Below are 57671 nucleotides of genomic sequence, written 5' to 3' on the forward strand. Positions count from 1 at the left end.
AGGATTACATCTACCATTACAATTACAAACGAAGACAAAAGAAACTAAAGAAACGCGCGCCGATTGAATATCGACACGCGCTCACTGCTTAGCTTTTTATGTTGTCTACTTGACAGGGACAAGACCAATATCCCAGCTTTTTTGAAAGCCTGGTGATGGTGTTGGGGACTGTATAAAAAGCTGCTGCCAAACTTTGTATAGACTTGGTTACAAATTCGGATTTATTTTTGGAGGATATATTCAATAATCTGATCATCCGTATCATTTAGTTTATATTCAAATTTATGTATACGTTCTTCAAAGTGCATTGTTCTCACCTCGCTCGCTCAAATCAATATCTGTATTTATTATAGCAAATCAAGGGGGCATACTTTGAGAATGTATTGAATTTACATTTATATATAAAAGGCCCCCATCTTTCAATGTAGCTTTGAAAGCAGTCAGAATGAAAAGGAATTTAACTGAGAAAGAAGGAGCTGAATTTTTAGATCTGGACTATCAAACTATTAGCTCTTGGGAAATAACAAAAGTTCTCCTAGGTGTGTTCATTTAGTGAGAATAGAGGAGATTTAATTGATAACGGATCCACAATCAACTTCGAAGCTATCAGTGAAAGAGAAAGCTGTTTCAATTATGCAGCTTTTTTGATATTGACCATGATTTACCCAATGACTTAGACTTTTTCTATGCTCTTTTTTTATTTAATTCCATGTCTGCTGGTATAAGATCAATTCCGACTGAAAAACCTATCCTTGCAAAGGAAGAACGTATCTGATTGTTTTCACAATAGGAGGGTTACAATGGAAAGTGTATTCGATTATGAAGATATTCAGCTTATTCCGGCAAAAAGCATTGTCAACAGCCGGTCTGAATGTGATACAACGGTATTTCTGGGGGGACGTGTGTTTAAACTTCCTGTGGTGCCTGCCAATATGCAGACGATTGTGGACGAGAAAATTGCCGTATTCTTAGCAGAGAACGAATATTTCTATATCATGCATCGGTTTGAACCGGAGAAGCGAATTACTTTTATTAAAGACATGAAGAATCGGGGTCTGTATTCTTCAATCAGTGTTGGAGTTAAAGAAGGGGAGTATGGATTTATAGAACATATTGCAGAGGAAAAGTTATCACCCGAATACATTACCATAGACATAGCCCACGGCCATTCTAATGCTGTCATCCAAATGATACGGCATATTAAAAAACACCTTCCAAATAGCTTTGTGATTGCCGGCAACGTCGGGACTCCTGAGGCCATCAGAGAATTAGAGAACGCTGGGGCTGATGCTACAAAAGTTGGCATTGGACCTGGTAAGGTATGCATTACAAAGATTAAGACCGGATTTGGAACGGGCGGCTGGCAGTTAGCGGCACTTCGCTGGTGTGCAAAGGCAGCAAGCAAGCCAATTATAGCAGATGGGGGCATTCGAACCCATGGTGATATTGCCAAATCAATTCGATTCGGAGCAACAATGGTAATGATTGGTTCCTTATTTGCTGGACATGAGGAGTCACCTGGAAAGACCATTGAGAATGAGAAAGACGGAAAGCTCTATAAAGAATACTTCGGCTCAGCTTCTGAATTTCAAAAAGGGGAGAAGAAAAATGTTGAAGGCAAGAGAATTCTAGTAGAGCACAAAGGATCACTAGCAGATACGCTGAAAGAAATGGAACAGGATCTCCAATCGTCCATTTCGTATGCAGGCGGCAATAAGCTTGAAGCCATTCGACATGTTGATTATTTAATTGTGAAAAATTCAATTTTTAATGGGGACAGAATGTTCTAACCTACAAATATATTAAGCCACAGAAGATGCCTTCCTTTTCTTATAAGGAAGGCATCTTCTGTGGTCTCAACATTTCCTATTAAATTGAACACTTCACTTTAAAAGCAGCAATATTATGTACACTTTGAGGTTAAGATCCTATAGACTGCTCTACTGCATTTTCCCAGCTCGGAAAGTAATACAATGCATTTTTCATTAATTCTGGATTTGATTTTTTTACTTGCTTCTTTCGGGGTGTCTCCCCTTCTTTTTCCAACAATTCAGAGATTCCGTTCAATACTTCTTCAACACTCATGCTAGTTTCCACATCATTCCTCCTTTTTGAATTCAACTATATAATTTCCATATGATTAAAAATTATTCAGCTTTGAAAGAAAAACTGGAAGGAGTATTGCATGGGGAGGAAGTGGCCGTTATTACTATTAAAGACGGATATGCACGATACTCATATGTAGACTCTAAAATTAGAGGATATTGTCAAATTAATAAGTTGTATCAGTACATAACATTTTAAGCCCTCCTCTATTTTGAGAAGGGCGCTTTTACTATATGTATTCAGGTAGTACTTGCTTAATTTCCTGCTCAGCATCTTTTAATTCAGCTAACCAGAGTTCAACAAGTTTTACAACTCTATAATGTAAATCCTAAATGGTGATATAACTATATGACCAATTTGAGAGTGTAAGGTTTTTCTTAAACCGCAGAATTCTTAAGTTTACTCCTAAGCTGCTAATCATCATATAATCACCTATGTTATATATCGGGTTTGTTATGTAGATTGTTTATTGATAAGTAAGGATTCTTATGAGTCGAGTCGATACATTAAGCTCTCTTCCAATGTCTTTTCCAGCCCACTCTAGCTACAGGAGGTCAATTCTGTATTGACTGGAACACATTCTATTCTTCAACGCCGATTTTACAAAGCCATTTGCTTTTGCTGGGTTATGGGAAACACGAAAAAAAGGAGAACAACCTCTTCACAGCTGTACGATAAAATCTACTACTCCAAACGATGATACTGATCATCTTAAATCTCTATTAGTTCCCTATCCCACGGGCGAAGTGGATTTATACCTGTTTCACCATTGGTTAATTTACCTAAAAGTTATATAACTGGTATTCTTACTCTGTTGAATAGTAACTAAAACTAGTTGATTTAGAAGAAAAAACCTAAACACATAGGATAAAGGGCCAATTTGTGATGATTCCAAAAAAGTGCACCGAAATGGCATTCCTTTTGACATCTTATATATTCCTGCCCTTCTTTAATAAAGAACCGTAGTTCAAGAACATCTTTTTAAAATTTTCCTTATTGAAAAATACATAATTTTCTTTTTCCTTTTATAAAAAGGCTCTTTTCGCAAAGTTTGTTGCTATTTGAATTATACATACTGAGTTGATTGTAGCGGAAGGTGCGAGACTCCTGCGGGAGTAGCGGGACAGGTGAGACCCCACAGACGCGTAGCGTCGAGGAGGCTCAGCACCCGCCCTCGGAAAGCGAGCATCCTGGATTTGCAATCAACGGGCAAAATTTACAAGTAAAAAACAACAATTTATACGAAAACAGCCTATAAAAAAGAGCAAAATAGACGAAGATAACAGAATTATTAAGAGTTTGATAAAAATTTTAATGATATAACCTCTAAGCTATCGAACAGTGTAAAGGAGGAATTTAAATACTTTCAGTAAGAATAATTTCAAGAGGGTAAATAAGGACGATGCAGACCAAAGATCCGTAGGGAGGAACCTTAATTAAAAGGAATTGAAAAGGTGTGGACACCCTCCTCCCTTATTTCCTTATTTAACAGCAATAAGAATTATTTTGCCTTCGAAGTGAAAGAATGAAACTCTGAACCTGAAAAGATAGGAGAAAAACCACTCTTCATAATAAGAATTCACGCAAATGAAGCTTCAGAAAACTCTCTAATGGATTTAGCAAATTTCTGGAAAAATCTCTGCCAAACGGGCTGGGACTCATACAACTTCTCAGGATGAAACTGAAATCCATACAAAAATGGATGTGATTTCGATTCAAACGCCTCTATTAGATTATCGGGAATTGAAACTGCGGCCGGTACAAGGCCGGCACCTAACTCTGTTATATGCTGTCTATGGAAGGAATTGACGTTCAAAGTGTCATTCAAAAGAATAGTATAAAGTTTGCTGTTTATATTGAGTTTGATGCTGTGCGGGCTTTGATCTCCTGGGATGCCAGCCTTTTCCTGATGATGTTTCACCGGGCTGTCTAAAATATTGCTTAATTTTCCTCCCAGAACACTGTTTATCATTTGTGCCCCTCTGCAAATCCCTATTATTGGGACACCAGTGGAGAGCCCATATTCAATCAGCTTTTTTTCAGCCTCGTACCTCTCCGTCCCCGTTGACTCCAAACTGCCTCCTTCAGAAAGCGGTTTGGATAGATCTAGATAGCCCCCTCCTGTAAATACCAATCCGCTCAGATGCTTTAAATAAGGCAAAGAAGAATCCTTATACATAGGAATTAAATATGGCTCAAGGCCAATAGCTCTTATTAATTCGACAGTATACCGCTCAATATATAACAGGGGGTGCCCCGGATATAAATCACCTGACCTTCCCTCATCAGCATGAACGGTAACCCCCACAAAATAAGGTTTATTTTCTTCCACTATAAAGCAGTCCTCTCTATGGTACTCACATCATGTTCCTGCATCGGTTCTTCATTCTTCTCCACGTCGATCGTCAAGGAGTGTTCTTTCCTGATGTAAATCACCATTATACCTGCAAATGTAGCCACTGCTGCCAATTGAATCCCCCAGTTCATTATTTTCCCTGCCAGTATGGCAATTGATTGTCCAGTTTCTCCACTCAATATCAATGCAAACACAAACATGATTGCTACAGCTACTCCTAATGCCATTGTGACCAGAGCCAGCGACGAATACACTTTATCCATTATTTTCGCAATCAAACATAATCCCTCCCAGAATTATAATCCTAAAATGGGCAACATGCCCGCGATCATTAACATGCTTAAAATAACATGCAGCACAACCCAGATAATGGCCAATTTTGTCGTTTCTCTAAATGAAGAGCCGGCTATTCCCATTGCGACAAATAAACCTAGCGCCAAAGGAGGGGTCATGCCTTCCAATGCACCGGTCATGGCAGGAAGCATTGCAGCCAGCAGTACAGGATCTCCTCCATAAGCTCCAAATACTGAAATCATGGCTCCTCCTAAAATGGCTACCTGAGCTGAACCAGGCAAAATCATACCTAATACCATAAAAAATAGAGGCAAGATGATTATCAAAGCCGTTAAGCTGAATCCAAATGATAAAAACCAATCCCGAACTGCTTGTTCCATGCCCAATCCAATGAAAACTTGGGAAGTTGCATAGGCCATATATATTGTGACACCTATAGGCACTACCTTTAATAAGGAAGAGCTGAACATGCTCATCAGATCACTGAGATTTGCTTTTCCTGATGGAAAGGCCTTTCTTCCAATTGTAATTGCATATGCACCTGCTAATCCGGGAGTAAACATTAATACGGAAGAAGAAAATGCGCTGGCCCCTTCTTCCCCAATTCTTCCTATGATGAAGCTCTTGAATTCAGAATCTATGAAAAGAGGGATAAAAATGACCGCAGGCAGCACCAAAGATGCCCAGCCTTTCTTAAAACTATTTTTAAAAGTTGACAGTTCTTCTTTAGGAACCGGTTTTACCTTATACAGCTTGCATAGTGCCCATAGCGTGACCCATCGCTGCAAGAAAAACCATAAGCCTATTCCATAGGCAACAACCATCCAGTTGCTTAATGAAATGCTTTCCGGATAAATATCATTTAAAATTCCAAACGTTAAAATGACGATGCCAGAAGGCGGAATGATATTCCCAAGCATGCTTGCTGACATTTCTGTGGTTGCAGCCAGTGCGGGCGGAAAATTTGATCGTTTCATCATCGGAATTGTAAAAACTCCAGTTGCTGCCACATTTCCAGGGCCGGTACCTGAAAGCGCTGCCATAAAAGTACTTCCTAAAAGGGCAACATATCCCCCGCCGCCCTTAAATCTTCCTACTGCTGATAGCAATAACTGAATAATATTATTAATAACCTTTGTAGAATCAAAGATGACTGCTACCACCATAAATGCAAAAATAGCATAAAACAGAGTACTGGATGCAGGGAATAATAAATAATCCCAAAACAATCCATATGAACCTGAAATTACAATTGTAAAGATAAATGCCAATGTCATTATTTCATACATTGGTCTCCGAAAAAAAATAAACAGGACAGCCACAAAAATAAGCAATGCAATCAGATACATAATTGGTTCTGGAATTCCTAGCACTTATAGCTACACCTCCATGTTTTATTATAACCTCACACAATTGGTTATAACCTTTAATACAGATTATATCAAACTATTTAGAATTATCAAATATTTTTTAAATCTTTTTAAACTTGATTCCTTTGGGTATACCTTTAACCTGCTTAACTTATCCTTTGCTAACCAATTTTTTATGGTTATAATAGGTAATAACAAGTAAGAACGGATGGTGAATAAGATGTTAGACCGGAATAACTCTGTGCCACTCTATGAACAGCTTAAAAACGTCTTTAAAAGGAAAATACTTTCAGGCGAGCTCAAGCCAAAAGAGCAAATTCCTTCTGAAAGAGAACTAGTGGATAAATACCAAGTCAGCCGGATCACTGTTCGGCAGGCAATTAATTTAGCTGAACAAGAAGGTTTGCTCCGCAGAGTTCATGGCGTGGGAACGTTTGTTGAAGGACATAAGATACAGCAGGAATTAAGCTCATTAAATAATTTCCAGTCTACTCTTCAGCAGCAAGGTTTAATTGCTTCTACGAAATTGCACAGCACACAGTTGATAACCAGTGATTTTCTGCTTTCCAAACTCCTGGCAATTCAAGTTACCGATCAGGTTATGAATATTGAGCTGATTGGCTATGGTGATAATAGTCCCATAGTTTATTATAATAGTTACTTCCCCATGAACATAGGCTTAAAAATGAAAAAAGCTGCAGAAGAAGCGTTAGAAAAGGGACAGCCATTTTCTACACTTGATCTATATAAAATAAATTCTGAGATAGGATGGTCACCAACACATGTGGAACAAACATTTGAAGCACAGGCTGCAGTGACCCATTTATCTGAAATACTTGGTGTCAGCGAGAATTTTTCTTTATTCAGGGTAACCTCTATCGTATATGAAAATCAAACCCCCCTGGAATATAAAGAAACCTATTACAGAGGAGATAAGTATAAATTTTTTATTACCCGGCAAATGTAACAGCTATGTTTCATACCGGGTTTTTCTTTAACTTTATTTTTTTATTTCAATTTTCACAATTGACAAATAATTTACTAGTGGTTATAGTGGTTATAATAAGTAGTACCACTTTAAGGAGGTCTGTATAATTGAAAAAAGAAATAAGAATTTTATGCCCAAATGGCCATTTAGGATTTGCTCCTACCAAAGAGGAAAGTTTTCATATCGCTGCTGCAACGAGGCCAGATTATTATTGCTGTGATTCCGGCAGTGATGATATAGGTGCATCTGCACTTGGAGATGATCGATCAGTCAGCATGTATAAATGGCAGAAGCATGACCTCGAACTAATGCTTCTTGCTGCACGTGAACAAGGTGTTCCAATGCTGATAGGATCAGCCGGTGATACCGGATCCAACAGCCGAGTAGATAGGTATGTGCAAATCATTAAGGATCTTGCTAGTGAACATAACCTCCCCCCTTTTAAACTGGCATACTTCTATTCTGAAGTAGAAAAGTCTTATTTAAGCAGCAAGCTGGAAAGTGGAGTTATTATTGAAGGACTTGATGGAAGATCTCCACTTACAAATAAAGATTTGCAGAAGACAGATCGAGTGGTGGCAGTTGCTGGCATTCACCCTTTTATTAAAGCTCTTGATATGGGAGCGGATGTTATCATTGGAGGGCGCTCAAGTGACTGCGCCATCTTTGCTGCACCTGCTATACATGAAGGTTTCCCTGAAGCTAATGCCTATTATCTTGGAAAGGTGCTTGAGTGTGCCTCATTTTGTGCTGAGCCATACGGAGCGAAGGAAAGTATTATTGGTACGATCAGCCACCAAGATGTTAAAGTTACTGCCATGCATCCAGATCAGCGTTGCACAATAGCTTCTGTAGCGGGGCACGCCATGTATGAAAGATCCAATCCATTTTTTGAATATTTTGCTGGCGGCATGCTCGATATGACGAAATGCTCCTATGACCAATATGACGAAAAAACATGCAGGATCACCGGTTTTGAATACATCCCCGCTGATGGAGATATTAAGGTGAAGCTAGAGGGGTCTGGAAAAGTTGGAGAAAAATATATTGGCATAGCAGGAGTCAGGGACCCCTATACGATTCAAAATATTGACAAGGTTCTTGACTTTGCCAGAGAGCAAGTTAAAGGAGAGTTTCCAGATGAAGAATATCATCTAAACTTCAGGGTTTATGGCAAGGATGGTGTAATGGGCGCTTTGGAACCTGTAAAGGAAATTACTTCCCATGAATTAGGTATCGTTGTGGAAGGAGTTGCTCGCACAAAAGAGTCAGCTGAAGCCATTACCCTTTTTGCAACCAGACAAATTTTTTATGCCCGTTTGCCTGAAGTCAAAGGAACTGCCGGAACCGCTGCCTATTTAATAGATGATGTTATATATGCAAGACCAACATATAGCTGGACCATGAATCATGTTATACCCGTGAAGGATCCAATGGAACTTTTTAATCTTCATTTTGAAGAAGTTGGCGACCTAATTAATGCATGAGAGGAATGACCAATGATGAGAATAAAAACCTTGCAAGAGTTGGCTAAAACGATTCGATCTAAAAATGCTGGGACTGACAAAGTTACTTTTGATATTATTTTTAGAGAAAAGGAAAATTATGAACTTGTCAGAAGAAGCGGTGCTATAACAAGAGAAACTATCTCATCTTTATATAACGTGCCGGAAGAAAAAATAACGGATTTTGTACACTATGACCCTGCATATGCCATTAAGTTTACTATTTTGAGAGAACGGCCAAGCGGAGATCCCGGTGATGGTGACATTTTCGGTTCCCAGCAATATCCGCCGCTGCTGAACATACAAGTACCTGTACATTAAATTAATTTGAACAATCAAAAGAGCGGCCGGCTAACAGTCGCTCTTTTGGCTGTTTTTGTAAAGTTTGCTGCTATTTTACTGGTTGATTACAGAGATAGATGCGGGATCTTCGAAAATGTATTTGCATTTTCTTCGGGCGGTGAAACTAAAGGAAGCTTAGGCAACGTCCAAGCAGGAACAGCGAATCAGGCGAGACCCTGCAGAGGTGCACCGCTGCTCACCGCTCACCCCGCTTTTCACTGAGCATCCAAAACCTGCAAACAATGGCCCATATCGATAAGCGAAAACAGAGCAATAGATACGAACAAGAGCATGATTATTGCAATAAAAGGGCTTGCCTCTATACGGCAAGCCCTTTAAATGTTCAGTTATCTTTTGAGAGCTCATATTGAAGGTAAACATCTTTTAATGCAGCCTGAATAGCCTGGCCGGCTTTTCCTCTATAATGATTCTTCACTCTTAAAAGAAGTTCTTCTACTCCTTCTCCAAGACAGTATCCTCTTAAGAGTTCACGTATATATTCCCGGCCGTGTTCAGTAGCAAGAGTACATGACGAATCGACAATCACCCCATATTTAAAATCCAATTCTAGCGTAATCGTAATAGAATCATAAAGATTCCTAGCAGCCATACCCTGCGGCAGCTTTGCATGCCCTGCAATAAAATATGTGTTCATTTTCTAAACTCCTTTTATCTCAAAATCCGCCATGACTGAAGCTAATATCGCCTGTTTGACCAATGGTTTCACCTGGCCTTATTGAGACACAGCCGCTTCTTCAAATGGCCATGCAGGCAGCTGGCTGCGAAGCGGCTTATCTTCCCTGTAGCCTAAGGCGTATTCTCCTTGCATAATAGTATGAATCTCTCTGGTACCCTCGTAAATAACAGGAGCCTTAGCATTCCTCAGGAATCGTTCTACCGGGTAATCATCTGAATATCCATATGCCCCATGTATCTGTACAGCATCATTCGCGGCTTCGAATGCTGCATCACAAGCAATCCATTTAGCAAGTGAAGTTTCTCTTGTATTCCTTTTACCCTTGTTTTTAAGCCATCCTGCTTTAAAAACCAGTAACTTGGAAATCTCAAAATTTGCACTCATTTTTGCAATCATCTGCTGTACAAGCTGATGCTGTCCAATATCTTTTCCGAAAGTTTTACGTTCATGACAATATTTAAGACTTGCCTCTAAGCTTGCTTCAATCAGGCCAACCGCACCTGCAGCAACAGTAAATCTTCCATTATCAAGTGCTGACATGGCAATCTTGAAACCTTCTCCCTCTTCTCCAAGCCTATTGCTGATAGGAACTCGAACATCTGATAAAAACACTTCCCCAGTGTTTCCGGCCCGTATGCCCAATTTTCCTTTTATTGCTTTTGTCTCTACCCCTGGAAAATTGCGTTCTACGATAAATGCCGTGATTCCTTTATGTCCCACATCATAATCGGTTTTTGCAAAGATTAGAAAGTGATCAGCAACATCACAGAGAGAAATCCAAGTTTTAGAACCATTTAATACGTATGAATCCCCGTCAAGAACCGCTGTTGAGTTCATGGCTGCCACATCTGAACCTGCGTTTGGTTCTGTTAAACCAAAGGCTCCAATTTTTTTACCTTGTGCCTGGGGTACTAAATATTTTTGTTTTTGCTCTTCGGTTCCCCATTGCAGAAGAGTCATACTGTTTAAACCGGTATGAACAGAAACTGCCGTTCGGTAAGAGGTATCACCCCTCTCCAGTTCTTGGCACACGATGGCTAATGTATTATAGTCCATTCCTACTCCACCGTATTGCTCGGGTATGCAAACACCCATCAGCTGCAGTTCAGCTAGCTTTTTTAAAATTTCAGGTTCAAAATGCCCTTTGCGATCCCATTCTTGAATATATGGGATGATCTCCTTATCAACAAACTTTCTTACTAACTTTTTCACACTTTGCTGTTCATCTGTAATTTCGAAATTCATTATTAAAATTCCTCCTATATCACATTATTTTCTTTAAAATGGCTGATTTCCTCAGAATCATACCCCAGCTGTTCCAGAACTGCTTCCGTATGCTCACCGTGCAGCGGGGGATGAAGCCTCATTTGTACGGGAGTTTTGGATAGTTTAATAGGTGAACCAGTCATTTTCAGCTCACGGATTATCGGATGCTCCATATTTACAATCATATCTCTTGCTTGAATTTGCTGATCTTCAAACATCTCTTTTATAGAATTAATTGGCCCGTTTGGTATGCCTGCTTGATCAAGAATAGCTTTCCATTCTTTTTTTGTTTTTTTAGAGAGCAATTCTGTGCAAAAGGATACAAGCTTTTCCTTAGACTTCAAGCGGTTGTGATTATGCCTAAATTCATCCATCTCCGCTAATTCAGGCGCTCCCAGAGCAGCAGCAAATCTTTTAAACTGTTCATCATTACCTACAGCAACCACTAGGTCTCCATCTTTTGTTGGAAACACCTGATAAGGTACAATGTTCGGGTGCTGGTTTCCCATTCTCTCCGGAATTGCACCGCTGCACAAATAATTGCTGGCTACATTAATTAATGAAGAAACTTGGCAGTCAAGTAAGGAAATATCGATTTCTTGCCCTTCTCCAGTGCAGTTTCGGTGATGTAGTGCAGACAGTATGGCAATGCATGTATATAGTCCTGTAAGAACATCGGCAATTGCTACACCGACCTTCACTGGCGGACCTTCCCTTTCTCCTGTAATGCTCATAAGCCCGCTCATCGCCTGAATAATATAGTCGTAGCCTGGAAGATCCTTATATGGCCCGGTTGTTCCAAATCCAGTAATACTTGCAAGGATTAGGGAAGGATTTATTTCTTTAAGTTGTTCATATCCTAAACCCATTTTTTCGAGTGTTCCTGCTTTGAAATTCTGAACAACTACATCTCCTGTAGATACGAGCCTTCTGAAAATTTCTTTCCCCTCTTTAGACTTTAAGTTTAGGGTTATACTTTGCTTATTGCGGTTGGCGCACAAATAATAGGCACTTTCACCTTCTACAAAAGGGGGGCCCCATCCCCGAGTATCATCACCTGTTTTATAGTGTTCTATTTTAATTACTTCTGCTCCAAGATCACCCAAAATCATTGAACAGAACGGTCCAGCTAATACCCGGGATACATCGATAATTTTTATTCCTTCTAGAGCACCCATTATTTTTTCACCTCTTCCCTTGTATATTCAAATAAAAAGAGCCAGCAAAACATACAATGCCTCTGCACATTGAACGTTTTACTGACTCTAATTCATGGCTTGTCTTCCGGCCTGGAAGATCAAGTGAAAAAAGTCAAGTATCATGTATATACGGATGTTTTCCTTTGTTTCAAACCGTCCATGCAGCAGGGGACTGCTGTCAGCGGTTTGTTATAACTAACATACTATATTTAATTGAATTTTTCAACAATTTATACATTATTATTTTTTAAAGCGATGTTTAACTATTTATACAGCTTTCTCAGCGTGAATTTAAATTGATTTCTGGGGGTTTCATAGCAATGATGCTTTACGGTTAAGGAATATTAAAAAGAGAAGTTTTGCTTGCAAAGAGTTTGATTACCGTGAAGAAGATCGCTTTAACATTATGAGAAGAGTAGCTGCACTCTCAAGTATTTGGGTTTCATTAGGTGATCAAACTATCAAGATTGTTAATACAGAAGGTCTTCAAGATAGCGAATTATATAAGTTTAAGGATTTTCAAAAGATGTTTGAAATAGGAAAAATACGTATAGCCTATGATAAGAACATAGGTGAAGCTAAAGGAATATATGCTGTCCAGTCGCGTCCAACTTCAATTCTAACTTCCCACCTGGAAGGTCCTAAAAAACACTTGGCATATTAGATTTAAAGGTCTTTTAATATAGCCATACTAGTCAATGAGCTCATAAGCGTCTGACTAGGTATCCTCCAATGGAGAATCAGAACGGTTAACCCTTCCATTTATAGATAAAGAAGCGCTAAAGCCTATTGTCAAGGAAATGAAAAAGAAAAAGGGGATTGTGATAGTAAATGTCAAAGCTAAGAACGGTTCTGGAGGTTCAGGTAAGACTATGAATTTACTTAACTATCTCTGACTGGCAGTTAAAAAAGAAGCCTAATTCCCAGCTTACAATACCAAGATAATTAGGCTTTGTTTCATTTCTCCTTTATATTTATATTATAAAAAGTCCCATAAATATATTTAAAGATTAGTCTCTGTGACTTTTCTCAGCCTGCGAATCCCCTCGACTATTTCCTTCTCATCTGCATAACTGAAAGAAAGACGCAGCAATTCCGTTCCGGCTGCCTGATCAATGAAAAAGTACTTGCCCGGAATAAAAGACACCCCTTCTGCCAGAGCATGGGTCAACAGGTCCGTTGTATCAGCACCGTGAATTTTCATCCATACGAAGTATCCCCCTTCAGGCACATACCAGGACGCTGATTCAGGGAAATACTGTTTCAGTGCTGAGATCATCACATTGCATTTTGACCGGTATGTATCTCTCAAGGTTACTAATTTATTATTAAAATCAGTGTCTTTTAAATAAACAGCCATCGCCGCTTGAGCAAACGGATGGTTCAAATCTTTTTTAAACCAGTCACAGGCATGGATAATTTCACTGGCACCCGTTATCCATCCGATGCGCATGCCCGGTGCCACTACCTTGGATAACGAACCTACATGCAGAACTCGATTGCTAGGATCCATTGCTTTAAGCGTGGGGAGCTTTTTACTAAATGATAATTCCCCATAAGCATCATCCTCAACTATTAGGAAATTAAATTTATGGGCAAGTTCCAATACATGCTGCCGGCGCTCTTCATTCATCGTCGTGCCAGTTGGATTTTGATAGTTGGGAATTGTATAAAGAAACTTCGGGATAGCAAGCCCTTTTTGTTTTCTTTCTTCTAAAATATCCTCCAATATATCTGTTTGAAGTCCGTGTTTATCAACCGGAACACTAATAATATGTTTAGTGTAATTTTGTAAAATTTCTAAAGCCTCCATATATGTTGGAGATTCAATTGCCACAACTGATTCCTCATCAAGAAGAACACGGGAAATCAAATCAATTGCCTGACAGGCCCCCGAAGTAATCAATAGCTCTTCTTTCGAAACAGATATGCCCAGACTTATCAATCTCTGTAAAATCTGTTCCTTCAGCTTTATAATCTTGGGGCTTCCAATATAATGGAGCGGTAAATCATGTTCTTCCTCTAATAAACTGTTAACAGCTGCTTTCATCTCATCATGAGGGATCAGAGCAGGAGCCGGATAACCGCAATGAAGGCGTATACACTCATCCGGAATCGCAGGAATCCACTCCCCGGGAGGAGTATTCTGAAGTGCTAATTTAATGTCGTCAGGAAAAAAAGAAGCGGCTTTCACTTCTACCCACACCTTTCTAGTCGCTTTTACTATCGATTATATACCTCTTGTCTGAGATGCTCCATCTATACAAACTGCTTTTAATAAAGCAAGTGTTCTTCAAAATGCCGTTTTACTTTGTCCCACTCTTCCCTTATGACACTATAAAGAACCGTATGACGGATTGTTCCTTCTTTTCTTATCATATGATTTCGAAGAATGCCTTCCTTAACAGCACCGATTCTTTCGATCGCTTTTTGTGAACGCAGGTTTTCATGCCCGGTTTTAATTTGTACACGGTTAAGAGCCAGTTCTTCAAAACAATACGTTAATAATAAATATTTACAGTTAGTATTAATATTTGTGCTCCAATAAACAGGATTTACCCATGTGGACCCGATCTCAAGCCTTTTATGCTCGGGTGATATATCTAGAAACCAGGTAGCTCCGATAATTTCCCCTATTTTTTTATCAACGATTGCAAACGCAAAATCAGTTCCTCTTTCCCGTTTTTGGATTGCATCTTCAACATACTGAATAACCCGGCTTTTGTCAGTTAAATCCACCGACATATGCTCCCATATTTCTTTATTTTGTGCCGCTTTATAAAGTCCCTCTACATGCTCGAGATTCATTGGAATTAATTGCACTAAACTGTTTTCTAATTTTTTCATATTATCACTCTCCCTGCATCTATTAAAATCGATTTCTGGTATGATAAAAATAACCAAATATGAATTTTAATTTAATACCAGGGACTGATTTAATGGAGCTCCAAATTCTTCTCTCGAATCATAAGGCAAAATATAAGCAAATTTATGAACAAATACGAAAGGCGACTTTAGAAAAAAAACTGCCTGCACATGCGAAACTTCCTTCAAAACGGCAACTAGCCGAGCAGTTAAGCGTAAGCATTGTAACTGTACAAACGGCTTATGAACAGCTTCAGAGTGAAGGATTCTGTTATACAGTGGAACGAAGAGGATATTTTGTTTCGGAAATTAAGGATGAATGGCACTATTATGAGCATGGACCAGTGGAAATGGAAAAAGAAATAGAGGGTGAGCCTCTAATTAACTTTAAAAACGGGCAGGTTGATGCTGCTGCCTTCCCCTATAAACACTGGAACAGACTTTATCGAAAAGAGCTTAATAAATCTAATGCCGGCAATGCCCCGTGGCAGGGGGACTATTCTTTTCGAGTGCAAATTGCACAATACCTGCAGCAAGCCAGAGGATTGGCATGCGAGCCGGAACAGGTATATCTATTCAGCGGATTTCAACAGCAGTTAATGAATGTCTGTTTGTTTTTTAAGAGACAAGCTGTCGGAATAGAAGATCCGGGTTTTACTAGGGCAAGATCCGTTTTTGAGCAATTGCAGCTGGAATATCATCCTATTCCAGTGGACGATGAAGGATGCTGTGTACCTGATAATCCGGTAAATATATTATATACAACACCGGCCCACCAATACCCTACTGGGACAATTATGTCTATTGCCAGAAGGACTGCACTGTTAAATTGGGCACTGGAACAGGATGCTTACATAATTGAGGATGACTATGATTCTGAATTCCGCTATAAAGGGACACCGATTCCGTCATTGGCCCATCTGGATTCCAGCGGTCGCGTTCTTTACTTTGGCACCTTTTCAAAAACTTTGCTCCCGGCATTTCGGATCAGCTATCTTATTATGCCGGCACCACTTCAGCAGGGATATGAAGAATTTAATGCTAATCAAAAGTCTAATGTCTCAAGAATCGACCAGCGGGCTGCTGCAAAATTTATGGAAGAAGGACTTTATACATCTCATATAGCAAAAATGAGAACATTATATCGGGCCAAGCGGAACTGTTTAATCGGAAGCCTGTCAAAGCATTTAGGAGACCATTTTGACATAATTGGTGATAAAGCAGGTTTGCACATTATCGTGATATTACCTGAAGGATTGAATGAATCTAAAGCAATCGAACTGGCAAAGTCGGCGGGAGTTGAAATAGATGCGGCTTCGCCTATGTACCAGCATCAAAAGCCTGCCAACCATGTGATGCTTGGTTATGGGGCACCTTCAATAGACGAAATTGAGAGGGGAGTCCACTTAATGGCTAATGCCTGGAAAAGATACCTGACCCATTAACATATATTCACCTATAAGGCGCCAATCCTTCTGGATGTCGCTCTTTTACGGGATCATTAACCGTGCTCATCTTTTCTTTAACCGCTGCCATAAAATCAAACATATTCATCCCCTGGATTTGCTGGAATTTATCGTTAGAGTACAAATGAATATGCTTTCCTGTAATTCCCTTTTTTTCTTTAATGGAAGTAATATCGATATATGCAAATTCTTCAACTAATTCCTTGGTTGATTCAGATGCAGATAATCGATAAAACAGCAGTCTTTTGTTTGTTGCCGCCAGCAATCCGAGCTGCGGGGCTAAATAGTAATGGGATATTAATGAACAGGTTAAGCATTCTATAATGTTTTCTTCTTCCAGCAGCACATGCTCAACCGAGTTTATTACGCTATTCACAGGATCTCCCCCTCATATATTCTGTCAAACTGCAGTCTTCACTGCGAGTATCAGTCCAGTAGACCAATCCAATTCGGTAATGTCGAGATCTGGTCTGTCCTGCAGAGTTTTGAGAAGTTTAGTGGCTTTGATTCTAAATTCTTCAGGCAATTTCTGCTGCGGAAACACATCATGAATCACATAAAAACCACCAATATTTAAATGGTCCAGAGTTTTGTCCAGAAGCTCAAATTTGCCTGGCCACGTATCTGCAAAAATAAAATCGAATCGCTCAGACAGGTTTCGAATAAAAGCTGCTCCATCTTCACAGCAAAATGTGATTCTGCTGTCATTTCCTAGGTGTTTTTTCGCAATGGCTTGCACGGTCGAATCTATATCAACGGTCGTAAGTTTACTGCTTTCATCCATCCCATCCATGATCCATGAAGCAGAAGCTCCCGTACCTGTCCCCAGCTCCAAAAAGCTGCCACCAGGTTTGGAGGCAGCCAGCCCCTTTAGTAAAAAACCTGTTTTTTTATCACATGATTGCCCGAAGCGCATCAAGGCAGATTCCTGTAATATACTCGAATATGCTTCCGGTACCTGTATAACGCTGGTTTCCATTTGTCATTCCTCCGCTTTCTTCGTTATAAATTAAACACTAAGCACGGGAGTATAAAAGAGCACCAAAAAAGGCCTCTTTATAAGAGGCCTTTACTTATCAAATCGACCTCTTATCTCCCAGAGCGTCAACTCTGTTGGATTTAGCACCTTCCTGACATAATCAGGGGTTGCTGAGGCTTCGCAGGGCCAGTCCCTCCACCTCTCTGGATAAGAATTTGTATGTTATTAATTTATTTTCAATCAAGTATTGCATATTTTTAGTAATATAGCAAGACTTAAATTCTATTAATCTGGCCATATTGAAGATGGTGAATTCCATTAGCCATGCAGGGAAAAAATACTTTTTTAGTTATTGATTCTTATGAAGACTCATCTTGAAATTCCAGCTAATCAAAATATGTTCACACCTCAGCTATTACTATATTGAATGTCCCAAAGTATTATCATTCTGCAGTATTAATGAACAGCTTCCTCTCCCTGATAAATCCTGAATGCCGGAACAATCGTATCCGAAACAATCTCTTTTCCTTTTTCGCGGATGAAATCCAATTTATAGTACGAATCAAACCTCTGACTGATCTCTGTCTTCACCAGTTCAGGAGGAGTAACGACGATGAATTGGAACTTCAGCTTATCAGCTACAGCGAAAATCGGATCAAGCACATGGGCAGAAGCTGCTTGTCCGAACGGGTTATCACAGACTAACGGTACCCAGCTTTGGTCGGTTTCACTTTTAACAGAAAGAAGCATCATCATCATGACCATGCGGGCAGATAGCTTTTGGCCGCCGCTGCCATCGGATTTCGTCTTTGAACCCTGGTTGATCGTCTGCCAGGTTGAATAATGCTCACGCTGCGGTTTTCCATACATGAAAGCATTATCAGTCCTCATATTATATACTAGCAGTTCAGGATAACGATTCCTTAGGGAGACAAATAAAACCTGCTCATCACTGATGAGCTGTTTGATTTCCTGATCAAGTATCTGATTATTATCGTCAATCATCTCAAAACGCTTCGTAATTTTATTAATAGCTGAAACGAAATGCTGTTTCAGCAGCGGTTCAACATCTTCCGCTTTTTTAGGCAGGATATCTTCTTTAAGCTGGACGAGCGGGAATGAACCCCGTTCATTCTTAAGCTTCATTTTTGATATCATCGAGCGAATCGCCTCTGAAATGCTCATTACCTTCATGCTTGCCCGGCTTGCCCAGAAGTTTTGCGCCTTTTCTGCCCGTTCTTTGTCGCGCTCCAACTGCTCCAGGCCGCTCTGTGAAAACCGTTTCATGTTTAGGACAACACTTTGAATATGGGCATAATGCCTTGTATCCATATGATCAAGCGTAGTCAGGACTTCATTTTTAAAACGGATTTCCCAATCCTTTCCTTCAATAGCAAGCTTTAAATTTCTTAATGATTGTTCAATCTTTGCATGCTTTTCTTGTCCTTCATCCTGAATAGCCTGATGTTTTTCACTCCAGGATAGGATGCTTTGCTTTCCTTGATTCTTTATTTTTTCTATGTCCTCATCCGAGAAAGCTGCCGCTTCCTCTTTAAGAATGACGGATAAATGCAATTGATCTTTTTCAAACTCAGTTATGTTTTGTTCTGCCTCTTTTTTGAGCTCTTCCGTTTTCTTTATTTCTGCATTTGTCTGTTTGGTCTGGTCAATAATTTCGACCGTTTTCACATCAAGATCAAGCTCTTCCCATTCTTCCGGCTGCTGATCATGCTTGGCCACCTTTTTAGCGGCTTTTTTACGCTGATCCATTCCATGCTTTAAGGATGTTTCGGCAATGGTTACGGTCTTTTCCTGCTCACGCTCTTCTTTTTCTGCTGCTTTTGTTTCCTTTGCAGCTGTCTGAAGCATATTCTCCAAAATACTTATTGGTTCATCCGGTACAGAAGCATCCTTCCACTCTTCATTAAGAGTATGAAGTTTTTTCTCCAGCTTCTTTTGCTGCTTCTGTTCGGATTCTCTTGTCGCCTGAATCGCGAGCAGTTCACTGGCTTGTTCTTCTTTTGATTTTTGCAGTTGCTTAAGCTCCTCAATACTCCCATTGATTTCTTCTAAAATATAGGATGATAATTGCGGAACGTCCTCAGAAGCTTCCGATTTCTCAGCGGCTGGAAAAGCAGCACCGTCTATAAAATAGCCGATCTTCTTAATGTTTTGCTCGGCTGACAGCTTCCATTCCAAATAGGTCTGGCTCCACTTCTCCTGAAGGTCAGCGATGGTCTGGAGCTCGTTTCCAAGCTCAATCTGCACCTTTTCGAAAGCTTCCTTTTGTTTCTCTTTTTCCTGCTTCACCCGTTTATTTTCCTGATATATCGACTTTTCACGGTTAAATTCCGTTAAGCATTCCACATCTTTAGAAAGCTCTTCAATCTTTTTTTTCGTCTTTTCCTGCTGTTCTCTAAGTCCCAGCTGCAGTTCTTTTTCTTTTTCCTCCTGTACGATGATAGCCTGCAATTCCGTTTCTCTCGATAGCAGAGCTTCCTTTTCTTGAAGAAGTACTTTTTCGATATCTCCGGCAAGGTCATGGGAAAGAAATCGGTCGATTTCTTTGATAATACGGCGCAGTGCTGTTTCTGTTTTTTCCAACTCTGCAAGTGTATCTTTCTGATCTTCTATTTGCTTCGCAATCTGAATCTTCCAGTTTGTGAACTGATTTTTATCCCCCAGCAACTCCTTCTCCGTCCCGGTGATCATCACAAAGGCATTCTGATTTTCCTCCGCCATTTCTTCCCGCATAAAAATCGGGACCGGACTTTTATACATCCTTCCGCTAAGGACCTGCTTGTTGATTTTTTCCCATTGCTGCCTGCTTACTACTAAGCCATACGGCAGAAGAGGATTAGAAAGCATATGGCTCGACATTTCATCCGGCTTTAGGGATTGAAGAAATTGGGATCCGTAAAATACATCGATCCCCGTCTTTTCATCAATCCATTCCTTCAGTTCCTTCACATCATTATTGGCAATCCAGAAATGCTCATCATTCAAGGCATAATCCAGCTGCGTTTCCCAGAGCGCTTTCTTTAACTCTTCCCCTTGCTCGCGATTTTGAACGAGAAGCTCTTCCACTTCAATGGCATATTTTGATAAAAGAGCATTTGTGAATGGAGCTGTGACACCTTGAAGAACGCCTTGCAGCTGATCAAACAGCTTTGTTTCTTTTTGCTTCTGCTCTTCACTTTTCCTTTTTAGCTCTTCACACTTTTCTTCTGAAAACTGAATGGATTGTGCGAGTGTACCATGGGAAGAAGCAAGCTGATTCTGCTTTTCATTTGATCTATTTTCTTTTGCCTGCAGATCCTCGAGTGCCGCTTCTTTGGTTTCTATCTGTTTATTCAGGTTTTCTACAAACCCAGCTAAATCATAAGTAATGCGGTCACCAAATTCCTTGATAAAATGTTCTTCTTTCGATTCAAATTCATGAATCTGGGTATAGAGAAAATCAATTTCCGTACGCAGCTGGGCAATTTCCTGAGTCTTTTGTTTATCCTGCTTAGACAGGTCGTTTGCCTTTTTCTTTAAAAACTTCTGATAACCGGTATATTGCTGAAGGGCTTCCCTAATGACAGCGGAGGATTTCTCCCATTGCTGTGCTGCCTCTTTTTTGATTTCATCCATTCTTTGATTCACTTGCTCAAGGCCACTGTTCTGCTCGAGCTTCGCAATTTGCTGGGAAAGCGCGCGAATGCTTTGTTCCCCTTCATGCCATTCTTTTAATAATAGCTGAAAAGCCAGCTCCGCTTTTCTCTCCTGCTTTGCATTCACCGATTCCTGCAGAACAATATGCTTCTTCTGCACTTCCTCTAATTTCTTCTCCCAATCCAGTACTTCCCGGTGAGCTTTTGCATACTCAAGATTATCTTTCTGAAAACGCAGATCCACTTGCCTGCCTGTTAATTTTTCGATTTCCTTTTCCAGCTCAATGAGTGTTTCTTCTTCCGTTTTCTTTAAATGCTCCAAAGCTCCAAGCAGCTGTCTTCCTGCCTTTATGCTGTCCTCCACAATTTCCCTATGTCCGACACCCTTAGCCAGGCTCTCTTCAAAAGGAAGAATATCTTCCAGGAACTCTTTATGTGCCTGCTCTCTTTTCAGCAAAACAGGGAGGTCCTTCGCGATGCTTGCCTGACTCTTAAAAATCTCCACCAGGTCGTTCTTCTGATGCTCCGTCCGGTGAAGAACCTGACTGACTGTAGGAATTATCCGCTTTTGGAACAGGGAATGATCATCTTCAGCACCTTCAAAGAATTTTCCTACGCCGCCTTCATCCTTATTTATGTCCTTCATAATATCCCAATCTTTTCGGTTAATCCCATATGTATCAAGAATGCGATAGTGTTTCTTGGTATCCCGGTAAACATCGTAACCATTCCATTTTAAATAATCCTTCAGGCCTTCTGTTTCAGCCAACTCTCCATCTTCATAGAGAGGGATATGGTCAAGTGATGCTTCTTCTTTTCGTTCAAACTCCCTTGTATAAAAGGTAATATTCGGGACAATTTTCGCTTCCTGTTCAAGAGGTTTGCTTTCGCCGCTCTCTTCATTCATTGAAATACGCTGTTCTGCTGAAAACATTCCGCCCGTCACCAAATGCCTCCGGTCAGCCCCGTCTAGCTCCCACTGTATGAGAACATGAAAGGTATAAGGACTAAACTGCTCTTTATTATTAAAAAAGAATTGCTGATAAAAGCGATTATTCTGCTTTCCCCATGCGGTACCAGGCTTAAGGATCTGAAATATAGTCTGCAGGAAAACACCTTTCCCTCCTCCATTCATCATGGAAATGAGGCCATTTGTAGAGGTTTCCTCATTGTGAAAATTAAATGTGGTGTCCCTATACTGCTTTTGCATGCCATCATATTTCAGGCCGGCAATTCTAATTCGATGTATTTTCGGCATGCTGATCCTCCTCTGTTTTCATTAATTCCTTGAACATTTCATAACGGTCGTAGTCATGATACAGATATTCAATCCGTTCAAATAACTCCTGCTTTGGAATCGCCTTCGGTATATCCTCTCTATCAAGGATGACGATGAGTCCTTCTGTTTCTAAAAGACGCATAGCACTTGCAATCAAACCGAGCCGCGTTCTGCGATTGGCTTTCCTGGCACCGTAATCATCTGTGTCGACCTCCATGTATTTCCATGTCGTAACAACGTCTCTCATATCAATTTTTTCTTCTTCTCCGAAATCCGGCTTTCCTTTAAGCAGACTATCCCAATTCATGATGACATCATTCACTTGCCGTTCCAATGTATAAAAGCTGATCCCTTCGCGCTTCGTGCGGATCTTAGCCGCATGATTGCGGTCGATGCCCGCCAGGAATGCCATAATGACCACACTCATCAGATGAAAATGTTTTTTGGTTTCAACCTGTTTATGCCTGTCCTTCATATGTGTAAAGTTCGTCGCAAAAACCGATCCGGTCGGCTGTACAACGAGCTGAATCCTTTTTGGCGATTCAATGATAAAAGTCCCGGATTCGTCTGCCAGTAAAAGTACAGTCTGTCTTACTTCTGGATCGAAATATGCCTGAAAGTGCTCGCTGTTTTCATCGATGACCTTGTCTTTTAAAAGCGTGAAATAAACTGCTGATGCAGTCTTAATACTTTCTGCACTCATCATTTCTCCTCCTGAACACAAATTTTAAACGGAGTAATCTTCATTTGATACCAATGGAAAGGTTCCGCCCGATAATCAAACTCGGTATAAAGTTTCAATCCTTCAAACACCTGGAATTGCGGATACTCCTTTATTAGCTTGTAAAGAAGAATTTCCCTCTCATCACTCAGCGTCTCTTCCTTCCGGTGCAGCACCTGAACCTTCAGCGGCTTTTTATCAAACATCATCCATAAGTCAATCGTTTCTGATTCTTCAAACCACAAATCCTGAACCTCAAGCGGCAATGTCGTTAAATCAGCCAGGGAAAACTCTCCGTATGTCTGCAAATATTGAAACACATAGCTCCAGGCCTTGATAACAGAATCCCATTTCGTTACCCGCTGATGGGTAATGCTTTCCTCTTCCGTTTCTTCCTCCATCGTCTCTGTGAGCTGTTTTTCATCAAATTCCTGTTCTCCCCAAATCCAATCCAAGGGCAAAATAAATTCATTCTTTGGCGAAAACAAAGGGCCCAGTACCTTCTCAACATGACCGAAGGAAGATACCCCTTCCTTCATGAACCAGTTTTCATAAATATGCTCCCGAAATGAAACAAGGCTCGTTTCCCAAAACAGCGAAGGGTTTTCCGCTTTTAATTTCATTTCATAGGATATATTCTGAATCACAAGCTTGGCAAAACGATCATGCAATTGTCTTGTATGGCCGATCTTTTCCTGCAGGAGGATCAATTCTCTTTGAATATGATCATCTTCCTCGTTTCTTCGTTTTGTCTTCTCAATCATACTGCTGATGGTACGGAAGTGATTTTTCTCTTCTTCAAATTGCTTCTCAATTTCCGCACGGTTATCAGCCCTTTGCATTTCTTCTTCCATCAATAAGATTTTGGGATTATTGATCATTTCTTTTTGAAAGGAGAATTCTCTTGCCATTAAGCGGTTGACCCGTGAAATGAGGTGATCGAGGTTTCGGGTAGCTTTGCGGAAATTACCGTTTTTTATCAGCTGCATACTGTAAAGCTGTTCAATGGTGATCGAGAATTCCTCCGCCATTTCCCTGCTCATGAAAATCATTTCCTGTGAGACATCTGTGAGCTTGTAAACAATCGATCCGCCCATCTCCAGGTTTGTATATAATTCATCCATAGTCACATAGCGGAAAACCTGAGTCTCCCATGACTGCCTGATTTCATCATAATAAAGGGCTTCAAACGGCCTGCTGAATTCTTCTTTTCCCTGATACAGAAGCCCGCTTGTGATACGTTCAACTTGCTTCTCATCAGCCAAAAGCTTCATTTGTTTAATCGTATCTTCCACCATATATTTGATATCTGATTTTCGACGATGGTCATCATCATTCAATTCCCTGTAAAAAATGGTGAGGAGCACTTGCATCAGTATCGTCTGGATATGAGGCTTCAGCTCTCCGACTTCCATTCCTCTTCCAAGTTCAAACAGCGGGTTTAAACGCTGCATCCGCTGGGCGAACCCTTCCCATGACTCGTTCACATCCATCTCCTCCATGTTTCAATTGTTAAGACTTCCTGAGGAATTCGTTTATTCTCCTGCCATAATTGCAATAAGAGTTCCTGCTCTTCTTCGGTAAACCACTGGAAGAACGCATCACGGTATTTAAGATTTAGAAATTGTCCGGATTTCTGTTCATTACTTTGATCCAGACATTCAAGCATTTTACGGTAAATCTTCAATGCAGGCTGAATGCAGCATTCCGGGTACTTTTCAATCAGCCTGGTCATGATCCCGTAGCCAGCTGCATCAAGATCTCCTGCATAATAGAATAGATACGATTTAGCCGGGAAAATTTTATAGAAGAACGAAAAGCTCCGTTCAATTTTAGTGCCTTCCCCATAAATGATCAGTTCCGGATCGTAATCGAGCAGATCCCTTTCCAATAATTGAATGCCAGTATGAAAGAATGATAGATTCTCGACAATCAGCACACGCTGAATATCTTTAATTTCTTTCCCCTGCTTCATCCAAAATACAAAAGGCTCACCGTATCTAACCACTTTCAGCTGCTCTTCAGATACGCCAATTCGTGCTAAAAATCCCTTTCCATCAGGAAAACTGATCACATCCTGAAGGAACTTCTCATGTCCGAACAGCTCAAGGCTTCTTTCCTCAAGTGAAACGGTTTCCCGGTCACCGCTGGATTGGAGAAAAGCATATAAATTCTTAACGCGGCTCCATTCCTCTTTCGTCTGCCATTCAGGATGCCGTTCATAAAACGAAAAATCGAACCGATCACTTAACTTCATCATCTCAAGACGATCCCATTGGTCGGTGTGAGGTTTCAAGTTCACCCAAAAATATAAAGGCAGAGACGGTGTTTTTCCGTTGTATTGATGATTATGTATAGGTGTCAGCTGCCCTTCATCCTGCAATGATTGAATGGCTTCATAAAATACCGAATAACCGTCCATTTCATAGTAATCATCCAGCAATTTGCGCAGCTGAAATTCTAAATCATTTATGTTTAACTTCTTCTTTTGCTTTGGGTGCTGAATATCTTCAATGAAGCTTCTCACCCTTGTTTCAATGATGTTGATTTTGTTCACCTTCTTACACATCTTTGAGTCTTAGAGTCTTACATTATCTCATGCAGAGATCATTTTTATTATAAACTAGTTGTGGAATGGATGGTAATTGGATTTATTAATGTCTGGTTCTAAAATGGTTCATGCCCTCTGTTAACGTATAAAGTTAAAGAGGGCATGAACCTTGGTTAATTAACGACATGAAAGACATTTCTGGTGAATCCTCAAATAGCATCTTTTACCTTACCTAATAATCTCGAGAATTAAATTCATAACCTCTTCCTCTCAGGTGTTGTGCTTTTATAAAACAACTGCATTCTCTATCATGTATTTTAATTCATTAACTTCTGGTAAGTTTTAATTGACCAGTTGCAAGTAAAAATCCAGTTTTGGAACAGGAACAAATCATCTTGTGACAGGACTGCCTTTTGATTAGCTACATGCACCCCTGGTTAAAAACACGGTTCGTTAATCCAGTATCAATAAAAAGTTCCTGCCCACTGATTCCTTGCGCCAGTGTGCTTGCTAGAAAGAGACAGCTGAAGGAGATTTCTCCTGGAACGTGTCCCAAAATAAGCTCCTCCTCCTCCTCTTTATCTGGAATACCATGAATCCCGGCAATCCCTTGAACAAGCTTCCCCTTCATCGCTATGTCAGCCCAACCGGGACATTGCGTAATTAGCATTAAAAGACCGGCTTCATTAGGAAGCCGGCTACTTTTTATATATGTAATTCCTGGTCAATCTGGGAAAATTGACAAACCTCGGGTGGTATTAAGCAGTTGTTACCATGCCATTTTATAAATTTTATAAATATCCTCTTTTTCCAAAGACATCGGACTGCGGGCTAACAGACGTTTTTGCTTAATAGCATCATTTGTTAATACATCAAGTGCCTCCTCAGGGATATTAAAGCTCCTTAGTGCGTGAGGTATATTTACATCCTTTACCAAGCGTTCGAGCTCCTCCACACATTTGAGAGATGCCTCAACTTGGGATAATTTCATAGAACTAAAACCCATTGCCTCGTATATATCCTTCATTCGCTTTTCACAGCTCTGTCGAATATAGTCCATTACATATGGGAGTAATACCGCATTTGCATTCCCATGAGAAATATGAAACTGACCGCCTAGCGGATAAGCTAATGCATGAACACCCGCTACTCCTGCATTGAAAAATGCCATACCTGCCAAATAACTCCCATAGCTCATATCGGTACGGGCCTGCCTATCATCACCATTCTCTACTGCCGTACGAATCGATCGGCTTATTAGCATGATAGCCTGCAGCGCCAGCGCATCCGAAACTGGACTTGCGTTTTTTGAAACATAAGCTTCAATCGCATGAGTAAGAGCATCAACCCCTGTAGCTGCAGTGACCTTTGCTGGCAAAGACACTGTTAAAGCAGGATCGACAATCGAAACATCCGGCAGTAAATAATCATGGGTTACAACATCTTTCGTAGTCTCCAGAGATAACACAGAAATATTAGTCACCTCAGCCCCCGTTCCTGAAGTTGTAGGAATTAAGATTTTTGGGAGACCTTTTTTCGTAATATTTTTTGTTCCTGTTAAGTTTAGATAATCCTCCACCTTGCCCTCGTTTCCAGCCAATACACCTACCAGTTTCGCCAAATCCAGCGCACTGCCGCCGCCAAAACCGATAACCATATCAAATTGGTTATCACGAGTATAAGAAACTAGTTTTTCGCCAACGGAAAGAGGGGGCTCAGGTACAATATCCGTATAAATTTCAGGGGAATAACCTGCATTAATTAGAGGACAGACCACTTCATTTGTCAAACCAATCTTGTGAATTAATGGATCCGTAATGATAAGAATCTTATTGACCTTTAAGCTATTCACCTGGTCGACAAGGTGAGTTAGCGAATCCCATCCAGTAAAGCTAACCCGAGGAAAAGTAATTTTTTCAGACATATCAACCGCTCCCTTTATGGGCCACAGGTGTAGTTCTCCTGGTATAGAACGCTAAGAGGCCCCATGGTCCCCTATTTATATATTCAAAAGCATCACAATAATAACTAACAAGAGATAGCTGCATACTGGTGGTTTCACCTGCGAAATTAAAAAGAATGTTTCTAAAGAAATTTTCGCCATCTTTCTTTAATTTCCTTCTGTAGTATCATTTTTTCTCAACAAAAAAAGCACGCAGCTTTTATGCTGTACGCGCTTTTAAATAGCAAATGCATGGTTGCCTATTTTTTTTACTACTTCTCGAGAGAAAATCCACTGGCTTGTAGCCGTGTCAGGGTTATAAAAATAAAGAAGCTCTGCGTTTTGGTCCTTATCAATAAGTGCTTTCTCAACGGCCTGAACTGCTTCATTGCTTGCAGGTTCATTAATGGAACCATTTTGAACTGGTTCAAAAGCATTCTTCTGATAAATAACATCTTTGACTGTATCCGGGAATTGTTCATGTTCGACACGGTTCAGAACCACGTCAGCAACAGCAACTTTGCCTTCAAACGGCTCCCCTTCTGCTTCAGCCTGTACAAGACGTGCAAGCAGTTTTTTTTCTTCCTCTTTAATGAAGCGATGATCTGTTGATGATGACTCCTTCACGTCAACTTCAACCTTTTTATATGTTAGTGTTTCTGCAGCTTTTTGATCCACTGTCTCTGCATCGAAATGATCAGCAGGAAACATGCTATATGAACCCATAATGAGTGAAATGGCAGCAACAAATGTTACTAAATTTTTCATTTATAAACCTCCTGTTTGTAGTTTTTAGGCAAAAACAGGCCACTTACAAGGCTAACAGGTTTACAGGCAGAACTCATTAGTGAATCAATGGGAGAATTACCAGTAAAGAAATATGAAAATTCAAATTGCTTCATAATAAATTTAAGAGGTATATTTGTTATAGCTTGCTTTTTAAAAAAAGGCTGTTTTCGCAAAGTTTGTTGCTATTTATATTATATTTACTGAGTTGATTGGAGTGGAAGGTGCGAGATCCTCGAAAATGCATGCGCATTTTCTTCGTGCGGTGTTTACTCAAGCTAGCCTATTCAACGTCCTACGGGAGTTGCGGGACAGGTGAGACCCCACAGACGCGTAGCGTCGAGGAGGCTCACCGCCCGCCCCGTGGTTTGCTGAGCATCCTTTCACTGCAATTTACGGACAACATTGATAAGCGAAAAACAACAATTTATACGAAAAGAGCCTAAAAAAAGATAACAGCCCGAAATTGAGTGAGGTGATAAAATAATTGAAAGTACTTGAAACTGACCGATTAATTCTTCGCTGGTTAACAACAGATGATGCAGCTTTCATTCTCGAACTTTTAAATGAACCTGCATGGATTCGTTATATTGGCGATAAAAGTGTACATTCTCTTGGTGATGCTAAGAATTATATTTTGACCGGACCCCAGAAAATGTATTCTCAATTTGGCTTTGGCCTTTTTCTAGTTGAGCGAAAGGAAGGAAGCATTCCTATTGGACTGTGCGGCTTTATAAAACGGGATACTTTAGATAATGTTGATATTGGTTTTGCTTTTTTATCTAGATATCAATCGCAAGGTTATGGGTTTGAGTCAGCTTCTGCTACATTGAAATATGGTCTTGAAAAGCTGGATATGGAACGGGTCCTAGCTATTACATCCCTAGACAATTATGCTTCCTCCAGGCTGCTTGAAAAGATAGGCATGAACTTTGAAGGAACAATAATTTTGGATAAAAAAGAGCTTAAATTGTTTGCATCCGACAAATAATTCCTTGTTGTATCTTTTTCTATCTTTTAAAACAGTTGTTTTTTTACAAAAAAATTCCTGATGACGAAGAAAATATACACATGTATCGTCATCAGGAAAACCATAATATTGAAGATACGAAATGAAAGAATTTCATTAGCTTTTAAAAATTTTTATGTCAATCACTCTCTCAAATTTTCAGCAGTTCTTCAATATGCCCTATTGCACTTTGAAACCGCTCCTTGTAATCTCCGCTCAGTATTTTATAATCAACATTATGATTTTTCAGCAATGTTTTTAAAGCCTGGTTGTTTTGGAGTCTTACCTCATACTCTCCGTGAACCCGAAGTCCATCATCCACCCATTTCACATCAGGTTCCAAGTATAGCCACAGGTCATAATCCTGCAGGTTTGCAATTTCATCCAGTACTGCCTGATGCTCATCGTTGTAAAGGTTGGAATAGAATTGAGTCACAATTGCCTCCGTATCGATAAGCACAACTTTATTTGCTTTTTCATTCGCCTTGATTTCTTCAAGCTTATGGCCATAGGCAATTTTGTGGTAATCTTCCTTAACCATAAGCCCATCGCAGCCGCCTAATTCTTCACATACGGTTCGGCCATATTCCTCTACATAGGAAGTGTTGTAAATTTTAGCAAGGTTTCTGGTCAAGGTAGATTTACCGCAGCTTTCAGTCCCTGCTACAACAACCTTTTTAACGAAATAAGGTTTTACAAAGTCAGGGATGTATTCCCAATGATGAAAAACACCTTCATTACGGATTGCTGTTGCCGAAATATTCACATATCTCCGATTGGGATCAATCAATTCGTGTTTGGCCTCTGGATAAAGTTCTCTAAAAATATCGTTATACTCATACTCTGAACTAAATACATAATCAATGCGCTTTCCAATTGCCTTTTTTATATTCCTGGCACCCTCTGCCCAATTGTAATTTTCATCCCCCTGATCGTCTTTTATGGAAATGACCTTCACATGCGGCATATCTTTAGTTAATTGACTGACCCAGCGCAAACGGATTTGTGGTGGAATATAAGCCATTTTAGAATGCTCGCACAATTGCCTGTCACGCAGTTCGCTATGTGACAGCACAACATAAAGTTCTTCAACGATGGATGAGGCCTGAACGATCGCATAAACATGGCCAAGATGCAGGGGAAGAAACTTGCCTCCAATAAAGCCGACTGTCATTTAACCCCCTCCTTATTCTGTTTCACATATAGTTTCCGCCAATTGATGTATCCATAAATACTGTTAACCAGGAAAGCAGTCCACATGACTAACATTGAAAAGTCATTGCCGCCCTGTGTGATGAGAGCACCCGCCCAAAGAATAATGGATAATACATTTACTGAGATCCAGAGAATCCATTGCTCTGCAAATCTTTTCAGCATCAGTATTTGCGCAGTTATAGAAAGAACGTTTGTAGCGGAATCCGTCCAGACAAAATTACCCTCTAAATATCTTAAGAAAAACCCATATCCAATTGTAAGGACAGCGATAGATGCTAAAGTATAGATCCAGCCTTTTTTCGTCAGACTTTTAACTCTCACATCTTCCCCTTTAACATTCCGATTTGTTTTATGCTGCTTCCACAGATAAATACCAATAAATTGTACAGGAAAATAAAACAGAGCATTGAGCATGGCTTCTCCATAAAGGCCATATCCATAAGCAATATAAGCATAGGTAAGGGTTTGAACGATGCCAAAGTAATAGTTGGCAATCTTCCCCTTTGCCACCAGCACCACACATAACAAACCGCTTATGGATGAAATCAGGCCAATTAGTGAATCTGACCAGGCAAAGTAAAGATAAATGTTGACCAATGTAAATGTTATTAGCCATATTATTTCAAACCGGGTCCAGTTCTTAAAAATCCCCATGTGAATCTATCCCCTTTGTTAATTTGGATTTTCACCCTTGCAGTTTATTTCTATATACGGACACAATCGGCTGATAATCATTGAATTGATAAAGCTGTGCAGGTGTTTTAGAATAGCGTTTTGATTTCTTTAGCTTTCCGTCTTCCGACACAGCTTCAATAAATGGAAATGTCGGTGCTTTTCTGAAAAAGGCAGCATCCGTTGAGATTGAAGGGTCATCCAACACGGTTAATAAAACACCCTGCAGTTCAGAAATCACAAATTCATCAGGTAGGAAATGCCTTGCCAGTGTTGTCAGTGCCATATCTTTTTTAATAAACCAAAGTGCGTCTTCAATAATGGTCTGATGGTCAAATGCTAGATCAAGTTCAAGAGCCTCTTCTAGAGTAAACAACTTAACTTCAGATGCGTCATATGTTGTTTTCCGGGTCCTTAAGTCCGCTTCATTAGCAATAACATAATGTGCATTAGATATAATCCATCCCCGCTGGTCCCGGCCAGGAGAATCGTAGACACCGAAATGCTTTATTTTCAGCCCCTCTACTCCGGTTTCCTCGGTTAACCTTCGCTCTGCCGCCTGAAAAGCTGTTTCTTCGGGACGGACAAACCCACCAGGCAGCGCCCATTTCCCTGCCTCCATATTCGGGTTTCCTTCATGGTTCAGCTCACTTCTTTTAATCAGCATGATTTTCAGCTCTTTTTTTGGAGGTTTATACTCGCCAACTTGTTCTGATGTGATTGTAAAAACTGCAATATCACTTGTATATCCCTCTGGTGTAATAAATTTATTCTTCAATTTCGGTTCACCTCTTTTATAATTAACATTTTGTTAATTGTTAATTAACATATATTCCATTTTTTGCTGTTAGTCAATGCTTTTCTCATATGTACGCAAAAAAACTGCCCAATAATTTGAGCAGTCTTTTTAGTCTTAATGCTAATTTTTTACTACTTCTTGTCCCCTTACATTCCATGTTACTGCAAAAATGAGGGCTGCAAGTACACAAGATGCGGTTAACAGCATAAATCCTGCATTCCATCCGGATGCATCTACGATGATACCCATTAAAGCATTAGCTGTTACAGTACCTCCGAGGTAACCAAACAATCCAGTTAATCCTGCTGCAGTACCGGCAGCCTTTTTAGGAACAAAATCAAGTGCCTGTAGGCCAATTAACATTACCGGTCCATAAATAAGGAAACCGATCGCAATCAGACAAATCATGTCTATTGTGGGATTTCCTGCAGGGTTAAACCAATAAACAAGAACTGCGATTAATACCCCCAGCATAAATACAAATCCAGCAGGACCTCGGCGCCCTTTGAAAAACTTATCTGAGATCCATCCGCATAATAGTGTTCCTGGTATACCTGCCCACTCATATAAAAAGTAGGCTACGCTGGACTTGCTCATATCGAAGCCTTTCTCCTCGCTCAAATATGTTGGTGCCCAGTCCAGTACACCATATCGGACGAAATAAACGAATATATTAGCAATCGCAATTGCCCAAACCCATTTATTATTTAATACATACTTGAAAAGAATTTCTTTTGTTGTTAATTCAGTCTCAAAGGTTTTCTTGCTTTTGCTTGGATAATCATTGCGATATTCTTCAATGGATGGCAGCCCAGCCGATTGAGGAGTATCACGAATAAGGAAGTAGGCCATGAATGCAATAACAATAGCTACGAGTGCCGGTAAAATAAATACACCTTCATAGCCTGATGAAGAGGTTCCGGCTATGCCAGCGAACATTGCTGCACCCGCCACAGCAAGTGGTGCCATTAGCCCACCTCCGACATTATGAGCTACATTCCAAATGGCTGTTTTGTTTCCTCTTTCATTGATGCTGAACCAGTGTACCAGAACACGGCCCGATGGCGGCCAGCCCATTCCCTGGAACCAGCCATTTAAAAAAAGCATTATAAACATGATGGAAACAGATGAAGTAAAGAAAGGTACAAACCCCATTAATAAAGAAATAATTGCAGAAAGAATTAATCCTGCAGGCAAGAATACCTTAGGATTACTCCGATCCGAAAATGTTCCCATGACGAATTTACTGATGCCATAGGCAATCGAAATAGCAGATAGTGCAAAACCAAGTTCAGTTTTGGAGAATCCTTCTTCAATAAAGTACGGCATAGCCAGCGAGAAGTTTTTCCGAATTAAGTAATACGCTGCATAACCAATGAAAATTCCCATAAAGACTTGAAACCTAAGTTTCTTATACTCCGAATCAATTTGTTCTTCAGGCAATCTTTCAATTGGAGGAGCAGGCTTAAACAATTTGAACATTTATTTCCCCCCATAAATCATTTTGGCAACAATATTAACTGTAAAAAAAACAAAACCCACACTTTAATAACACTCCCTGGAATGGAAGTGTAAGAAAGCATGGGTTCTCCGTTTCTCCACCATAGTTAACTTGTCATGTAACAATTTTATTATTATATGTAAACGTTGTCAACAGCTTGTCAAATTTTTTAACCAATTTTCGCAAGCATAAAGAATGCCGGCCCTCAATCTATAAGAGCATACACCTAAATGCATATCTACAGTTTCACTTCAGCTGGCTGAACTGGCGTTTCTGTTTCACTTTCACCAACAGTTTTTTTAGACCAATAAGTCGCAAGAATCGGCCCTGAAATGTTATGCCAGGCAGCAGCCAGAACGCTTGGAAGTGCTGCCAGCGGCCCGAAGTGTGCAGTCGCAAGCGCAACTCCAAGACCTGAGTTCTGCATGCCAACTTCAATGGCAATCGCTCTCCGGTTTACTTCACCCTGTCCGAGCGCTTTTCCTGCCAAGTAGCCAAGCATGAGTCCAAAACCATTGTGAAGCATAACAGCACTAAAGATCAGCAAGCCTGATGCTGCAATGGTTGAAGCATTGCCTGAGACGACTGCAGCCACGATGGTGATAATAGCTGCCACTGAAATTAACGGTAAAACAGTTAAGCTTTTTTCCACTGCCACGGGGAAGAATTTCTTGATTGCCAACCCCAGAACAATTGGTACAATAATGACCTGGACAATAGACATAAACATGGCCACTGCATCAACAGGCATCCACTGGCCCGCAAGCAGCAGGAGAAGCAGCGGTGTCATGATTGGTGCGAGTAAAGTTGAAACGGATGTCATGGCGATGGACAAAGGTACATTTCCCTTGGCCAGATACACCATAACGTTAGAAGCCGTTCCCCCAGGTACACAACCAAGCAAAACCAGGCCGGCTGCCAATTCTGCCGGCAAATTCAGAAGTTTCGCAATGACGAAAGCGACTAGCGGCATAATGATGAACTGTGCACAAACACCAATTAACACAGGGAGCGGTTTCGTAAAGATGATTTTAAAATCGACCGCCTTCAGAGTAAGCCCCATTCCAAACATGACGACGCCGAGAAGGATGGTGATATAGCCCCCCAACCCTAAAAATGGGTCTGGAAACATAAAGGCAATAACCGATGTTACGATAACCCACACGGCAAAATATTTTCCTGCAATGGTACTGACCGCTTCTAATACCTTCATATCATCACGCTCCTTCTTTTATCTTTAAGATTTTATTTGGGTTGAAAAGATTATCTGGATCAAGGGCACGTTTGATTTTTTCCATGACTTGGAGCGCCTGACCATGTTCTTTTTGCTGATATTTCTGCTTGCCGACTCCAACACCATGCTCACCCGTACAGGTACCGCCTCTCTCAAGAGCATAGAGAACAATTTGTTCATTGAACTTTTCTGCTTTTGCAACCTCCTCCAGGTTACCCATATCAATCATCAGGAGTGTATGGTAATTTCCGTCCCCCACATGTCCGACAATTCCTCCAGGAAGTCCAAGTGCATCGACCGCTTCCCTGGCATGGCTGATAGCGCCAGAAAGTTCTGAAATCGGCAGACAGACATCCGTCACCATCATTTTCTTTCCGGGATGGCCATGGATATAGGCATAAGCAAGGTTATGTCTGGCCTCCCATAAGCGATTTCTTGCTGCATTATCGGATTCAAATTTAATATCCAGACAATGATGGTCTTCAACAATTTCTTTTGTAAAAGCAACATCCTGTTTTAAACCGGCTTCATTGCCGTGAAATTCCAAAAAGAGTGTTGGGCTTTCGTTATAGTTTGTTTCACTGAACAGATTTACCTGCTTTATGGATGGTTCATCCACAAGCTCCACCCTTGCAATCGGAACACCTGCCTGTAATATGGAAACAACCGCTTCAACCGCATCGTTCAATGATGGAAAAGAAGCTCTTGCTGCCATCAGGTGCTCCGGAATTCCATAAACTCTTAATGTCAATTCCGTAAAGCAGCCAAGTGTCCCCTCTGAGCCAACGAATAAACCATTCAAATGGTATCCGGATGAAGATTTAGCAGCAAAATTACCTGTATGTATGATCGACCCATCAGCTAGTACCACTTCAAGATCACGCACCTGATCACGCATGACTCCATATTTCACAGAAGTAGTTCCGCTGGCATTCGTTGCCGCCATTCCGCCAAGCGTAGCATCCGCTCCCGGATCCACAGAGAAAAACAATCCATACTTTTTTAATTCCTTGTTGAGCTGTGTGCGGGTTACACCAGGCTGCACCCTAACAAGAAAATCACTCTCACGTACCTCGAGAACTTTATTCATAAGTGAAAAATCAATCGTAATTCCATGTTCGTATGGTATCACATGCCCCTCAAGACTGGATCCCAGTCCAAAAGGAACGATTGGAACTTTGTATTTGTTTGCCAGCTTCACAACTTCACTGACCTGCTGGGCGGTTTCCGGAAAAACAACCAGGTCAGGTAGACTCTCCGAATGGTATGATTCATCCCTGCCATGCAATTCTCTTACTGTCTGATTTTCTGTCACCTGCTGCTCAGTAAGAATCTCTCTTAAAGCCTGCAGGAGGCTCATACTCGCTGTTTCCATCCTATACTCCTTCTTTCTTTTTCGGGAAATTTGGTCAAACCAATGTTATAATTGGTCCAACAAGTTACATCAATTATACTAACTTATCAGAAAAATTCAATTATTTTATTATTTTTATAGAATTGAATAATAGATTTTGGCCTGTTACTTTTTGAAAAGTAAGAAAGGTCTACTTTGAAAAGAGGGTATGGGAATGGCAGAGAAAAAAAAGACCTATCTGGTTTTAGCAGATAAATTGAAAGAATGCTATTTGGGAGGTGTTGTTAAACCAGGTGAACGGCTGCCTTCAGAAAGAGAATTGGCAGTTCAATTCAATGTCAGTCGGACAACCATCAGAGAGGCACTCAGAACCCTGGAACTGAACGGGCTCATCGATATCCGCCAGGGAGGCGGAAGCTACGTAAAAGTCTCTGATATCCAATCAAATAAAGAAGAGATCATCACAGCTGTCAAAGCAGAAAACCCGCTCGTATATGAAATGCTTGAACTTAGGCGTGCACTGGAAGCCGAATCCTCGTTCCTTGCAGCCAATAGAGCCACAGCTGCAGATCTGGAAAAGCTGCGTATTGCCTTACATAATATCGCCCTTTCCAGACAAAATCCCGAGTTAGGGTTAAAAGCAGATCTGGATTTTCACATCGGAATTGCCGAAGCCACGCATAATTCGATTTTCATTGAATTGATCCATACCCTCAAAGGTCATATGGAAGAAACCATTAGAGTTACCCAGAATCATCGGTTCAAGGATTTGTCCCGTTACGACGATACCATCGAGGAGCATAGGGAAATTTACCTTGCTATTGCTTCTGGAAATGGGTATAAAGCAAAAGAATTGATGGAGGGGCATATTACGAAAATCAGAGGAGAACTGGTGAAGTCAATGATTTAGTTAAGAAGTAGCAGGCACCATCAGATTCCTGCTTCTTCTTTTACGATCAACTCAGTATCTAACTCTACTTCATTATCCAAAAATTTAGTTGTATTATATCCGTATATATCCAGACTCTTCGGAACTACTTTATCCCCATGTATCTTAAAACTCTGGACTGTAAAGAAATGACGAGGCTGTTCAAGCTCTTCGTAAATGAAAGATGTTTTATTCATATCGTATTCTTTTCCATTTTTATCAACGATAACTCCTTTATAATCTCCTTCCATTGAAATATTTCCTTCCTCAGTCATAATATTAAAATTAAGTGATTCATACGCACGATTCTTAATTTCATGATTACTTATGACCACTACGCTAGGCTGACCGATTTCAACCTTATCAATGGAAATGGTACTTCCCGCATATTCAAAGGTTTGCGGATATTTCTTCGAAGCATCAAGGGCAATAGTTTTATTGTCTGTAATTGACAAATAAACACTATCGAATCGGACTTTGACTTCGTCGGTTTCTTTTTCAAATAGAGGTTTAAAATGCGTCTGAAACTTGCTCCATCTCAAATCATTCTGTGCATTCACGTATGAATTCCCGTATAAATCATTTTCAGCTACTTTATTGTTAATTTCCAAATTTTTAAAATTGATCATGTCGATCCGCTTTTCAGGGTGTTCATTTTTGAGGCCATATTGCAGAATTGTCCCTGTTGGAGCAAGGATTAGTTTATCAATCAAGACTGCTACCCCTTCAATTTCAACTTCTTCATCCAATGCATACTCCACAGAAGGTTTTTTTGTTACAGGAATTTCAAATTTCCATTCCCCTTCCTCGGGCACCAAATTCACATATGCATCTGAAGAGTTTCGTTTTAATTTCATAACCTTATTAATATTGAGATGAATGGTCTCTTCATTTTCTTTCAGCGGCCTCAGACTCATTTTCCCATGATAAAGGTTCTTTTCCTTATTATTAAGATCTAGTTCCATATCAGGTGGAAAGTACCTCGGATAAGTATTTGTCACCATTATTTTCATTTCGTCCTTAATAAAAAAGCCATCATCAATGTTAATCATATATTGATTGTTGTCATTGGTATCTTCTATTTCATAAAAGATAAGAGTTTGAATCTCATCCGCAATCACACTCTTAATCTTTATTTTAACCCCATTGCTTTCAGCTTCCAGCCCAAGCCTTTCACCTAAATCCTCCTGAAGAAAAATGCGCAGCTCCTGATTTTCTTCAGTCAATGAGTAATAGATTTTTGAAAAAAACCCGCTAAAGTATCCTGTGCACAAAAATACGACGAAGACACTTGCTGAAATAAATCCGATTCTTTTGCTTTTCTTCTTTTTCAACTTAATAGAATTTTTCCTTTGTGAGACTCGTTCTTTTACGTTTTCCATGAATCCTGCAGGTACTCTGAATGTCTCAATGTATTCAGAGTAGTTCAATATGATTTCCTGCAGAGATGCCAGGTCATCCTGGCAGTTTTGACAATGATAAATATGCATTTCAAAATCGATTTTCCGCGGCCGTTCCAGTTTTCTTTCCAGGTAATCCACGTAAAGCTTTTGGTACTCATTGCACCCCTGATAGTGCACTCCGTTTCCCAAACCTTTTCTGAGTAATTGAAATCCTGAAAATAGTAACTCCTTTATCTGTTCAGATGACAATTGGAGAAGCTGTGCAGTTTCCTCTATGGAGATTCCTTTAAAATAGGTTAAGACCAGCACTTCTCTTTCCTGTTCATTTAACTGTTGAAGTGCTTGAAATACACTTTCCTCTGAAGCTTTCAAACTCTTTTTAATAGAAAGCTCCCGGCAGATACGTATAAAAATAGATATAATCCGCAGTTCAAAAGATGTGCTGTTCTTAAACTTTGGCAGCTCCTTATGCACCTGTAAAATGACACGATAAAAAAGCTCCTCAATTTTGAGCTGGTTCCCCAGATAAGACCAGCCGAGTATATAGAGGGATCTCTGTTGCTGATCGAACCATTCAACAACCGATTCTATTCCTTTTATACTTATCGTCCCGGGTAAAGAGGGTTTAATTTTTGATGAGATGAGCAAGAGCATTCGCCCCTTTATATACCTAGTAATATGTACTTAATTTTATTATAACGTTTAATGTGGTATTATTCACCAAAATTTGGATACCTAAATCAAGGTGCTTTTAACATATAAAAAACTCCTTTTGCAGAGTTCTGCAAAGGAGTTTTGACAAAGAAAAGTTATCTATACCCTTCAGCATTGGCAGGCTTCCCCGCCTCCTGGACCTCAATCAGATATCTGAAAGCCTCCGGCTGAGAACCATCCAGATCATAAAAATGATACATTTTCGCCAGCTCCCCGCTTGAAAAGGATCCGCCGTTCAATCGTTTTTTATCAGGATCTTTTGCCATGGCACTAATTGCTCGTCCTATATATCTTGGTGTTTCAGATATCACAAAATGAGGCTCCTTTTCTGTGGCATCCATCCAATTCTCCTCTGTGACCCCAAACACCTCAAGCATAATTTCTGAACGCATCCATCCGGGTGAAACAGTAACTGCGGTGCACTCATAAGGTAAAAGTTCATGGGCCAAAACTTTTGCCAATCGGATGACTGAACTTTTGGCCAGATCATAAAACATCGACACCCGGTAGCGATCTTGATTATAGTCTTCTGTTCCGTCTGTTACTTCGACTACTAATCCGCCTTTATTTTTGATTAGAAGCGGAAGGGCATAATGACTTGTGATAATATGTGTATCAATCGCCAGACGAAGCATTCTCATTCCTTTTTCCAGTGAATGTTCCCAGACAGGAATGTCCCATTCAATCAAATTTTCTCCTCCCCATATATCATTAACCAGGATATCCAGCCTGCCTTGTTCTCTCTCAATCTTTTCTATCAATGACTGCACCTGATTCGGTATAAGATGATCCACTTGAACAGCTATTCCAGTTCCGCCCAGCTCATTGACTAATTCAGCCGTTTCTTCAATGGTTTCCTTGCGTCCATATTCCGACGTTTGGTTTCGTGTTGTTCGGCCTGTAATATACACTGTCGCACCTGCAGCACCGAGCTCCATGGCGATGCCTCGGCCAGCTCCCCGTGTTCCTCCGGCAACCAGCGCCACCTTCCCTTTTAATGAATTCATTCCGATCTTCCTCCTTTTATGTTATATCTATACTATAATCATTAATGTTGACATCCATTGTCATATTTAAAACTTTTTTATCAGGAGTGAACAAATTGCGTGCAGACAGACTCATTGCCATCATTTTATTGCTTCAAAATAACGAACGAATGACCACGAGGGAATTGGCAAAAGAATTGGAAGTAACAGAGCGGACCATTCACCGGGATATGGAAGCCTTAAGCGCTGCCGGCATCCCAGTCCTGGCTGAACGCGGAAAATTCGGAGGCTGGAAATTGCTTGAGAATTACAGAACAAATCTTACCGGGTTAAAAGCTGCAGAAATTAAGTCACTGCTTCTCTCCCCCTCCTCCCAGCATCTTGCAGACCTTGGCATTAGCAATGAATGGAAAGAAGCACGCCAGAAACTCCTTGCGGCTATTCCTGCTCCAATGAAAGAGGATGTAATAGATATCTCCAACCGGATTCATATTGATACCGGCACGTGGAGGCAAACCCCACAGGAAATGAAGTCTTTGGGAATATTACAGCAGGCCGTATGGGAGGAGAAAAAACTTCATATTCATTACGAAAATGCAGATAAACAGACAAGCGAAAGAACAGTTGAACCGTTAGGTCTGGTCGCCAAAGGGAACACATGGTATCTAGTAGCTGCGTCTGATGAAAAGATAAAAACCTACCGTATCTCAAGAATAGTTGATGCCAAGCTGATTAATGAGAATTTCAGCTGGCCGAATAACTTTGATCTCGCAGATTATTGGCAGGAATCGAAGCAAAGATTTATTAGCAGCCTGCCTAGATTTGAGGTGGACGCAGAGATTTCACCAGCCATTCTTCAGCGGATTAATTTTACCGGTCGATTTGTTCAAGTACTTCACATGGATTCGCTTAAGGAAAATGGATGGATTCCTGTAACTTTTAGCTTCGATACTGAGCAAGAGGCTAGAGAGTATATACTAGGGTTCGGTAACCAGATAAAGATTGTACACCCCGTTTTCCTTAGGAAAAGTGTGAGGGAGATGGCTGAAGGTGTTGTTGATTTATATAAGGAAAATGAGGAATAGCAGAGAAAAGATTTCTGCAGATGACTAGCGACTAGGATTTCATTTCCTAAAACCGAGCCTCCATTATTTATGAGGCTCGGTTTTTTATGGATCAGGAAACATTTAATTACTTAGATTTCTTATTACTATCCTGCCTTACCTTATCCCCTATATTTGATCGTTAGTCCTTTTAGGAAGTTTCTGGCAAAATTATCTAAGCAAACTTTATAATTTTTATGGCCTTCTTTTCTCAAAAAAGCTCCGAGCTCACCTTTTGATACATTTAATCCAGCCTTTTTGAATACATCTAACATGTCCTCTGTCGTTAAGGACAAGGCGATTTTGATTTTCTTTAAAAGGATATTATTTATGTTCGAATAATTTTCAATGGTGGATTCTTGCGTATTTGTTTGACCTTGTTTCGGCTCCTGTCTGCCTCTTTTATAGATAATAAAGCCATTTAAAAAAGAATTTAACATACTATTTGTCAATTTTATTTGGCTGTCATTTTCTTCTTCATCATCAGACTTTTTGAGGATCCTTACCACCTCTGGTACGGACACTTCCTCTCCTCCAAGTTTAAAGATCTCTGCCATTTCACTATTTTTGATTTCTAACGCATATCTCAATCGAATTAATATATCATTATTATCCATTGTTAAATTTCCTCCTAATTTAATAACCTTTGGTGCTTAAGCTTAACTATCTTCAGTCTATCATCACTATTGCCTCACAATACATAGAAACAGAAACAATTATTTTTTGATTGTCTAAAAAGAATATATGAATAGCACAAAAAAGCCGCACAGCATTCCACTATGCGGAAATCATATGTATAGTTGGCGGGACCGCCTGGGAATCGAACCCAGCTAACCTGGCACGCAGGTCACAAGCGGTTTTGAAGACCGTGGAGGGCACCAGCACCCCAATCAGCCCCGTCCAAATGTTGATATATCAATGTTTATCCGTACCACTCCGACGGTTTTTTTCGACCATTCGCACGGTCCTCACATCGGTTCACACGGTTCATTTTACCACGTTTATATCAACTTTTCCACTAAAGTAAAAAATCCTACTTTCACTAAGAGAGATAGGATGTTTATTATCAATATCTTTCTCAAACTAGTTATGAATTAGGTCCTTGCCATTTCAAGTATTAGCACCATTCTCTTTTATACACAAGTCATCATTTATTTTAATGACGATAATGACAAACAGTTTAAGAATCAAGTAATAATCTATCTCGTATTGTTCCTCATCATTAGTATTTGTTCCATGTAAATACTTATTTCGGATATCATGACCATTGGTAAATTTTGATTTATTGAGATAATAATCTAGATAATCTTGTTCATTTCTTGAAAACAGACTGGTCTCAAAATCAACAAGATTGCAAGTACTTAACTCCTCTAACAACAGTTGTATATCCTCAGGATAATGCCAATAACTCATTACTTCTTTATAATATAGTTCCTTAAGAACATATATGACTCTTCGGTCAACAAACTCTAAGTAGCCCATGTTACTTTCACTGATTAAGTTATTATCAAATAACCATTGCATTCTTCTCAATTGATACTCTTGAAAATCACTTTTAGTTAATTTTTTAGAAATCATCAATTTGAAAAAATTCTTATATTTTCCATCTTTATTTGGTAAATAGAATATGCCACTCTGGTCAGAAAACAATAAGAATGAAGCTGTTTTATACCAGTCACTAGAAGAGTAAACATACTTTTTTTTATTAAACGACTTAATATCTTTAATTTTAAAACTTGAAGATGACATTTGAATTAATTCTTGGTCTATCATCCCATCTTCAATTAAAGTATTATACTGTTTAAAAACTCTATCTATCTCAGGGAGAATAGTTCTACACTTTTCGAAATATGATGCTTCACTCGACGGCATTTTAACTATAAAATCATTAATTTGAAATTCTTCTTTCACATAAACATCAAAAAACCATTCAATCATTTCTTCCAATCTTATACCAAGAATATTTAGCACATTAACATAACTATGTATCTCAGCATTAGACAACATTTCTTTGAAATAAAAAGAGGATGATTGGTAATACAAGTGTTCTGCTTGTGGTCTAATTACTGACTCTAGAGCAGAACATTCACTTTTTTTAGAATCGAATTCTACTCTCATATTTCCATCAACAAATCCAAATAGATGAATAAAATTATTCCAAAGTGTAGGATAATCAGTATTTTCTTCTATCCACTTTCGACTTACCTTGATGTCTGCAGTTGTACCATCCATAGTAAATAATATGGCTTCATCTTGGTCGTTCGGATAAGAAATCATTACTCCCGATTCAATACCTGTTTCGTTATTAAAGATTTTTTCTTCCTCTTTTTTTGCCTTCCTCTTGGCATGCAACTTGATTTTATCAGGTATACTTAACCCCTTGTTTGTTGGAAAATTAATGATTTTTCTCAATACATTTATATGAACTAGTGGTGAGTCTATATATTCATCAATCAAACTTAATATATCTGTTTCATTTAAAGATGGTGGCAAGTATAAATTATTCTCTTTTAAATACTTTGACAGAATTGTTTCTGCATTCCTAGAGTCAGATAATAACACGCCTTTTATTGCTGCATTAAAATACTCAGTCAGTCTCTTAAACTTGAGTACTGTATAAATGTGTACATTTTCCTTTTCAAGAAATCGTCTAAAATTATCAATTTCAATTCTTTGATATAACTTGTAACCTTCAAAAACTTCAAAGAAGTCATCTGTGTTATCAAAGTCAATTTCATCATATAGGTTGAGGAAGTCATCCTTGTGACGGCCTACGAAGATGCCGATTTTTTTCTTTATTTTCTTCTCATAAGTTTTTATATCAATACTTGTCTCTTGTACAATATGGTCACTAAACCTTTTAATGTTTATGTATTTTAAAACATTATGAAATTCTAATAAATCAGTGATACCCCATTCAGAATCAATAGCCTCATTATTAACTTTTTCTACTATTTTTTCTAGTTCCCAACCACAAGCTATATCATACTCAGAATAGAATTTAATCCCTGACATATGTTCTCCTTTCGTAAACCATACTCTTTATACAATTCTTCAAACATATTAATCCCCCATAATATTTACTCAACTTATTATGTTAGATACGACTGCCCCTACAATTGCCCCCAAAAGCAGCATAACAATAGCGTAAAGCCAGTGGTCCTTAATGGCTTCATAAACACCCTGAGGAGATAATCCATAAGGTTCATGCCATTTAGCATTTGTTTTTAGATTTCCTGATGCTACTTTATCTAAAATGGAATGAAAAACATCAACTTTCTTTAGAGTTGACATGTGCAGTTTTACATATTCTTTATTAGCAAATGCTGCAGCTTCGGATTGTCCATCCAAAAAATCTCTATGTGAGATTTTATTTTTTTCAATTAGTTTTTCTAACCTTGGATGACCGATATAACCTACACCATAAATATCAATAAGTAATCTTGCCAAGTCATACTTTTTTTCATCGTCTATTGTTTCGGGTCTTCCTCCTAAAACCCTATATCTATTTTCAATTGCTTCAAATCCAAAGTTCAAATCCCTCATATTCCAGTGAATCCAAGTATAGGATTTATGCTTCTTAACAAACTGAAAAAACTCTTTTAACATTTCTCTTTCAAGTTCATCATAGTTTTGTTTAATGTCCTCGAATGGTATTTTTTTTATTTCAGCTATTTTATGAATAGCAAACGATTTTGTTTGTGCTGTATTATAATACCTTACTGCTATTGAAGTAACCCTCGGTGTATAACCGCTGGGAACATTATAAAAGCTTTCACAAGAATAATGTATTAATAACAGATGTGAAGCATTGTTCACAAGTTCATTAATTGTCTCAAGTGCCTTTTTTCTTTTTTTGATTTTATGATTAAGATTCAAGTTATCGCCACCTTATAATTCATAGTGAATCTACCTTAGCAATCTACTATTATATCACAAAATTTGCAAAAATTTGAACTTTAATAGTGCATCGGAAGTAAAAACAATACATGGTGTGTGGATGAACCGACTATGGGTCTACCCCGCTCAATACCCTACTGAAAATGTGGAAATATACCCCCATATCCTCAATATAAAGAAAGAGACCCTCTAGAGAGTCTCTTGCAATCGCTTTGCTTCTAATTCATTCTTTCTGTTAATCAGTGTGCGTTTCTTTATTCCCGTCATTTCTTCAACTTCTTTGTATGTATGGATTTTGAGAAGTTCTAGAGCATGCAATACTTGAGCCTTTGTGTGTTTTCTAGGTCTACCTTCTCTAAAATCATCTCGTTGCTTAGCCAACGCTTTACCTTCTTGAGTACGTTCTACAATCATATCTCGTTCAAATTCTGCAAATGAACTAAGTATATTGAAAATCAACCTACCTGTTGGAGTGTTTTCTACTAGTCCCATATTAAGGATGTGAACCTTTACGCCTCTTGCAAATAGAGCCTTAACTGTTTGAATACCTTCAACTGCTGACCTAGCAAATCTATCTAATTTTGTTACGACTAATGTGTCCCCTTCTTGTAAAGCCTCAAGCACCTTGTTGAACTCAGGTCTATCTGTTTTAGTACCTGTGAACTTCTCTTTATGTATCACCTGGCATCCTTCCGCTTTTAACGCTTGGATTTGAACATCTAAATCTTGTGCTATTGTTGAGACCCTTGCGTATCCATATTTCACTCTATTCCCTCACCTTTCTCCAAGCACTTATTGCACTAAGTTATTGCACTGATTGAAGCCTATTATAGCAAGGTCACTAAAAAGGTGCAATAACTTTCAAGTATTTGCACCTTAAGTCATATCTTAAACAAGGTCACGTTTTTAAAGGATTACGGATGATGTATTGATTTAGGTTACATATTCCATTTCGATGATTCGTGTCGAACAACATTAGTGTATCACTTTTACGTTTTATCACTTTACCGCTCTAATTCGAGTCCATTATTTGAGTTGTATCGGATATTTTACAGTAAACGAGTGTGAATGACTATGCTTTAAATCTCAAAAGACATAATATAAGGACAACCAGAAGAAAAAGCACCCAATTAATTTGGAGGCCTTCTTATAACTATTTCACTTGTTCTTGGAGTACTTCTTTGAGCAATTCAATCGCAATTTCATCACTTGGGTTATTTGTTTCAAGTTCACCTCGGAAAGCTTTAGAAAGGATAGATTGTTCAAGTTTTTCCATAATCTCAATCGCATTATCGACAAATCCTATAGTATGATTTTCTTGTGATAACGTCCTTTCTATAAAACTTACTATTTCCCTTTGTGTTTCAATAGGTGGAACTGGAACAGGGATGCTACTTAATTCTTTTTGATTTATTTTAGGTAGTACAGACCTAGAACCTGCTGTAGAAGCTTTTTCAACAAAAAATGGAGAAAGCATGTACCAATATAGATATTTTATATCTATATTGGTTTCTATCGGATACATATCCGCACTACATAAGCCATCAAATTCAGCTAACGTTACTTTAGATAAATATGGCCGAATTTTAGAATACAATATTTGCCCTCTGTAAAAGTAATGTTTTGGACTTTTAACTTTTGATTCCTCAATTGTTTGGTAGTCCAACAACCGTCCTGTTCCTTTTTCAATATTATCTGGAGCAATATGAGGAAGATTTAAGTATTGTTTAGGTTCCACTAGGTTAGAACAAACATGTGCTACATCCTTGAACCTTTTCCATTCCCATTTATCAGGTATTACGTAAGGTTGTTCGTCTATTTGATTTAATACACCAGCACTATCTGTTATTTCCCCACGAAACGCCTTATCTAAAATAGCTGCTCGACGAAGTTTAAACGTTCCCTTCGCTTCCTTAATCAACAGCTTTGCTTCCTCAAGTTTACTTAAAAGACGCTCCACTTTCTCGACAATCCGTTTTTGTTCATTCACAGGAGGGAGAGGAAGTGGCATCCTTTCATAGTCTGTACTTCGAACTGAAGGGGAATTATCTCCCCTTGTATGGTCAATCAGATATTGAGTAACATAATTAGAGCATAGATAGCTATACAAAAAATTTGAATTTAATATTTCTTTAGGTGTACAAACATAAAAAGCCGTAGACACCACCAGTTTATTATCATCTATATCGATATGTGCTATATTTTTTAAATACGGTCTTACTAGTGATATAATCACATCATTCTTTGAAACTTTTCTTTTTGCTCTACTAGGTGCAAGAGTTATTTCTACTTCCTTTACTTGTCTAACCGATTGTTTTTTATTATCTATTGCATCAACATCTATATAATGGAAAACTTCCCCATCTAATCTCTTAGGGTCTCTAGTTTCCATCGGTTTAATAGCATTTTCAACTCTAGTCCACACCCAGTTTTTCGGCACTTCATACGGCTGTTCTTCCTGTGAAACTAAAGTTTCTTTCAACAATTCCTCAATGGTCTTTTTTTTCTTACTCATTTTATGACCACCTCGTCACCTTCAACCGCACGTAGTTCTTCAACTACTTCATTTAATAAATCCATTGCCTGTTGAAGTTTTGCAATCGCTTCTTCTGCTGATTCAATCGGGTCTGGTAAATTTTCATATGAGGATAATGATTCATCTGCAATCAATCCGATATCTAAGCTGTCATTCTTCTTTGCAATTTCTTCTCGTGTAAACAAATTCCAACGCACATCTTCCACTTTCGAACGGTCTTCCGCAACGTATGCTTTCATGAATTTTTCAAAATGATTCATAGTTAACTGATTACGTTTCCCAAATGAAGGCATGTTTGTTCGAAGGTCATAGACCCATACATCTTTCGTGTTATCTTGGTCTGTTGTTCCTCTTGTGAAGAATAAGACGTTTGTTTTCACACTTTGGGCATAAAAAATCCCTGTTGGTAATCGTAAAATCGTATGTAAGTTGCATTTATTCATTAGGTCACGACGAATTTGCGAACCAACACCACCTTCAAACAACACATTATCGGGCAGTACAACCGCTGCACGGGTGTTTCCATCATCTTTTAAAGCGTTATAAATCAACTGCAAGAAATTTAACTGTTTATTCGATGTTTCAAACGTTAAATCATCACGAGAAACACGTTCCCCGCCTTTTTTGTACCGAATGGTGGATTCGTTAAGATAACATCAAAGTTCTTCATCCATTTCCCATTCCCAGACAAAGAATCTCCTTGTTCCAAACGTCCTTCCATGTTGTGAAGTAAAGCATTCATTAATGCAAGACGATGTGTGTCTTTTACCAGTTCCATTCCTGTAAAGGCTTCTTTCTTTTGGAATTCAGCTTCTTGTGGGTCGAGGTCAAAATAGTCATCTGTTTTGTTTTTTAAATATTGGTCTGCCGCAATCATGAAACCAAATGTTCCACAGGCAGGGTCATTACATCGTTCTCCAACTTTCGGGTCGATAAGTTGTACCATTACGTCAATAAGTACACGAGGTGTGAAATATTGTCCCGCTCCAGATTTCTTTTCACTTGCGTTCTTCTCTAGTAGCCCCTCATAAAGATTCCCAAGTCCTTCTTCTTTTGCATTATACCAATCAAGTGCATCAATCGATTTAATTATTTTCTCTAAGTTTTTTGGTTCTCCAATACTTGTAGACGCATCACTGTAAATTAGTCGTAGTTGTTCATTTTCACTGCTTCCTAAGTCAAGTAATAGCCGCTGATAAAATGTCTTTAATTCTAAACCTTCTTTATCTAACAAATCATCCCAACGATAACCTTCTGGAATAACTCCTTCTGTTTCTTGTTCCTTCATCATTTTTAGAAATAATAAATAGGTTAATTCTGTTACATATTGTTGATAGGTAATTCCGTCATCACGCAACACATTACATAGATTCCATAGTTTTTGAACGATTTCTTGGTTGTTCATTTTTCAGCCTCCTGCTAGCCCCGAGTATATTTTAATTTTGGTTTCCTCATTTAAACCTCATTAAAGCGAAAATCAAAGCCAATGTAACTTATCTATTATAACTTAAAAAATGCCCCTATGAAGAGGCACAATGTTAACTAATATATAGGTTCTCATTTATGGTAGTAACAACCGTATCAATATAGTCTCCGAACTCACGTTTTAGCAATTTGTAGCCACCAGAAGTTTTAAATGGTTCTTCCGAGAATGCCTCTTCTGCAGTTGGTGCTAGTACTGGTACTTGAAGTAATTGTTTTTCAATTCTCTCTAACCATTTCTTCTGTCTTGGAGTCCAATCATGCAGTGAATACACTTTTTGCATCGCCTGTTTAATACGTGTTTCATGGTCAACGAGTACTTCACCTAATGCAGCTTGGCGAATAAAGCTAATAATATCTGCTGCAATGTCTTCATTTTTTGTCTGTTTCCATGCTGTTTGCAAATGAGATTGCTTAAACCCTTTTGTTTCTAGAATGGTAATAAGTTCTCTTAAATCCTGCCTTGTTAAATCCTTGGGTCGTGTACAAATAAGATGAAGAGCGGGAATTTCGTTAATATTTTCTTGGATAAAACGAACAAATCCATCTAAATAATCTTCTGGACGCTTGTTTCCTTCACCGTATCCCCGAACCACATCCGTTACTTCATCATCTTTGTAGGAGATATATCGTTTCTCGCCTTTTACCCGATATGTTCCCATATATTCAAATAGCATATTATGTTGCTTCGCTTTTTGGGGAGTATACGACTGAATTTCCTTCGCCCACTCATCAATATTTTTCCCATTCGAAAGTTCTTCAAATTTCTGCCTTCCTTCTTCATCCAGTCTTTGCTTACGACGCTGGATTTTAGCTACTAATTGGTCACGATAAAAAGAAGCTTCGGTTTCTGTGGCAGCATTGGCAAGCGATTCATACAGTTCACCGATACTGTAATTTTGTTTCTTTACAACAGGTTTCATCTCCGTATAAATTTGTAGTTTGTCGTAAATACCAACAGCATCATAAATGTTAAAGTGTGTCTTTCCAATGTCTGTACAAAGACGAGTCGCACGTCCAAGCATTTGGTCATAAAGAATACGAGATTGTATTCGTCGTAAAAATACCAGGTTTGTTATTGGTGGAACGTCAATGCCTGTGGTGAGTAAATCAACGGTTACAACAACGTTTGGCAGCCGTTCGTTTTTAAACCTTTTAATTGCATCTAATGGTTTGTAGATATAGCCAGTAATTTTCATAATGGCATCATCTTCAATTTCATCGCCACGTTCTTTGAATGCTTCCTTTAATAAGCGAACAACCAAATCCGCATGTTGGTCTGTGGCTGTAAATATAAGAGTCTTTTCATTTCCTGTTGGGTCAATGTATTCAACTAGCTTATTTAGAACCGCTCGATTAAAAGGTTCAGTAATAACTCTTTTATTAAACTGCTCCACTTCAAAGTGTACAGTATCTTCCATCTTCTCTAGTTGAATCTCACCTTTATCAACGTCATACATTTCTACTTCTTCGTTTTTTTGAAACGTAATTCCAACCTGAGATAGTTCTGTTTTAAATAAATAAGGTGGCTCATGGTCAACTAAATAACCATCCAGAACCGCTTCACTATAAGAATACTTAAAAATAGGCATACCAAAAATTTCAGTTGTATGAAGAGCGGGTGTTGCAGTAAGCCCTAAACAGGCTGCATCAAAATAATCAATTACACGTCGGTATTGACTAATATAATCATTTTGGTCACGGAACTCTAACTCTTCTTCTGACATTTCTCTATCACTTGTATAGCCACGATGCGCCTCATCTACAATGATAAAATCATACTGTCCTACACTTGGTAGCTTTTCATTATCGCTATAGAAAAGTCTCCGAACCATTCCTTGTACGGTCGCAATATGCACCTTGGTTTCAACTTCTGGAGATATGTCTTCTAAAGACTTTACATCGTATATATCAGCAAATGAGTAGCCTTCAATTTTAGTATCCTTAAGTGCATCCTCTGTCTGTTTTCCTAACGAATTACGGTCAACTAGGAAAAGAATACGACGACATTTTTTTGACTTGATTAAGCGATACATAAGAGCAATGGCTGTACGAGTTTTTCCAGTTCCTGTTGCCATCGCAATGAGCATTCTTCTTTGTCCTTCTTTTAATCCCTCTTCAGCGGCAATTACAGCTTTTTGCTGATAGTGTCGCAAGCCAAACTTGGTAATATCCTCTTTTTCTAATCGTTTATCTGCGTCTTTATCATCTTGACTAAGAAGAAGCTGCAAGTCGTCAGGTGAGTGCCACCCTTCTAATGGGCGAGCATGTTCTAATGGTTTGCGTGAATCCCAAAACCAGATGCCCGACTCTTCTTGAAGTTGTCTCAAGTACGGTCGACCATTCGTTGCGTATAAAAATGGCAATTGGTATTCACCTGTTGTGGGTGTAATAACTTCATCTTCAATCTGCACTACACTTTTTGCATAAACTTTTGTTTGGCTTTCTAATGCACCAGGAATCGTTTTCTTTTTTGCTTTTGCTTCGATAAAGCCAACAAGCTTCAGACCAATAAATAACGCATAGTCAACCCTGCCGCCATCAACCTTCCACTCTGCAATCGCCATGTTTCGATTTTTCTCTGGATGTGTACCGTTCTTTTGATGATTTAGTACATTTGTATCTGCTTCCCAACCCACAGCACGCAGTTTTTCATCGATAATGGTACGTGTTTCAGCCTCTGTTAATTGCTGTCGACGCATAAAGTTTTTGGATATTTTTTTACGCTCGACTTTTACATCTGTTTGTTCTACTTCTGCTTGCTGACGGATTGTCTTTAATTCCTCTTCAAGCTTTTTGACTTTTTCCTCATATTCTTGTTGAAGTCTTTCTGTACTCTGTTTTGATTGTTCCTGAGGTTCTATATATTTTGGTGCTTGAAAGTCCCAATCACCATATACCTCCATAAACCAAATAGACAAGCGGAAAGTCAATTGCAATAAAGCTTTTGCTTCTTCTGTTTTTCCATAACCTGCTTCGTGCATCGCTAGATTTCCCTTGCGACGTAGGGTTTCAAATATATCAATTAATTCTGGCTCGAGTAAGCCTTCTCGACGTAATGTATTAATACGGTCTACTTGTGTAGTACCGTATGCTTCCTTAATGCTCTCAGAGGCAAGAATAAATTTAGTTATTGTCTCTGCAAACAAACGCAATTTCATTATCGTTGTATGGGGGTCGTGATATACATTTTTCTCAGCAGTTTCACCCAAGTTAGCAAGTACATCCCATTTCCCTTGAAAAAATGAAAAGTTACTGCTCATTGTTATCACCGTTTTCTGGAAAGGTTGTTTGTGTCAATTATACTATAGGCATACAAAAATTAGGAAATGGAATAGTTTTACTCATTAAAAAAAGTCGATTTCTCGACTCAAGATGTATGTAATGGTAATCAATCTTATTAGCTAGTAGACTATCAAAGTAAATCTTTTATTCTTAATGCCATAAATTGTGGCTCGGAAGGGATTCGTCTGGGACGTAAAGTCTTAAATCCATAATGTTCATTTATGATAATAATGTTATCATTAATTGCCTCTGCTGTTATAAAAATACACCCAGTAACTTCTGCTATCTTAATAGCTGTATTGAATACACGGCTAAACACTTCCCTCCCTATACCTTTCAGCCTATATGAATCATCTATACCTATGTAATGTAATCGAACGGCAGGGAATAAATTAAATGATTCACGGTACAACTGAAAAGAAAGTTTTTCAGCCTTTTTTACTCCAACTTCTACTTCTTCGTTAAACAAGGTAAAGAACCCAACTATAACTTCTTCACCATCAAGAAGAACGTGGGTTCTTGCAAGCATTTCAAAATCATATTTTTTTGCTTTATGTTTAAAAAACTCCTCAACTCTTTCTTCATCTGAACACATAAAATTGTTAATGCTAGCCTCGCTTACCTCTCGAATGGATACCCATTGCATTTCCCCTAATACCTCTCTCGCTTATTTTTTTTGCTAATTCAGACTTTATAGTTGAAACATTTTTAACAACTCTTTTTTTCCCTAAACTATTTACAATTACTAATGTTTTTCCATCTGATTTAATTGCAATGGGTCGTTTACTTCTTTTTATTAAATTTCTTGCCCGAAGTATTTCTTTACTATTGTCCTTTTCTGGACTTAATGCCCAATTTAAAAATTCTTGTTCTTCTGTTGTATTATCAAATTCAATAATAATCGGTTGTTTCTTTTGCATGTATACTCCCCCTTATTGTTAAGGTTATCATTATTATACCACAAACCAAAAGAATTGTTACAAAATGGGAATTTGGCGATGATTAACAAAGTCATTATTGAACCTCTAAATCTCTGCAGCAAATAGTTTATTTTCACTTAATGAAATCACAGTTTTATTAGTTTGTGTAACAATGACTTGAATTCCGACCTATGTTCAATCATCCGCTCCAATATATGAAGAAGGACTCGGGATGTATCCAAGTCCTTTAAGATTTGTTGTTAAAGATAAGCACCCTTTAGTTCAACAAGTTTATTTATTTTTTTCTATTAGCCATACTAAGTAATCTATTTTTTTATTGTAATCAGAATGTTGAAACCTATCTAAGAAAGTGACCAATTTCAATAAAAAAAATGAAAACCCAATAAATAAAAGTATTTGACTTAAATGTGATAATTTCGTATCAAAAGAAGGTGCCAAAATTGCAATAACTGCAATAAGGATAGCCACTACTCCACTTGTTAAATTAAAATCTCTTTTCTGGCATAGTAAAACCGTTTGTATTTTTTCTAGATTAACTGCTGAATCATCTTTCAAAATCATAATTATTCGATGTGCGGTTTCTTCATTATCTGATTTCATTAAATCTTCTATAGCTTTTATAGTCTTCGTATCGTTTTTTAGATAAGATTTTAAATACTTCATTTTTATTCCTTTCATTCTTGGTAAATTTTTAAATTGTATAACTCTAATACCCTCTCATAATAACCTTTATGTAATCCAATAGTTCTTTATTCAACTTTTCACAACCCCTATATTTTCCCAGTATCAATATTATTAATAAGTCCTTCTTTAACTAACCTGCCCCGTTAGTTAAGTGCATTCTTTCACAATATATATAACATAAAAAAATGGAGAGACTCAAATTAAGAGTCCTCCTTACCTATACGACCGTTCCTAATCCTATGAAACACTTCTAGAGGATTGTTTGTTGTTTGTTCCCTTTTTACAAGATGTCCTCCTTCAAACTGCTTTTCCCATTCCTTCCTTTCTCTTTGCTTCTTATTTTCATATTCAGCTATTATCTCTTCTGCAGTATCAACCCTTGTCAATTCCTTAATGACTGCATCAAGCGTCATATGTTCCATAGCTTTTTCACCGTATTTTTCTTCATACTCTCGAAACTCATCCTTAATATCTGCCATTGCCACTTCATATTCATCTTCTCCATGGAAGTGCTTAGAAGACTCAACATTTTGCTTGGCTTCAAGGATTTCGCATTGCAGTTCTAGATTATCCTGTACAATATCTTTAGGTGCTTGAATATCTTTGTGTTTACCTAGTTCTTTCTTGGTTAGTTCTTCTTGTTGTTCCTTTGCATTGAGGCTCGGTTCATTATAATGCAGAGTCCCTTTCTGATTTCTTTTCTCTTTTTCTACCCCCGCTTGGTTTTTTAGTCCTAGCAAATGTTCTAGTTCTTGACTCATAAGTAAATCATTCATATGTGATTCTGCTTTAACTTCTTCACATTCATTAACACTCATGCTGTGCAATAGGACATGAAGTTTTCTAATACAATCAACATATCTATCACTCTCAAGTAAAGCCATATAAGGTGATTGTTCTTTCTCACCCATATAAGCATCCTCTTCCCTCTGTTGCTGAATGGATTTAGCTGCTTCTTCTTCTGACATACCTAATGCCCACAGCAATTCTTGCATACCTTCGTCAATCTTACTCACCTTTTCATCGAACTTTTTAATTAAACTGTCATGTTTCTTTTGAGCATTTTCGACAACATAATCAAGCAACCTGCTATGATATTCCTGTTCATTATCACCCATATTGAAGGAATTCGCCTCAGAAGGATAGTGAGCATTAATATACTCGTTAAATACGTTTTTGCGTAAAACTTCGATTTGAAACAATTCATAAATATACTGCAATTCCATTGCATTGCCTTCAGCATCTTCCACATTCTCAAGATATTCAAGCCACTCAGCATTAAATGCCTTGGTTTTGGGAGAATTCTTGAACATAAGTGAATAAGATTTATTAATTCCATACTTTTTAAGTAACTCGTCTTCCCTGTTATTTATTTCCTCTGCAAGGACTGTAGCAATATCAACAGGCGTATCCGTATTTTTCACTTTGCCTTGCCATGATGAGATTATCCTAATCAACCCCATTTTATCTTCAGCAGCTTGGTTAAGGACAGTAAATAATTGTCCTTTGCTCACGTTCCTTAATGTGTATGCAAGGTCTTGAAGTACCTCCTCTTCTCCATCCTCAAAGATGCCTAATTTAATCATATATTTTTTGTAAGGTTTCATTGCTTCTTTACTGAATATGCCATTCATAATGTCTTGCTCAGCTGGAGATATAATTCCAAAATAGGTCGCCCAAGCATTCCTAGTTCTCGGCTTATTGTCTACATCCGCTATCTTACTCATCACCATAAGTGCTAAATACATAGAGTGTACGGGTGCTTGTCCTTTATTAAATTGCCGCCCGTCTTCTTTCTTAGCCTTTTCTTTTCGCTTCTTATCAGTGTAAATTATTCGGTCTCTACCTTTACCTTCACCCGTTTCCTCAACCACCTCATAATAGCATTTCATTTCTTTAATAAGAGAGTCGAATTGCCGCTTATTCAAATTCCCTTTATTCTTGTTCAACGAGTCTATTTGATGCGGAGTAAACTTCTTAACAGCATTTGCAAGTGTCCATTTTTTTGCCACCTTAATACCCACTTTCTCTATATTTTTGTTATTGTTTTTAGCCATAAATTCCTGTGCAGGATTTGTCTCTATATATAGGATTTTTCTATATAATAATTAGGGACAAATCTTGCACTGTTTTTTTGTCTTTGATTCCTTATATTTTTACTAACTGTTTTGATGATTTTAGGTGTTATTTTTTTGAATTTACGTTTATTTAAATCTGATTCAACCTTATAACTTATGGATATCCGTTCTGGTCTTAGACAACACAAAAAAGGAGCGAATCTACATGCTCCGACCTTGTTAGAAAACACACTTATCCCCTGTCTAAGAATAGGCATGAAATAACCTATCCATTTCAATGTACGTAACAGGTATAGAAATAAGTGTGCCTCCTAATGAGGCGGTTGCATGTAAACTCAACTCCTTTATAGTTTATTTGATTATATTTTATTATTAAGTGATAATATCATAATACTATTAACCTTGAAATGCAATAGATTTCACTAAAATTATAATTAGAGTCTTATCGAGAACTAGTAATAAAAACATTGTAAATAGAATTTCGTATAGGTCATAAAGGTACAAAATATCCTCCTCGTATCGGAATTTTTTTTACCGTGTTGGTGTGGATTAGTGTGCTTGCTGCTACAATTACATAGTTAACAAAGCCATGATTTTCTTTTTGGCCTTTCCTCTTTATAAAACTCCTCAAATTGATGTCTTGTATTTGCTCCATAACCATATATATCATGGAAGTCAAAATGACATGATTCACATAATGTTACCCCATTATCAACATCAATTCTTTTTTCTTTGCACCAATCGTACCCGTCCAGATGGTGAGCGTTTAGATTGCCACCACGACTGTCACCACAAAGAATACAAGTATACCTATCCCTATCATAAACTGCTATTCTCCATTTATCGTAACCCTGTATATGTCTTCCCCTTTCTCTTTCTTCATCTGTTTTATTTGGATTGTAATTTACATTATTTTCTCCTCTGTTATTTTCTAGGTAACACTCTTTACAACCATGACCGTTTCTTACGTTATCCCATATAGCTGTAAATTCATCATGGATTTCACAAATAAATTTATATCTTGCATCCATACCTCTATAAATCTCATCATCTTTTAGTTTATAGTTACTTCCAAACTTAAAGTTTGGGTTTAACCTTAACCACAAGTGCATATTATAAGTTGATATTTCTGGATAATAGATATTGAATAAGAGTGGACTACGATTATCATTCTGTTGAATGTTTAATAAAGTTACCATGGCTTTATAACCTTCATCACTTTCAACCATTAAAGGAACTTGTGTATTGACATACTTATATTCTTCACTTTCGATTAAACTCCACCCATCCGCTAATAATTCCTCATATTCTTTTCTAACTTCATGTGGCATTCTTCTTCTAGTTTCCGCCCTTCTCTCTACAGTGGTATTCGGATTTCTATACCCCCATTGAAACCTAGTCCATGTTTGCTTGAATGGATTTCCTTTATCATCTATCCAATCTAAATACTCATCTGTTCCTTCAAATCTATCGCTTATT

The 57671-nt window shown here is 38.7% G+C and carries 48 protein-coding genes, 1 tRNA gene, 1 pseudogene and 1 riboswitch (1 of these 51 running past the window's edge); of the genes and pseudogenes, 11 read left to right on the plus strand and 39 right to left on the minus strand.

Annotated elements, in window-relative coordinates; genetic code table 11:
• Positions 1 to 8: 8 nt before the first annotated feature.
• Positions 9 to 92 carry an IS3 family transposase gene (locus M3205_RS25920; RefSeq protein WP_224936932.1) on the plus strand — a complete coding sequence of 28 codons (84 nt, stop codon included), beginning with the start codon at positions 9 to 11 and terminating at the stop codon, positions 90 to 92.
• Positions 93 to 800: 708 nt separating this feature from the next.
• Positions 801 to 1790 carry a GMP reductase gene (gene guaC / locus M3205_RS11785; RefSeq protein ID WP_251170080.1) on the plus strand — a complete coding sequence of 330 codons (990 nt, stop codon included), beginning with the start codon at positions 801 to 803 and terminating at the stop codon, positions 1788 to 1790.
• Positions 1791 to 1920: 130 nt separating this feature from the next.
• Here the strand turns inward: guaC and M3205_RS11790 are convergent, their stop codons facing one another.
• The 4 genes from M3205_RS11790 to M3205_RS11805 all read right to left on the minus strand — a co-directional run bounded on the left by M3205_RS11790 (position 1921) and on the right by M3205_RS11805 (position 6129).
• Positions 1921 to 2097 carry a hypothetical protein gene (locus M3205_RS11790; protein ID WP_251170081.1) on the minus strand — a complete coding sequence of 59 codons (177 nt, stop codon included), beginning with the start codon at positions 2095 to 2097 and terminating at the stop codon, positions 1921 to 1923.
• A gap of 1588 nt (positions 2098 to 3685) precedes the next feature.
• Positions 3686 to 4438 carry a gamma-glutamyl-gamma-aminobutyrate hydrolase family protein gene (locus M3205_RS11795; RefSeq protein WP_251170082.1) on the minus strand — a complete coding sequence of 251 codons (753 nt, stop codon included), beginning with the start codon at positions 4436 to 4438 and terminating at the stop codon, positions 3686 to 3688.
• Positions 4438 to 4740, minus strand: coding sequence for a hypothetical protein (locus tag M3205_RS11800; RefSeq protein ID WP_251170083.1), 303 nt, complete (start codon positions 4738 to 4740; stop codon positions 4438 to 4440). Before M3205_RS11800 ends, M3205_RS11795 begins: the two co-directional genes overlap by 1 nt.
• An 18-nt stretch (positions 4741 to 4758) precedes the next feature.
• On the minus strand, positions 4759 to 6129 hold the full coding sequence (locus M3205_RS11805) for a TRAP transporter large permease subunit (protein ID WP_251170084.1): 1371 nt from the start codon (positions 6127 to 6129) through the stop codon (positions 4759 to 4761).
• A 217-nt stretch (positions 6130 to 6346) separates the two neighbouring features.
• Between M3205_RS11805 and M3205_RS11810 the strand changes: the two genes are divergently transcribed.
• From M3205_RS11810 to M3205_RS11820, 3 genes are all read left to right on the plus strand, one after another.
• Entirely contained in the window at positions 6347 to 7093 is a 747-nt protein-coding gene (locus M3205_RS11810; protein ID WP_251170085.1) for a GntR family transcriptional regulator, read from the plus strand.
• 128 nt (positions 7094 to 7221) lie between these two features.
• Positions 7222 to 8601, plus strand: coding sequence for an acyclic terpene utilization AtuA family protein (locus M3205_RS11815; RefSeq protein WP_251170086.1), 1380 nt, complete (start codon positions 7222 to 7224; stop codon positions 8599 to 8601).
• 12 nt (positions 8602 to 8613) lie between these two features.
• Positions 8614 to 8940, plus strand: a complete 327-nt coding sequence (locus tag M3205_RS11820) for a DUF4387 domain-containing protein (protein WP_251170087.1) — start codon at positions 8614 to 8616, stop codon at positions 8938 to 8940.
• Between the two features lie 364 nt (positions 8941 to 9304).
• On the opposite strand, the gene M3205_RS11825 is transcribed toward M3205_RS11820, so the two are convergent.
• The 3 genes from M3205_RS11825 to M3205_RS11835 all read right to left on the minus strand — a co-directional run bounded on the left by M3205_RS11825 (position 9305) and on the right by M3205_RS11835 (position 12105).
• Entirely contained in the window at positions 9305 to 9616 is a 312-nt protein-coding gene (locus M3205_RS11825; RefSeq protein WP_251170088.1) for a DUF3870 domain-containing protein, read from the minus strand.
• Positions 9617 to 9694: 78 nt separating this feature from the next.
• On the minus strand, positions 9695 to 10903 hold the full coding sequence (locus M3205_RS11830; RefSeq protein ID WP_251170089.1) for an acyl-CoA dehydrogenase family protein: 1209 nt from the start codon (positions 10901 to 10903) through the stop codon (positions 9695 to 9697).
• Between the two features lie 14 nt (positions 10904 to 10917).
• Entirely contained in the window at positions 10918 to 12105 is a 1188-nt protein-coding gene (locus M3205_RS11835; protein ID WP_251170136.1) for a CaiB/BaiF CoA transferase family protein, read from the minus strand.
• Between the two features lie 66 nt (positions 12106 to 12171).
• On the opposite strand from M3205_RS11835, the gene M3205_RS11840 reads away from it, so the two are divergent.
• Both M3205_RS11840 and M3205_RS11845 read left to right on the plus strand, forming a co-directional pair.
• Positions 12172 to 12318 carry a hypothetical protein gene (locus tag M3205_RS11840; RefSeq protein ID WP_251170090.1) on the plus strand — a complete coding sequence of 49 codons (147 nt, stop codon included), beginning with the start codon at positions 12172 to 12174 and terminating at the stop codon, positions 12316 to 12318.
• Between the two features lie 211 nt (positions 12319 to 12529).
• The gene (locus tag M3205_RS11845; RefSeq protein WP_251170091.1) at positions 12530 to 12787 is read left to right on the plus strand and encodes a hypothetical protein; all 258 of its coding nucleotides are present in this window, start codon (positions 12530 to 12532) and stop codon (positions 12785 to 12787) included.
• Between the two features lie 339 nt (positions 12788 to 13126).
• Here M3205_RS11845 and M3205_RS11850 read toward each other — a convergent pair whose 3' ends face one another.
• A complete protein-coding gene (locus M3205_RS11850; RefSeq protein WP_251170092.1) occupies positions 13127 to 14317 on the minus strand; it encodes an aminotransferase-like domain-containing protein in 1191 nt (396 codons plus the stop codon).
• Positions 14318 to 14397: 80 nt separating this feature from the next.
• Entirely contained in the window at positions 14398 to 14970 is a 573-nt protein-coding gene (locus M3205_RS11855) for a GNAT family N-acetyltransferase (RefSeq protein ID WP_251170093.1), read from the minus strand.
• A 59-nt stretch (positions 14971 to 15029) separates the two neighbouring features.
• Here M3205_RS11855 and pdxR point away from each other — a divergent pair, with 59 nt between their 5' ends.
• Complete coding sequence (gene pdxR / locus M3205_RS11860; protein ID WP_251170094.1) at positions 15030 to 16433, plus strand: MocR-like pyridoxine biosynthesis transcription factor PdxR; 1404 nt, start codon at positions 15030 to 15032, stop codon at positions 16431 to 16433.
• Positions 16434 to 16440: 7 nt separating this feature from the next.
• On the opposite strand, the gene M3205_RS11865 is transcribed toward pdxR, so the two are convergent.
• The 9 genes from M3205_RS11865 to M3205_RS11905 all read right to left on the minus strand — a co-directional run bounded on the left by M3205_RS11865 (position 16441) and on the right by M3205_RS11905 (position 28350).
• Positions 16441 to 16830: a PH domain-containing protein gene (locus M3205_RS11865; RefSeq protein WP_251170095.1), complete on the minus strand. Its 390-nt coding sequence runs from the start codon at positions 16828 to 16830 to the stop codon at positions 16441 to 16443.
• A gap of 24 nt (positions 16831 to 16854) precedes the next feature.
• Positions 16855 to 17433: an O-methyltransferase gene (locus M3205_RS11870; protein WP_251170096.1), complete on the minus strand. Its 579-nt coding sequence runs from the start codon at positions 17431 to 17433 to the stop codon at positions 16855 to 16857.
• A 107-nt stretch (positions 17434 to 17540) separates the two neighbouring features.
• Positions 17541 to 17647, minus strand: a riboswitch (SAM riboswitch).
• 242 nt (positions 17648 to 17889) lie between these two features.
• Positions 17890 to 22347, minus strand: a complete 4458-nt coding sequence (locus tag M3205_RS11875; RefSeq protein WP_251170097.1) for a coiled-coil domain-containing protein — start codon at positions 22345 to 22347, stop codon at positions 17890 to 17892.
• The gene (locus M3205_RS11880) at positions 22325 to 23074 is read right to left on the minus strand and encodes a DUF6063 family protein (protein ID WP_251170098.1); all 750 of its coding nucleotides are present in this window, start codon (positions 23072 to 23074) and stop codon (positions 22325 to 22327) included. The genes M3205_RS11875 and M3205_RS11880 overlap by 23 nt, the downstream gene beginning before the upstream one ends.
• Positions 23071 to 24582, minus strand: coding sequence for a hypothetical protein (locus M3205_RS11885; protein ID WP_251170137.1), 1512 nt, complete (start codon positions 24580 to 24582; stop codon positions 23071 to 23073). Before M3205_RS11885 ends, M3205_RS11880 begins: the two co-directional genes overlap by 4 nt.
• Positions 24573 to 25646 carry a Wadjet anti-phage system protein JetD domain-containing protein gene (locus M3205_RS11890; RefSeq protein WP_251170099.1) on the minus strand — a complete coding sequence of 358 codons (1074 nt, stop codon included), beginning with the start codon at positions 25644 to 25646 and terminating at the stop codon, positions 24573 to 24575. The genes M3205_RS11885 and M3205_RS11890 overlap by 10 nt, the downstream gene beginning before the upstream one ends.
• A 415-nt stretch (positions 25647 to 26061) precedes the next feature.
• On the minus strand, positions 26062 to 26310 hold the full coding sequence (locus M3205_RS11895; RefSeq protein ID WP_251170100.1) for a Rossmann-fold NAD(P)-binding domain-containing protein: 249 nt from the start codon (positions 26308 to 26310) through the stop codon (positions 26062 to 26064).
• Between the two features lie 99 nt (positions 26311 to 26409).
• Positions 26410 to 27564: an iron-containing alcohol dehydrogenase gene (locus M3205_RS11900; protein WP_251170101.1), complete on the minus strand. Its 1155-nt coding sequence runs from the start codon at positions 27562 to 27564 to the stop codon at positions 26410 to 26412.
• A gap of 255 nt (positions 27565 to 27819) precedes the next feature.
• Positions 27820 to 28350 carry a cell wall hydrolase gene (locus M3205_RS11905; protein WP_251170102.1) on the minus strand — a complete coding sequence of 177 codons (531 nt, stop codon included), beginning with the start codon at positions 28348 to 28350 and terminating at the stop codon, positions 27820 to 27822.
• A gap of 505 nt (positions 28351 to 28855) precedes the next feature.
• On the opposite strand from M3205_RS11905, the gene M3205_RS11910 reads away from it, so the two are divergent.
• Complete coding sequence (locus M3205_RS11910) at positions 28856 to 29359, plus strand: GNAT family N-acetyltransferase (protein ID WP_251170103.1); 504 nt, start codon at positions 28856 to 28858, stop codon at positions 29357 to 29359.
• Positions 29360 to 29528: 169 nt separating this feature from the next.
• Here M3205_RS11910 and nadR read toward each other — a convergent pair whose 3' ends face one another.
• The 6 genes from nadR to M3205_RS11940 all read right to left on the minus strand — a co-directional run bounded on the left by nadR (position 29529) and on the right by M3205_RS11940 (position 36173).
• Positions 29529 to 30551 carry a multifunctional transcriptional regulator/nicotinamide-nucleotide adenylyltransferase/ribosylnicotinamide kinase NadR gene (nadR, locus tag M3205_RS11915; RefSeq protein ID WP_251170104.1) on the minus strand — a complete coding sequence of 341 codons (1023 nt, stop codon included), beginning with the start codon at positions 30549 to 30551 and terminating at the stop codon, positions 29529 to 29531.
• Positions 30548 to 31246: a nicotinamide riboside transporter PnuC gene (gene pnuC / locus M3205_RS11920; RefSeq protein ID WP_251170105.1), complete on the minus strand. Its 699-nt coding sequence runs from the start codon at positions 31244 to 31246 to the stop codon at positions 30548 to 30550. Before pnuC ends, nadR begins: the two co-directional genes overlap by 4 nt.
• 31 nt (positions 31247 to 31277) lie before the next feature.
• The gene (locus M3205_RS11925) at positions 31278 to 32042 is read right to left on the minus strand and encodes an NUDIX domain-containing protein (RefSeq protein WP_251170106.1); all 765 of its coding nucleotides are present in this window, start codon (positions 32040 to 32042) and stop codon (positions 31278 to 31280) included.
• Between the two features lie 141 nt (positions 32043 to 32183).
• Positions 32184 to 33545 (minus strand): glycerol-3-phosphate transporter, encoded by a 1362-nt coding sequence (gene glpT, locus M3205_RS11930; RefSeq protein WP_251170107.1) that lies wholly within the window; start codon positions 33543 to 33545, stop codon positions 32184 to 32186.
• A gap of 257 nt (positions 33546 to 33802) precedes the next feature.
• Positions 33803 to 34777, minus strand: coding sequence for a bile acid:sodium symporter family protein (locus M3205_RS11935; protein WP_251170108.1), 975 nt, complete (start codon positions 34775 to 34777; stop codon positions 33803 to 33805).
• A 4-nt stretch (positions 34778 to 34781) separates the two neighbouring features.
• Complete coding sequence (locus M3205_RS11940; protein WP_251170109.1) at positions 34782 to 36173, minus strand: FAD-binding oxidoreductase; 1392 nt, start codon at positions 36171 to 36173, stop codon at positions 34782 to 34784.
• 193 nt (positions 36174 to 36366) lie between these two features.
• Between M3205_RS11940 and M3205_RS11945 the strand changes: the two genes are divergently transcribed.
• Positions 36367 to 37062 (plus strand): FadR/GntR family transcriptional regulator, encoded by a 696-nt coding sequence (locus M3205_RS11945; RefSeq protein WP_251170110.1) that lies wholly within the window; start codon positions 36367 to 36369, stop codon positions 37060 to 37062.
• A 20-nt stretch (positions 37063 to 37082) separates the two neighbouring features.
• Here the strand turns inward: M3205_RS11945 and M3205_RS11950 are convergent, their stop codons facing one another.
• Together M3205_RS11950 and M3205_RS11955 are read right to left on the minus strand one after the other, a co-directional pair.
• Entirely contained in the window at positions 37083 to 39137 is a 2055-nt protein-coding gene (locus M3205_RS11950; protein ID WP_251170111.1) for a DUF4179 domain-containing protein, read from the minus strand.
• 155 nt (positions 39138 to 39292) lie between these two features.
• The gene (locus tag M3205_RS11955; RefSeq protein ID WP_251170112.1) at positions 39293 to 40204 is read right to left on the minus strand and encodes an SDR family oxidoreductase; all 912 of its coding nucleotides are present in this window, start codon (positions 40202 to 40204) and stop codon (positions 39293 to 39295) included.
• Positions 40205 to 40299: 95 nt separating this feature from the next.
• On the opposite strand from M3205_RS11955, the gene M3205_RS11960 reads away from it, so the two are divergent.
• Positions 40300 to 41268, plus strand: a complete 969-nt coding sequence (locus M3205_RS11960; RefSeq protein WP_251170113.1) for a helix-turn-helix transcriptional regulator — start codon at positions 40300 to 40302, stop codon at positions 41266 to 41268.
• A 140-nt stretch (positions 41269 to 41408) separates the two neighbouring features.
• Here the strand turns inward: M3205_RS11960 and M3205_RS11965 are convergent, their stop codons facing one another.
• The 13 genes and pseudogenes from M3205_RS11965 to M3205_RS12025 all read right to left on the minus strand — a co-directional run.
• Entirely contained in the window at positions 41409 to 41903 is a 495-nt protein-coding gene (locus tag M3205_RS11965; protein WP_251170114.1) for a YehS family protein, read from the minus strand.
• Between the two features lie 184 nt (positions 41904 to 42087).
• Positions 42088 to 42184: transfer RNA gene (locus tag M3205_RS11970), tRNA-Sec, on the minus strand.
• Between the two features lie 212 nt (positions 42185 to 42396).
• Positions 42397 to 44301 carry a hypothetical protein gene (locus M3205_RS11975; protein ID WP_251170115.1) on the minus strand — a complete coding sequence of 635 codons (1905 nt, stop codon included), beginning with the start codon at positions 44299 to 44301 and terminating at the stop codon, positions 42397 to 42399.
• Positions 44302 to 44370: 69 nt separating this feature from the next.
• On the minus strand, positions 44371 to 45165 hold the full coding sequence (locus tag M3205_RS11980; RefSeq protein WP_251170116.1) for a hypothetical protein: 795 nt from the start codon (positions 45163 to 45165) through the stop codon (positions 44371 to 44373).
• A gap of 210 nt (positions 45166 to 45375) precedes the next feature.
• Complete coding sequence (locus M3205_RS11985) at positions 45376 to 45951, minus strand: recombinase family protein (RefSeq protein ID WP_251170117.1); 576 nt, start codon at positions 45949 to 45951, stop codon at positions 45376 to 45378.
• Between the two features lie 388 nt (positions 45952 to 46339).
• Complete coding sequence (locus M3205_RS11990) at positions 46340 to 47701, minus strand: restriction endonuclease subunit S (RefSeq protein ID WP_251170118.1); 1362 nt, start codon at positions 47699 to 47701, stop codon at positions 46340 to 46342.
• Positions 47698 to 49127: pseudogene (locus tag M3205_RS11995) on the minus strand (class I SAM-dependent DNA methyltransferase). Before M3205_RS11995 ends, M3205_RS11990 begins: the two are co-directional and overlap by 4 nt.
• A gap of 133 nt (positions 49128 to 49260) precedes the next feature.
• Entirely contained in the window at positions 49261 to 52467 is a 3207-nt protein-coding gene (gene hsdR / locus M3205_RS12000) for a type I restriction-modification system endonuclease (protein ID WP_251170119.1), read from the minus strand.
• Between the two features lie 152 nt (positions 52468 to 52619).
• Positions 52620 to 53135: a hypothetical protein gene (locus tag M3205_RS12005; RefSeq protein ID WP_251170120.1), complete on the minus strand. Its 516-nt coding sequence runs from the start codon at positions 53133 to 53135 to the stop codon at positions 52620 to 52622.
• Positions 53098 to 53409 (minus strand): hypothetical protein, encoded by a 312-nt coding sequence (locus tag M3205_RS12010; RefSeq protein WP_251170121.1) that lies wholly within the window; start codon positions 53407 to 53409, stop codon positions 53098 to 53100. The genes M3205_RS12005 and M3205_RS12010 overlap by 38 nt, the downstream gene beginning before the upstream one ends.
• Before the next feature lie 291 nt (positions 53410 to 53700).
• Positions 53701 to 54108 carry a hypothetical protein gene (locus M3205_RS12015; RefSeq protein WP_251170122.1) on the minus strand — a complete coding sequence of 136 codons (408 nt, stop codon included), beginning with the start codon at positions 54106 to 54108 and terminating at the stop codon, positions 53701 to 53703.
• Positions 54109 to 54314: 206 nt separating this feature from the next.
• A complete protein-coding gene (locus M3205_RS12020) occupies positions 54315 to 56171 on the minus strand; it encodes a hypothetical protein (RefSeq protein ID WP_251170123.1) in 1857 nt (618 codons plus the stop codon).
• Between the two features lie 599 nt (positions 56172 to 56770).
• Positions 56771 to 57671, minus strand: the 3' portion of a protein-coding gene (locus M3205_RS12025) for an HNH endonuclease (RefSeq protein ID WP_251170124.1). The gene runs 398 nt beyond the window's last position; 901 of the gene's 1299 nt are visible here — the last part of the coding sequence; its start codon lies beyond the right edge, outside the window; its stop codon occupies positions 56771 to 56773.

The sequence above is a fragment of the Cytobacillus firmus genome, from assembly GCF_023715565.1.
In the GTDB taxonomy this organism is placed as follows: Bacteria; Bacillota; Bacilli; order Bacillales; family Cytobacillaceae; genus Cytobacillus; species Cytobacillus firmus_C.

Bases quoted from the DNA above. Each gene is read 5' to 3' on its own strand.
- guaC (WP_251170080.1), top strand. From the start codon at position 801: ATGGAAAGTGTATTCGATTATGAAGATATTCAGCTTATTCCGGCAAAA.
- M3205_RS11810 (WP_251170085.1), top strand. From the start codon at position 6,347: ATGTTAGACCGGAATAACTCTGTGCCACTCTATGAACAGCTTAAAAAC.
- M3205_RS11820 (WP_251170087.1), top strand. From the start codon at position 8,614: ATGATGAGAATAAAAACCTTGCAAGAGTTGGCTAAAACGATTCGATCT.
- M3205_RS11825 (WP_251170088.1), bottom strand. From the start codon at position 9,616: ATGAACACATATTTTATTGCAGGGCATGCAAAGCTGCCGCAGGGTATG.
- M3205_RS11830 (WP_251170089.1), bottom strand. From the start codon at position 10,903: ATGAATTTCGAAATTACAGATGAACAGCAAAGTGTGAAAAAGTTAGTA.
- M3205_RS11845 (WP_251170091.1), top strand. From the start codon at position 12,530: ATGAGAAGAGTAGCTGCACTCTCAAGTATTTGGGTTTCATTAGGTGAT.
- M3205_RS11855 (WP_251170093.1), bottom strand. From the start codon at position 14,970: ATGAAAAAATTAGAAAACAGTTTAGTGCAATTAATTCCAATGAATCTC.
- pdxR (WP_251170094.1), top strand. From the start codon at position 15,030: ATGAATTTTAATTTAATACCAGGGACTGATTTAATGGAGCTCCAAATT.
- M3205_RS11870 (WP_251170096.1), bottom strand. From the start codon at position 17,433: ATGGAAACCAGCGTTATACAGGTACCGGAAGCATATTCGAGTATATTA.
- M3205_RS11875 (WP_251170097.1), bottom strand. From the start codon at position 22,347: ATGCCGAAAATACATCGAATTAGAATTGCCGGCCTGAAATATGATGGC.
- M3205_RS11880 (WP_251170098.1), bottom strand. From the start codon at position 23,074: ATGATGAGTGCAGAAAGTATTAAGACTGCATCAGCAGTTTATTTCACG.
- M3205_RS11885 (WP_251170137.1), bottom strand. From the start codon at position 24,582: ATGGATGTGAACGAGTCATGGGAAGGGTTCGCCCAGCGGATGCAGCGT.
- M3205_RS11895 (WP_251170100.1), bottom strand. From the start codon at position 26,310: ATGCTAATTACGCAATGTCCCGGTTGGGCTGACATAGCGATGAAGGGG.
- M3205_RS11900 (WP_251170101.1), bottom strand. From the start codon at position 27,564: ATGTCTGAAAAAATTACTTTTCCTCGGGTTAGCTTTACTGGATGGGAT.
- M3205_RS11905 (WP_251170102.1), bottom strand. From the start codon at position 28,350: ATGAAAAATTTAGTAACATTTGTTGCTGCCATTTCACTCATTATGGGT.
- nadR (WP_251170104.1), bottom strand. From the start codon at position 30,551: ATGACAGTCGGCTTTATTGGAGGCAAGTTTCTTCCCCTGCATCTTGGC.
- pnuC (WP_251170105.1), bottom strand. From the start codon at position 31,246: ATGGGGATTTTTAAGAACTGGACCCGGTTTGAAATAATATGGCTAATA.
- glpT (WP_251170107.1), bottom strand. From the start codon at position 33,545: ATGTTCAAATTGTTTAAGCCTGCTCCTCCAATTGAAAGATTGCCTGAA.
- M3205_RS11935 (WP_251170108.1), bottom strand. From the start codon at position 34,777: ATGAAGGTATTAGAAGCGGTCAGTACCATTGCAGGAAAATATTTTGCC.
- M3205_RS11940 (WP_251170109.1), bottom strand. From the start codon at position 36,173: ATGGAAACAGCGAGTATGAGCCTCCTGCAGGCTTTAAGAGAGATTCTT.
- M3205_RS11945 (WP_251170110.1), top strand. From the start codon at position 36,367: ATGGCAGAGAAAAAAAAGACCTATCTGGTTTTAGCAGATAAATTGAAA.
- M3205_RS11950 (WP_251170111.1), bottom strand. From the start codon at position 39,137: ATGCTCTTGCTCATCTCATCAAAAATTAAACCCTCTTTACCCGGGACG.
- M3205_RS11955 (WP_251170112.1), bottom strand. From the start codon at position 40,204: ATGAATTCATTAAAAGGGAAGGTGGCGCTGGTTGCCGGAGGAACACGG.
- M3205_RS11965 (WP_251170114.1), bottom strand. From the start codon at position 41,903: ATGGATAATAATGATATATTAATTCGATTGAGATATGCGTTAGAAATC.
- M3205_RS11975 (WP_251170115.1), bottom strand. From the start codon at position 44,301: ATGTCAGGGATTAAATTCTATTCTGAGTATGATATAGCTTGTGGTTGG.
- M3205_RS11990 (WP_251170118.1), bottom strand. From the start codon at position 47,701: ATGAGTAAGAAAAAAAAGACCATTGAGGAATTGTTGAAAGAAACTTTA.
- hsdR (WP_251170119.1), bottom strand. From the start codon at position 52,467: ATGAGCAGTAACTTTTCATTTTTTCAAGGGAAATGGGATGTACTTGCT.
- M3205_RS12005 (WP_251170120.1), bottom strand. From the start codon at position 53,135: ATGCAATGGGTATCCATTCGAGAGGTAAGCGAGGCTAGCATTAACAAT.
- M3205_RS12010 (WP_251170121.1), bottom strand. From the start codon at position 53,409: ATGCAAAAGAAACAACCGATTATTATTGAATTTGATAATACAACAGAA.
- M3205_RS12015 (WP_251170122.1), bottom strand. From the start codon at position 54,108: ATGAAAGGAATAAAAATGAAGTATTTAAAATCTTATCTAAAAAACGAT.
- M3205_RS12020 (WP_251170123.1), bottom strand. From the start codon at position 56,171: ATGGCTAAAAACAATAACAAAAATATAGAGAAAGTGGGTATTAAGGTG.